The organism is Desulfatiglans sp., assembly GCA_012513605.1.
Taxonomy (GTDB): Bacteria; Desulfobacterota; DSM-4660; order Desulfatiglandales; family HGW-15; genus JAAZBV01.
The window spans coordinates 1-57,671 of record JAAZBV010000122.1 but is presented as its reverse complement, the minus strand read 5'-3'; the positions used below and the strand labels follow the sequence as shown (position 1 = coordinate 57,671).

Annotated in this window: 61 protein-coding genes, 1 tRNA gene and 2 pseudogenes (1 of these 64 running past the window's edge); 38 read left to right on the top strand and 26 right to left on the bottom strand. The window is 42.8% G+C overall.

Features of this window, described 5'->3' with window-relative positions:
* Positions 1 to 794, bottom strand: partial view of a molybdopterin-dependent oxidoreductase gene (locus tag GX654_16480; protein ID NLD38457.1) — the 5' portion only. Its footprint begins 1,264 nt before the window's first position; only the first 794 of its 2,058 coding nucleotides appear in the window; its start codon is at positions 792 to 794; its stop codon lies beyond the left edge, outside the window.
* 679 nt (positions 795 to 1,473) lie between these two features.
* Here GX654_16480 and GX654_16475 point away from each other — a divergent pair.
* From GX654_16475 to GX654_16460, 4 genes are read left to right on the top strand one after another with little or no spacing between them, the layout of a single operon-like run.
* Positions 1,474 to 2,451 (top strand): ABC transporter ATP-binding protein, encoded by a 978-nt coding sequence (locus GX654_16475; protein NLD38456.1) that lies wholly within the window; start codon positions 1,474 to 1,476, stop codon positions 2,449 to 2,451.
* Between the two features lie 2 nt (positions 2,452 to 2,453).
* Positions 2,454 to 2,945 (top strand): ABC transporter permease subunit, encoded by a 492-nt coding sequence (locus GX654_16470; GenBank protein ID NLD38455.1) that lies wholly within the window; start codon positions 2,454 to 2,456, stop codon positions 2,943 to 2,945.
* Positions 2,903 to 4,369, top strand: a complete 1,467-nt coding sequence (locus tag GX654_16465) for a hypothetical protein (GenBank protein ID NLD38454.1) — start codon at positions 2,903 to 2,905, stop codon at positions 4,367 to 4,369. The genes GX654_16470 and GX654_16465 overlap by 43 nt, the downstream gene beginning before the upstream one ends.
* Positions 4,366 to 6,279 carry an ABC transporter permease subunit gene (locus GX654_16460; protein ID NLD38453.1) on the top strand — a complete coding sequence of 638 codons (1,914 nt, stop codon included), beginning with the start codon at positions 4,366 to 4,368 and terminating at the stop codon, positions 6,277 to 6,279. Before GX654_16465 ends, GX654_16460 begins: the two co-directional genes overlap by 4 nt.
* A gap of 63 nt (positions 6,280 to 6,342) precedes the next feature.
* On the opposite strand, the gene GX654_16455 is transcribed toward GX654_16460, so the two are convergent.
* Positions 6,343 to 6,603, bottom strand: coding sequence for a hypothetical protein (locus GX654_16455; GenBank protein NLD38452.1), 261 nt, complete (start codon positions 6,601 to 6,603; stop codon positions 6,343 to 6,345).
* 648 nt (positions 6,604 to 7,251) lie between these two features.
* Between GX654_16455 and GX654_16450 the strand changes: the two genes are divergently transcribed.
* The 16 genes and pseudogenes from GX654_16450 (at position 7,252) to GX654_16375 (ending at position 20,435) form a co-directional block, all read left to right on the top strand.
* Complete coding sequence (locus GX654_16450; GenBank protein NLD38451.1) at positions 7,252 to 8,127, top strand: epoxyqueuosine reductase; 876 nt, start codon at positions 7,252 to 7,254, stop codon at positions 8,125 to 8,127.
* 594 nt (positions 8,128 to 8,721) lie between these two features.
* A complete protein-coding gene (locus GX654_16445) occupies positions 8,722 to 9,750 on the top strand; it encodes an alpha/beta hydrolase (protein ID NLD38450.1) in 1,029 nt (342 codons plus the stop codon).
* 338 nt (positions 9,751 to 10,088) lie between these two features.
* Entirely contained in the window at positions 10,089 to 10,304 is a 216-nt protein-coding gene (locus tag GX654_16440) for a DUF2281 domain-containing protein (protein NLD38449.1), read from the top strand.
* On the top strand, positions 10,285 to 10,710 hold the full coding sequence (locus tag GX654_16435; GenBank protein NLD38448.1) for a PIN domain-containing protein: 426 nt from the start codon (positions 10,285 to 10,287) through the stop codon (positions 10,708 to 10,710). The genes GX654_16440 and GX654_16435 overlap by 20 nt, the downstream gene beginning before the upstream one ends.
* A gap of 41 nt (positions 10,711 to 10,751) precedes the next feature.
* Positions 10,752 to 10,982, top strand: a pseudogene (locus GX654_16430) (hypothetical protein).
* A gap of 435 nt (positions 10,983 to 11,417) precedes the next feature.
* Positions 11,418 to 11,543, top strand: a pseudogene (locus GX654_16425) (ORF6N domain-containing protein).
* Positions 11,544 to 11,600: 57 nt separating this feature from the next.
* Complete coding sequence (locus GX654_16420; protein NLD38447.1) at positions 11,601 to 12,104, top strand: ORF6N domain-containing protein; 504 nt, start codon at positions 11,601 to 11,603, stop codon at positions 12,102 to 12,104.
* Positions 12,083 to 12,337 carry a GIY-YIG nuclease family protein gene (locus GX654_16415; protein ID NLD38446.1) on the top strand — a complete coding sequence of 85 codons (255 nt, stop codon included), beginning with the start codon at positions 12,083 to 12,085 and terminating at the stop codon, positions 12,335 to 12,337. The genes GX654_16420 and GX654_16415 overlap by 22 nt, the downstream gene beginning before the upstream one ends.
* A gap of 377 nt (positions 12,338 to 12,714) precedes the next feature.
* Positions 12,715 to 15,198: an EVE domain-containing protein gene (locus tag GX654_16410; protein NLD38445.1), complete on the top strand. Its 2,484-nt coding sequence runs from the start codon at positions 12,715 to 12,717 to the stop codon at positions 15,196 to 15,198.
* Positions 15,195 to 16,403 (top strand): restriction endonuclease, encoded by a 1,209-nt coding sequence (locus tag GX654_16405; protein ID NLD38444.1) that lies wholly within the window; start codon positions 15,195 to 15,197, stop codon positions 16,401 to 16,403. Before GX654_16410 ends, GX654_16405 begins: the two co-directional genes overlap by 4 nt.
* A 149-nt stretch (positions 16,404 to 16,552) precedes the next feature.
* Positions 16,553 to 16,711: a hypothetical protein gene (locus GX654_16400; protein NLD38443.1), complete on the top strand. Its 159-nt coding sequence runs from the start codon at positions 16,553 to 16,555 to the stop codon at positions 16,709 to 16,711.
* 30 nt (positions 16,712 to 16,741) lie between these two features.
* On the top strand, positions 16,742 to 17,755 hold the full coding sequence (locus GX654_16395; GenBank protein ID NLD38442.1) for a virulence RhuM family protein: 1,014 nt from the start codon (positions 16,742 to 16,744) through the stop codon (positions 17,753 to 17,755).
* A gap of 120 nt (positions 17,756 to 17,875) precedes the next feature.
* Positions 17,876 to 17,962: a hypothetical protein gene (locus GX654_16390; GenBank protein NLD38441.1), complete on the top strand. Its 87-nt coding sequence runs from the start codon at positions 17,876 to 17,878 to the stop codon at positions 17,960 to 17,962.
* 11 nt (positions 17,963 to 17,973) lie between these two features.
* Positions 17,974 to 18,258, top strand: a complete 285-nt coding sequence (locus GX654_16385; protein ID NLD38440.1) for a HigA family addiction module antidote protein — start codon at positions 17,974 to 17,976, stop codon at positions 18,256 to 18,258.
* A gap of 340 nt (positions 18,259 to 18,598) precedes the next feature.
* Positions 18,599 to 19,318: a DNA alkylation repair protein gene (locus tag GX654_16380; protein NLD38439.1), complete on the top strand. Its 720-nt coding sequence runs from the start codon at positions 18,599 to 18,601 to the stop codon at positions 19,316 to 19,318.
* Between the two features lie 16 nt (positions 19,319 to 19,334).
* Positions 19,335 to 20,435 (top strand): ADP-ribosylglycohydrolase family protein, encoded by a 1,101-nt coding sequence (locus GX654_16375; protein NLD38438.1) that lies wholly within the window; start codon positions 19,335 to 19,337, stop codon positions 20,433 to 20,435.
* A 70-nt stretch (positions 20,436 to 20,505) separates the two neighbouring features.
* Here the strand turns inward: GX654_16375 and GX654_16370 are convergent, their stop codons facing one another.
* From GX654_16370 to GX654_16350, 5 genes are all read right to left on the bottom strand, one after another.
* Positions 20,506 to 20,784 (bottom strand): Smr/MutS family protein, encoded by a 279-nt coding sequence (locus GX654_16370; GenBank protein NLD38437.1) that lies wholly within the window; start codon positions 20,782 to 20,784, stop codon positions 20,506 to 20,508.
* The gene (locus GX654_16365) at positions 20,781 to 23,006 is read right to left on the bottom strand and encodes a copper-translocating P-type ATPase (protein NLD38436.1); all 2,226 of its coding nucleotides are present in this window, start codon (positions 23,004 to 23,006) and stop codon (positions 20,781 to 20,783) included. The genes GX654_16370 and GX654_16365 overlap by 4 nt, the downstream gene beginning before the upstream one ends.
* A 17-nt stretch (positions 23,007 to 23,023) precedes the next feature.
* Positions 23,024 to 23,100, bottom strand: a tRNA-Pro gene (locus tag GX654_16360).
* Positions 23,101 to 23,123: 23 nt separating this feature from the next.
* Positions 23,124 to 23,726, bottom strand: coding sequence for a CoA pyrophosphatase (locus GX654_16355; protein NLD38435.1), 603 nt, complete (start codon positions 23,724 to 23,726; stop codon positions 23,124 to 23,126).
* A 14-nt stretch (positions 23,727 to 23,740) separates the two neighbouring features.
* The gene (locus GX654_16350) at positions 23,741 to 24,790 is read right to left on the bottom strand and encodes a transglycosylase (GenBank protein NLD38434.1); all 1,050 of its coding nucleotides are present in this window, start codon (positions 24,788 to 24,790) and stop codon (positions 23,741 to 23,743) included.
* A 484-nt stretch (positions 24,791 to 25,274) separates the two neighbouring features.
* Between GX654_16350 and GX654_16345 the strand changes: the two genes are divergently transcribed.
* The 10 genes from GX654_16345 to GX654_16300 all read left to right on the top strand — a co-directional run bounded on the left by GX654_16345 (position 25,275) and on the right by GX654_16300 (position 35,861).
* The gene (locus GX654_16345) at positions 25,275 to 26,174 is read left to right on the top strand and encodes a UDP-3-O-acyl-N-acetylglucosamine deacetylase (GenBank protein NLD38433.1); all 900 of its coding nucleotides are present in this window, start codon (positions 25,275 to 25,277) and stop codon (positions 26,172 to 26,174) included.
* Positions 26,171 to 26,359 (top strand): hypothetical protein, encoded by a 189-nt coding sequence (locus tag GX654_16340; protein NLD38432.1) that lies wholly within the window; start codon positions 26,171 to 26,173, stop codon positions 26,357 to 26,359. Before GX654_16345 ends, GX654_16340 begins: the two co-directional genes overlap by 4 nt.
* Positions 26,359 to 28,593, top strand: coding sequence for a PAS domain S-box protein (locus GX654_16335; protein ID NLD38431.1), 2,235 nt, complete (start codon positions 26,359 to 26,361; stop codon positions 28,591 to 28,593). The genes GX654_16340 and GX654_16335 overlap by 1 nt, the downstream gene beginning before the upstream one ends.
* Positions 28,594 to 28,643: 50 nt before the next feature.
* Positions 28,644 to 29,723: a tetraacyldisaccharide 4'-kinase gene (gene lpxK, locus GX654_16330; GenBank protein ID NLD38430.1), complete on the top strand. Its 1,080-nt coding sequence runs from the start codon at positions 28,644 to 28,646 to the stop codon at positions 29,721 to 29,723.
* A gap of 30 nt (positions 29,724 to 29,753) precedes the next feature.
* Positions 29,754 to 29,921, top strand: coding sequence for a Trm112 family protein (locus GX654_16325; protein NLD38429.1), 168 nt, complete (start codon positions 29,754 to 29,756; stop codon positions 29,919 to 29,921).
* A gap of 299 nt (positions 29,922 to 30,220) precedes the next feature.
* Complete coding sequence (locus tag GX654_16320) at positions 30,221 to 31,552, top strand: KamA family radical SAM protein (GenBank protein ID NLD38428.1); 1,332 nt, start codon at positions 30,221 to 30,223, stop codon at positions 31,550 to 31,552.
* On the top strand, positions 31,549 to 32,547 hold the full coding sequence (locus GX654_16315) for a D-alanine--D-alanine ligase (protein ID NLD38427.1): 999 nt from the start codon (positions 31,549 to 31,551) through the stop codon (positions 32,545 to 32,547). The genes GX654_16320 and GX654_16315 overlap by 4 nt, the downstream gene beginning before the upstream one ends.
* Entirely contained in the window at positions 32,544 to 33,563 is a 1,020-nt protein-coding gene (locus tag GX654_16310) for a D-alanine--D-alanine ligase (GenBank protein NLD38426.1), read from the top strand. The genes GX654_16315 and GX654_16310 overlap by 4 nt, the downstream gene beginning before the upstream one ends.
* 11 nt (positions 33,564 to 33,574) lie before the next feature.
* The gene (locus tag GX654_16305; GenBank protein NLD38425.1) at positions 33,575 to 35,383 is read left to right on the top strand and encodes a histone deacetylase family protein; all 1,809 of its coding nucleotides are present in this window, start codon (positions 33,575 to 33,577) and stop codon (positions 35,381 to 35,383) included.
* Complete coding sequence (locus GX654_16300; protein NLD38424.1) at positions 35,355 to 35,861, top strand: GNAT family N-acetyltransferase; 507 nt, start codon at positions 35,355 to 35,357, stop codon at positions 35,859 to 35,861. Before GX654_16305 ends, GX654_16300 begins: the two co-directional genes overlap by 29 nt.
* A gap of 167 nt (positions 35,862 to 36,028) precedes the next feature.
* On the opposite strand, the gene GX654_16295 is transcribed toward GX654_16300, so the two are convergent.
* Complete coding sequence (locus GX654_16295) at positions 36,029 to 37,339, bottom strand: phosphatidylserine synthase (protein ID NLD38423.1); 1,311 nt, start codon at positions 37,337 to 37,339, stop codon at positions 36,029 to 36,031.
* Positions 37,340 to 37,503: 164 nt separating this feature from the next.
* Between GX654_16295 and GX654_16290 the strand changes: the two genes are divergently transcribed.
* On the top strand, positions 37,504 to 38,397 hold the full coding sequence (locus tag GX654_16290) for a hypothetical protein (GenBank protein NLD38422.1): 894 nt from the start codon (positions 37,504 to 37,506) through the stop codon (positions 38,395 to 38,397).
* A gap of 53 nt (positions 38,398 to 38,450) precedes the next feature.
* Here the strand turns inward: GX654_16290 and GX654_16285 are convergent, their stop codons facing one another.
* Positions 38,451 to 40,436, bottom strand: coding sequence for a hypothetical protein (locus tag GX654_16285; protein NLD38421.1), 1,986 nt, complete (start codon positions 40,434 to 40,436; stop codon positions 38,451 to 38,453).
* Between the two features lie 594 nt (positions 40,437 to 41,030).
* On the opposite strand from GX654_16285, the gene GX654_16280 reads away from it, so the two are divergent.
* Positions 41,031 to 42,341, top strand: coding sequence for a DUF1939 domain-containing protein (locus tag GX654_16280; GenBank protein NLD38420.1), 1,311 nt, complete (start codon positions 41,031 to 41,033; stop codon positions 42,339 to 42,341).
* Positions 42,342 to 42,589: 248 nt separating this feature from the next.
* Here GX654_16280 and GX654_16275 read toward each other — a convergent pair whose 3' ends face one another.
* The 3 genes from GX654_16275 to GX654_16265 all read right to left on the bottom strand — a co-directional run bounded on the left by GX654_16275 (position 42,590) and on the right by GX654_16265 (position 44,251).
* The gene (locus GX654_16275) at positions 42,590 to 43,327 is read right to left on the bottom strand and encodes a PH domain-containing protein (GenBank protein NLD38419.1); all 738 of its coding nucleotides are present in this window, start codon (positions 43,325 to 43,327) and stop codon (positions 42,590 to 42,592) included.
* Positions 43,324 to 43,797, bottom strand: a complete 474-nt coding sequence (locus GX654_16270) for a PH domain-containing protein (protein NLD38418.1) — start codon at positions 43,795 to 43,797, stop codon at positions 43,324 to 43,326. Before GX654_16270 ends, GX654_16275 begins: the two co-directional genes overlap by 4 nt.
* A 115-nt stretch (positions 43,798 to 43,912) precedes the next feature.
* Positions 43,913 to 44,251, bottom strand: coding sequence for a hypothetical protein (locus GX654_16265; GenBank protein NLD38417.1), 339 nt, complete (start codon positions 44,249 to 44,251; stop codon positions 43,913 to 43,915).
* Positions 44,252 to 44,479: 228 nt separating this feature from the next.
* On the opposite strand from GX654_16265, the gene GX654_16260 reads away from it, so the two are divergent.
* The gene (locus GX654_16260; protein NLD38416.1) at positions 44,480 to 45,253 is read left to right on the top strand and encodes a hypothetical protein; all 774 of its coding nucleotides are present in this window, start codon (positions 44,480 to 44,482) and stop codon (positions 45,251 to 45,253) included.
* Positions 45,254 to 45,317: 64 nt separating this feature from the next.
* Here the strand turns inward: GX654_16260 and GX654_16255 are convergent, their stop codons facing one another.
* The 10 genes from GX654_16255 to GX654_16210 all read right to left on the bottom strand — a co-directional run bounded on the left by GX654_16255 (position 45,318) and on the right by GX654_16210 (position 51,833).
* Positions 45,318 to 46,175, bottom strand: coding sequence for a class I SAM-dependent methyltransferase (locus tag GX654_16255; protein NLD38415.1), 858 nt, complete (start codon positions 46,173 to 46,175; stop codon positions 45,318 to 45,320).
* 76 nt (positions 46,176 to 46,251) lie between these two features.
* The gene (locus GX654_16250) at positions 46,252 to 46,755 is read right to left on the bottom strand and encodes a DUF2059 domain-containing protein (protein NLD38414.1); all 504 of its coding nucleotides are present in this window, start codon (positions 46,753 to 46,755) and stop codon (positions 46,252 to 46,254) included.
* Positions 46,756 to 46,931: 176 nt separating this feature from the next.
* On the bottom strand, positions 46,932 to 47,453 hold the full coding sequence (locus GX654_16245; protein NLD38413.1) for a hypothetical protein: 522 nt from the start codon (positions 47,451 to 47,453) through the stop codon (positions 46,932 to 46,934).
* A 70-nt stretch (positions 47,454 to 47,523) separates the two neighbouring features.
* Entirely contained in the window at positions 47,524 to 47,853 is a 330-nt protein-coding gene (locus GX654_16240) for a type II toxin-antitoxin system RelE/ParE family toxin (GenBank protein NLD38412.1), read from the bottom strand.
* Positions 47,850 to 48,131, bottom strand: coding sequence for a type II toxin-antitoxin system Phd/YefM family antitoxin (locus GX654_16235; protein NLD38411.1), 282 nt, complete (start codon positions 48,129 to 48,131; stop codon positions 47,850 to 47,852). The genes GX654_16240 and GX654_16235 overlap by 4 nt, the downstream gene beginning before the upstream one ends.
* A 92-nt stretch (positions 48,132 to 48,223) precedes the next feature.
* Positions 48,224 to 48,535: a type II toxin-antitoxin system RelE/ParE family toxin gene (locus GX654_16230; protein ID NLD38410.1), complete on the bottom strand. Its 312-nt coding sequence runs from the start codon at positions 48,533 to 48,535 to the stop codon at positions 48,224 to 48,226.
* The gene (locus GX654_16225) at positions 48,532 to 48,762 is read right to left on the bottom strand and encodes an addiction module protein (protein NLD38409.1); all 231 of its coding nucleotides are present in this window, start codon (positions 48,760 to 48,762) and stop codon (positions 48,532 to 48,534) included. The genes GX654_16230 and GX654_16225 overlap by 4 nt, the downstream gene beginning before the upstream one ends.
* 54 nt (positions 48,763 to 48,816) lie before the next feature.
* On the bottom strand, positions 48,817 to 49,125 hold the full coding sequence (locus tag GX654_16220; protein ID NLD38408.1) for a nucleotidyltransferase domain-containing protein: 309 nt from the start codon (positions 49,123 to 49,125) through the stop codon (positions 48,817 to 48,819).
* Positions 49,126 to 49,258: 133 nt separating this feature from the next.
* The gene (locus GX654_16215; protein NLD38407.1) at positions 49,259 to 50,068 is read right to left on the bottom strand and encodes a hypothetical protein; all 810 of its coding nucleotides are present in this window, start codon (positions 50,066 to 50,068) and stop codon (positions 49,259 to 49,261) included.
* 64 nt (positions 50,069 to 50,132) lie between these two features.
* On the bottom strand, positions 50,133 to 51,833 hold the full coding sequence (locus GX654_16210) for a hypothetical protein (GenBank protein ID NLD38406.1): 1,701 nt from the start codon (positions 51,831 to 51,833) through the stop codon (positions 50,133 to 50,135).
* A 159-nt stretch (positions 51,834 to 51,992) separates the two neighbouring features.
* Between GX654_16210 and GX654_16205 the strand changes: the two genes are divergently transcribed.
* From GX654_16205 to GX654_16185, 5 genes are read left to right on the top strand one after another with little or no spacing between them, the layout of a single operon-like run.
* Complete coding sequence (locus GX654_16205; GenBank protein NLD38405.1) at positions 51,993 to 52,604, top strand: MotA/TolQ/ExbB proton channel family protein; 612 nt, start codon at positions 51,993 to 51,995, stop codon at positions 52,602 to 52,604.
* An 18-nt stretch (positions 52,605 to 52,622) separates the two neighbouring features.
* Positions 52,623 to 53,042, top strand: a complete 420-nt coding sequence (locus tag GX654_16200; GenBank protein ID NLD38404.1) for a biopolymer transporter ExbD — start codon at positions 52,623 to 52,625, stop codon at positions 53,040 to 53,042.
* Between the two features lie 24 nt (positions 53,043 to 53,066).
* Entirely contained in the window at positions 53,067 to 53,369 is a 303-nt protein-coding gene (locus tag GX654_16195; protein ID NLD38403.1) for a septum formation initiator family protein, read from the top strand.
* 26 nt (positions 53,370 to 53,395) lie between these two features.
* On the top strand, positions 53,396 to 54,145 hold the full coding sequence (locus tag GX654_16190) for a tetratricopeptide repeat protein (protein NLD38402.1): 750 nt from the start codon (positions 53,396 to 53,398) through the stop codon (positions 54,143 to 54,145).
* 32 nt (positions 54,146 to 54,177) lie between these two features.
* Positions 54,178 to 55,212: a hypothetical protein gene (locus GX654_16185; protein ID NLD38401.1), complete on the top strand. Its 1,035-nt coding sequence runs from the start codon at positions 54,178 to 54,180 to the stop codon at positions 55,210 to 55,212.
* Here GX654_16185 and GX654_16180 read toward each other — a convergent pair whose 3' ends face one another.
* From GX654_16180 to GX654_16165, 4 genes are all read right to left on the bottom strand, one after another.
* Complete coding sequence (locus tag GX654_16180; GenBank protein ID NLD38400.1) at positions 55,213 to 55,671, bottom strand: redoxin domain-containing protein; 459 nt, start codon at positions 55,669 to 55,671, stop codon at positions 55,213 to 55,215. It lies immediately after the preceding gene.
* Positions 55,658 to 56,449, bottom strand: a complete 792-nt coding sequence (locus tag GX654_16175) for an epoxyqueuosine reductase (GenBank protein ID NLD38399.1) — start codon at positions 56,447 to 56,449, stop codon at positions 55,658 to 55,660. Before GX654_16175 ends, GX654_16180 begins: the two co-directional genes overlap by 14 nt.
* A gap of 98 nt (positions 56,450 to 56,547) precedes the next feature.
* On the bottom strand, positions 56,548 to 56,760 hold the full coding sequence (locus GX654_16170) for a hypothetical protein (GenBank protein ID NLD38398.1): 213 nt from the start codon (positions 56,758 to 56,760) through the stop codon (positions 56,548 to 56,550).
* 176 nt (positions 56,761 to 56,936) lie between these two features.
* Complete coding sequence (locus GX654_16165) at positions 56,937 to 57,395, bottom strand: hypothetical protein (protein ID NLD38397.1); 459 nt, start codon at positions 57,393 to 57,395, stop codon at positions 56,937 to 56,939.
* Positions 57,396 to 57,671: the final 276 nt, after the last annotated feature.

The window sequence follows — 57,671 nt, the reverse complement described above, 5'->3', positions numbered from 1 at the left end:
TTCTCTGCCCATTCAGGTGTATACTGCTGCACATGGGGCACCAGTTTATCAAAGCCTATTGTCCACTTATCAACAAACTCTTTGTCATAGAGGTTTTCATTAATGATCACATGCATCATTGCAAGGGCAAGTGCGCCGTCTGTGCCGGGCCTTATGGGTAGATACATCTCCGCGCTGTCAGCCAGGGGGATACGCCTCGGGTCAATAACAATCACCTTTGCCCCCTTTTTCATGTTTTCATCAATGGCCATTGCAAGCGGAAAATCCGATGCGTCCGGGTTATGCCCCCATAAAAGATAGAGTTTAGAATCCATCTCCTCAACAGGGTACTTCCCGAAGGTGATCTGCCTTGCCCTGATCCTCATCCTGTAACAGATGCTTTCAACAGAGAAGAAATTCGGGGAGCCGAATGCCCCTTTGAACCTGTGGGAGAGAGATACCATCTCAAGGTTCTCAACACCAATGGAGCCGCAGAAAAATGCAAGGGCAGCAGGGCCATATTCCTCTTTTAGCCGGTTGAGTTTCTCGCCTATCTCCGCTATTGCCTGTTCCCATGATATCCTTTTAAATTCACCATTTACCTTTTTCATGGGGTACTTCAGCCTGTCAGGGTGATAGAGGTGCTCAATCATTACCTCACCCTTTGGGCAGAGCATACCTTTGTTAACCGGGTGTGACTTCTGCCCCTCAACCTTAACAACCCTTCCATCCTCTACTGTTACCTCAACCCCGCAACTGTGGTAACACAAAGCACATCCTGTATAGTATTTCTTTGTGGCATTTTCTTTTTGCATATCTCCTCTATCTCCTATCCCGGAATTATTTTATCCGAATCAAGCGACATGCGGATAATATGGCCATCCTGGGATATCCCTGTCAAGAGAAAAATCCTGCCGATATTGAGGCATGCCTGATACCTCATGGTTTTTATATGAATAAGTTGTATAAGAATGAGGAGGTAAAAAAAATTTATAATAGGTCTTAAGGTCAGGCTTTTATAAAATACATCTGTGTCGATTCAGGGGAATAGGGACGGTGTTGAAGCCAGAATTCATAAAGCTATAGCGGCAGTGAGCTCAAGGGGCTTTTGCTACTGAATTCTGACTTCTGAATACTAACATCTGCCTTCTTCCTACTTTGAGCTTTGAGCTTTCAGCCTTGAGCTTCCGGCTTTGACTCCATCCCCCTTTTCCTCTTGCATTTTCAACCCATAATTATTAAACATGATATCTTATTTTTGTCTGACATATTGAATTACCCCACACAAACGCCACGGACAGGTAAAAATCTTTTCAGGTTCCCTGCCTCTGGCGGATTTTTATAATTAAGCATTTTAAATCAGGGACTGTTTTATTTTTTTATTAATTGATTTTTCCCGGTTACTATGGGGATTGATATCCTGAGGGTCATCCCCCGGAATAAAGTAATGTGAATTTCTGAATTAAAACTAACCTCAAAAAACAGGATGAATCTATGGATACAGGATTTGGCTTACAGGAGACTCAACCCCCTGCGATTGAACTTACTGCGACTATTCCTGATGTAATAGAATTAAAAAACCTTTCAAAGAGCTATGGAAAGGTGAGGGCATTGGACGGGCTTGACCTTACTGTAAAGGAAGGTGATGTGTACGGCTTTCTTGGCCGGAACGGCGCCGGCAAATCAACGGCGATTCGCATACTCATGGGAATAACAAAACCAACAAAGGGGATTGTAAACCTCTTTGGAAAACCACTGGGCAAAAATCATATAGAGCTTCGTCAAAGGATCGGCTATGTTGCACAGGAACAAAATTTTTATGGCTGGATGACGCCTGTTACCATTGGAAATTTCGTAAGCGGCTTTTATCCAACCTGGGATGATGTCGAATATGTTCGTCTGCTCAAAGGCCTTGATCTTCCCAAAGACCGCAAAATTCGAACATTTTCCGGAGGAATGAGGGCGAAACTTGCATTGTGTCTTGCACTGGCCCACAGGCCTTCAGTATTATTGCTGGATGAGCCAACCGCAGGGCTTGACCCTATCGCACGCCGTGAATTTATTGAGATGGTGCGCGATCAGGCTGAAAACAAGACAGGTACAATATTCTTCTCATCACATCTAATAGATGAGGTAGAGGCCGCTGCAAACTATATCGGGATAATTGAAAAGGGAAAGATGTATTATCAGGGTGCCCTGTCCGAACTCTCAAACAGCGTTCGACTACTCAGGCACCCTCCAGTTGACAGCGGTGATATAGAGCTGCCCTCTTTCCTCCTTGAAGGGTCATATGGGATGGAGATTATCCAGGACAGGATGTTGAATGGTGAAAGGCATCTGGTTGTAAGAAGCGCAGAGAATCCGGACATCTTCTCCTCCATGTCTTATGGAGAAGGAAACTGGTCTGTTGAGAAGATGTCACTTGAGGATATCTTCATAGAACTGGTCAGAGACCCCATAAGGAAACTGTAAAGATGAACCGCCTGCTCAAACTTGCAAAGAAGGATTTTAGCCAGAACATACTGGTTTTTATTTTTCTGCCACTGTTTTTAATATTTATCTTTGGAATCATGCTGCTTGGAACCGCCGTATCGCCAAGGACAATGGGCTTTTTATCGGCTGAAGGCTCTTTCCTCCTTTTCTTTATACCCCTGAGCGCTATTGTGCTTGGCAACCGCCTTGTAGTAAAAGAATATTACAGCAGGACCCAGCTTTTTATTGAATCCCTACCTATTTCCAGAGTCGAGATGGTACTGGTCAAATATTTTATTGGTCTCACTTTCCTGTTATTCTTTGCTGTTTTTACCCTGCTAATATCATCAGGGCTTTCATACCGCTCTGACCCTGTCAGCCTGAATTTTTTTTCATACTATTATCAAGAAGCGCCATGTTCTGTTATTTTGTGTGGAGCTTCCTTTTTGCAATGGGTTTTGCAGGGAAATTCCGCATACCTGTTTACCTGCTGATCGTCTTTTTTCTGTTTGTGTTCTCAATAACTACAGAACTGAATATTATGCAGGAGGGGCCTCTCGCATTACAGGTTTCAGATTTTGCCCTTGAGCGATACACCTATCCTGCAAGGCAATTAATTCAAACCTTTTTGCTGGGTTCAGGCTGGCTTGCGCTTGCACTCTTTTTATCCCTTATTAATGAGGGTTCAATCGCAGAGAACCTTGCCAAACCAATGACCCAGAGAGAAAAGGCGGTCATCGGGATAATCTTTATCGGGTTCATGCTATCCGCTGCATTGCTCGAATCAAAAAGGGTCAGGGAGCCATACAGGTTCAGCAGTGATGCGGTAATAGCGAGCGAGACAGAGCCCATAGAGATATTATATCTTGAATACAATATAAAGCCCGATGCCATAGCCCTTAATAGATATCTTGAAAATAAGATCGCAGATTTACGTGACACACTCGGTATAAACAGGGTCCCGCCCATAAAGATAGCCTATGCAGAATCCCTTGACAGGGATAAATTTGAGACAGCAAAACTGATATCAAGAGATGGCGTCCTTGTACGCGCAAACTTTAAAGATATTGATGACTGGTGTACTGACAAGTTTAACGCATATCTTACGCGGGTAATACTGGATAATATCACCCGCAACCGTACCAGATTTGCCCCAAAGCAGTGGCTTCATGACGGCTTTTCATGCTGGTGGGCCTATGGTGGTTTTTCAATGGGTTCTGATACACATAAGACCCTTATGCTTCGGAGCATGTATCTCCTTGATAAACAGGGCCTTAATTCACAGGTAATAAAAGAGTGGCCTGTTTTTCGTGAGCGCGTTGGTGAACCGGCTGCGGAGGCAGTTGCCTATTCAGGCCTTGCCTATCTTCAGAGCGCTAAAGGTTATGAAGCTGTTATTAAACTGGTTAAGTCTGTTTTCGGAAGAGACATCCCTGATGACAGCAGGGAAACCCTTTATGAGATGTTCCATCCCATGCCTGTTCTATTTAAGGAGGCAACCGGAGAAGACTGGGAAGCCTTTATTTCCGAATGGACTGCATGGGTAAAAGATATTGCCACACAGCCGGAATTCAGGGCAAGGCTTGCAGCAATACCTGAGTTCAAGGGTTCAATAAATTTATTAAAAAAAGAGGGGAATATACGCGATATTGTTTACGAATACAATTTTAGTCAGGTACCTGCTTCAGGGTTTGTTTGTGCGCTGCTTCACAAGAAGATCTCCCCTTTTGAGGCCAGTATATACCCTGAAGAGCTTCTCAAAGAGGAGCAGAGAATTCATAACGATTTTGTAACTAATCAAAGACGCCATACCGGTAAGTATAACTCGGGAGAGAGGGTGTTCCTGGCCCTTGAATACGAATCTGATATCCTTGGTATTCCAGTGCGCATAATATCAAGACGGGTCAATATAGAATGAGATATACATTAATTAAAAAAGAGATAAGACAACTCCTTCCCATAGCAATCCTGCTTATTTTATTCTTTACTGAAAAGTTGATAAGTGAACCTTTTTTCGGAAGGCTGGATGAAAAGTCATGGAGTGGTATATGCGAATACCTTGAGCCCGATATCCCGGTCCCGATAAGTCTTTTTCTGATGATCCTCTGTCTCATGACTGCATATGCGCTCTTTCCCCGTGAACATGATGACATGACAATTGAGTACCTTTATTCACTCCCTGTCAGCCGCAGTGCTGTATTTATATCAAAATATATCGCAGCCCTGTCAATTCTTTGCGGGTCTCTGATGCTGGGCTGTATAACTGAGTGGATACTTCAGTTATTTAATAGTCAGCCATATACCGGGGACCAGTTTAATTTAAGGACGGGGGTAACCGCCTATTTCCTGATGGCAATCTTTAATTTTATCATGCTCTCCCACGGTCTATTACTCTCCTTTTTCAGGAGATTTGGACTACTGCTGCTTGGAATGATCTGGGTATTTATATCTTCATTCAAAGAGAAACTCCCATTTTTAGAATACCTGAACATCTTTAATGTTACAAAAATGGAGTATTATGGTCAGACCCTTCTGGTTCCATGGAAACTGCTTTATATAAATACTGGCATTGCAGTTATTTCTCTACTTATTGCAGGGTTTTTATGGGCAACCCCTGCTGAACAATTCACAATGTGGTATCGGCAGTTTTTCAAAAAGCGTATCGGGACAATTATTGGTATCGCAACTTCCATTGCAGTTTTCATCTTTTTTGTAACCATTGTTGACCGTCCGATGAAAGATGAAATGGAAAAGAACCTGATGAAAGAACAATATATCTCATTTAAGACAGCAACCTTTTCAACGGAGCACTACAACTTAACCTATCCACAGAACCTCAGAGAAACAGCCCATGAACTCATAGGCAGGGCAGATGAGGTATATGTAAGAACAAGGGATTTCCTCTTTGCTCAGGATAGCGGCCCCATTGCTGCTGACCTTACTGAAGAGAGTAATGAACATGCAGGCATCGCCGCGCTGTACAAGATCAGGATGGATATCCGCAAGACAAAAAAGTTAGAAGATAGGCTTCGTGTTTTTGCACATGAAACAACACATGTTTTTGCTATTCTTGAATCAAACAGGAAAATAAATGACTACTGGAACAGTACTCTTTTTTTTAATGAAGGGCTGGCTGAACATGTATCTTACACATTGTTTCCTGATGAAGAAAAGCTTGAGGCAAAGAATCTCCTATCTGTAACCACATGGAAACGAAATAAAATAACATTTGATGACCTGGCTGATATGGAATCCTTTAAAAAGAGATATAGTGAAGAGCTGTTTTATACACTGGGGCATCTATGGGTAAAGGCAATATCAGACACCTATGGAGACAAGACTATCTCTGATACCTTGCGTGCCCTGGGCAGAGAAGGGGCGCCAACTAATCTTGGCAGCCACCTCCTCTGGCAGGATACCCTCCAGGCAATAGATTGTGATCTGGAAAAGGTCAACACCACCTGGATTAAACTTCTAAACGATTTAAGCATCAAGTATGAAAAAAGGATTGAGGCACTGCCCAGGCTAAGCGGTGGTGTGGTCGGCAAAGAGAAGGGTGAAACCATTTTGACTGCAACGCTTGACAGGGAACTCCCGCCAGGAAATCTGCTTTTTATTGTCCGTTACCGGAAGGACTCATCTGTTAAACATGAGGATACTCATATGGTTTTCGGGCAGATACAATGGAATAAAGAGCCCCTTGAAGTCAGGTTTAGCATCCCGTCATATCGCCTGATAGGGCGAAGGTTTGAGTACCAGTTTGGATATTTTATTAACCATAAGGACTTTCCCTATTTTGAAGCATGGCAGTCTGGAGAAAATAAATGAGTCAATTTATAAGCCCTTAACTTTCTTCACATTTTTATATCAAGGAGAGTTCAACCCTGCTGTTTACTCGGATGCAATGGTCTTTGGGGTGGAAAACCTTGTATCTTTTTCACCGGCCCTGCGGCGGATAATGTTACCGGTCCCGCTTCTGGTTTTAGGTCTCTCTTTTTCTTCTTTTTTCTTGATTGAATTTTCAATCATTTTTTTTAACTGTTCTTCTAATGAACTTCTTTTGTTTTCTTCCACTTTCTTACCTTTTAAATATTTAGATTGTCTTATTTTAACGGCATTTATCCATGATATAAACAGGATTTTTAGTTTCAAATATATGTGCAGACCATATCGGCACATGTTGCGGTTTATATAAGGAAAATTTTAAATCCTTTTTTGAAACAAAGCCGAGTCATTAAGGACTTGCAATGATGGAAGACCCAGGACGACACCGGTAAAGTTGAATCTTTACCCTGTTAAATGAAAAAAGGCAAGATGTGAAATAAACATTTTTCAAATTTTTTTTAACAGGGAAAATCTTAAATCTTGATTCTGTCCTGTCCGCCATAGCTTTAGCGACGGGGGAAATCTTGAATTATGTGTAATTCCATGCATTAGGGCAGGTTATCAAGAGGCATAAATATATATCAGAAGTAACTAATGGTATTTTAATTATGAAGCAACTTAACCTCCCTAAGCTCATTTCTAGTTGAAGGTTTATGCATGGACCGCTTTTTCAGTTGTAAGGAGAGGAATACGATTTATTTGAACCTATAAAGAATATGACACTCTTGATGCGGAGGTGATTTAACCCGATTTGACTAAAAGGTTATTCAGGTATAAAAATATTGTTAACAGTTACCCTACATTTGGAAAGGAGGACTGATCATGAAAAGAGATGTAAACCGACGTGAATTTATTAAGGTCACTGCACAAGGAGTAGCCGTTACCGGACTTACCGGTCTGGTACCGATATCCAGTGTGACTTCAATTGCTGCGGAGCCTCCCAAAAAGGAGATAGATGCGGCATGGATCACCGCACTCATTAAGGATTATGTAGCCACATCGCCTGATAACTCCCTCAGGAATAAGGAGAACGAAAAGGCCTGGGATGAGCCGCTTGTCGGTTTTGCAAGCGGAGATGATCCTGTCTTCCAGTTCTTAAAGGATGATATAGGCTCCTTTTACTATACCCCTGTTGAGGCTTTTAACCTGGTCTATCCTGGAATCCATGTTGCGCCTGCTGATCTTTCAGTCATTGCCTTTGTTCTGCCCCATACTGAGGCAATCAAGGCGGATCTCAGAAAAAAGAAAGATATTCCATCTGAAAAATGGATCAGGGCGAGGTTTTATGGCGGCAAGTTTATTGATGAACTAAATAAGCATATCGCCGACATACTCACAAAATCCGGATATCCGGCAGTCGCCCCCACCAACAGCCCCGTAAAAATTAGCAAAAAGTATGGCATGGCTTCACAGTGGTCGGAACGGCATGCGGCTTACGCCGCTGGTCTTGGCACCTTTGGGCTGTGCGATGGCCTTATAACCCCGGTTGGAAAGGCGATACGCTGTGGCTCAGTGGTGGTACAAATCAAGGTCCCTCCAACCCCGCGGCCATATACAGATCATCATGCCTATTGTCTCCACTATGCAAAGGGGACATGCGGCATGTGCATAAAGCGCTGTCCGGCAAAGGCTGTTTCAAAATTCGGTCATGACAAGACTGCATGTCTTAATCAATGCAATACTACATCCGTGTATGCAGCAAAACAATTTGGTCTGCCCAAAGAGGCTTATGGTTGCGGTTTCTGTCAGACAGGGGTGCCGTGTGAGTCAAAAATACCGGTCAAGATATAGCGTTTCAGCAGGTTTTAAGTAGATGACGGGTAATTATTAAAGAGGGGGGCTGCCTTTGACTCTTTCAAATAGGTAACAAGAGCCAACAGCAAACCCCTATATGTAAACAACTGAAGCCTGAAGTTCTGTCACGAAGCAGGGTGTGTCTCGGCATATCCCTGGCGACGCGGAAAATCATGAATATAATTTTCCCAGATCATTGTTCATTGATAATTGATCATTGAAATTTCCCTTGCTTTTTTAACCCAAACCCATAACATCAAACAAAATAAGATATCTACATTTAACTTTTTAAAACAAAATCATGTATTGGAGGATTTTATAGTGATTAATATCGACATGATTAATTTCGTAAATGAGGCATTTAAAAAATATGTTTTACAAAGAGCTGCCCGCTATTTTGACGGGGACCTGAAACTGCAATTTGATGGCAGCGCCTATGTGATTACCTTTAAAAATGGAACCCCCGTTGATGTTAAAATAACTGGGGCTGACGTGCCAGCAGACCTGTTTATTAATGCTACTGATGAACAGTGGAAAAAAATGCTTTCTGTCTCTCCCCCGCCTTTCTATAATTCACTTTTTATAGGTTCCATGTATCATGGATTTAAGATCAGTTCCGGCGTTAAAGCATTGCAGTATAAATATTTGCTCGATGAACTTTTGCGTCAGTTGCGTGCTTTTTATAATAATGATGGTTTTGTGGAGGTTGACCCCTTACCGGTCAAACCCAATGTGCGCACCGAGCCTGTTATTGGGCGTTATATTTATATAGTAGTGGATGGTATTGAATATCGTGTTTATTATGAAGAGGCCGGACAGGGCATACCGTTTCTGCTTCAACATACCGCCGGTGCCAATAACCAGGAATATCGCTTTATGATGAACGATCCGGAACTGACAAAGGATTTTCGTTTTATTGCCCACGACCTGCCGTATCATGGTAAGTCCCTTCCGCCTGAGAACTATCCATGGTGGAACAATGAATACAAACTCACTTTGGATTTCCTCCTGAAATTCTATGATGCTTTTATCAATGCACTGCAATTACACAGGCCGGCCTATATGGGTTGTTCCATGGGCGGCCATTTGGCGGCCGATCTTGCCTATTATTGCCCGGAAAAATTCCGCGCCACAGTTGGGATCGGAGCTGCCCTGGCTACCGCTTCAGAAGTTACTGATGATAAGGCAAACAAGATGGCGGAAAACTTGAAATGGAGACATGATAATCCTCAGGTAAGCAATATGGAAATTGCGACAACAAACGAGGCAGTTGTAGCCCTGAAACCATATGCCACCCAGAACACCCAGAGAGAGGTTGGCTGGGATTATGGTAACGCCTATCCCGGAATATATGCCGGAGACTGTTACTACTACTCCTTTGACCATAATCTGACAGGCAAGGCCCAGGACATTGATACTACCAAGTGTGCACTGTACCTCTTAACCGGCACCTATGATCCGGGAACACCTCCCTACACCACACAGGCGCTGGCTGATCAAGTAAAGGGCAGCAAACTTACATTTATGGAAGGGGTAGGACATTACGCAATGCTGGAAGCTTATCCCACTTTCAAAAAATATTTTATGCCGATTGCTGAAGAAATTAAAACATTGAAATGAGTCGAGTTGTAAAAGCTTATTCTTTTCGGTGAATGGGTTTGATAACTTGAAGTCACAAATTGTGACTTCAAGTTGGGGTGGGACACGATATATGTAGAATTGCATTTTAGGTTGAGGAGCCAAAAGCACAGTATAAGATTAAAAGTAGTCTTCGATAAAATAACAGGAGTTGGGGAATTTTTGTTGTCCAATACCATGGGGGGACACCGCTCTTTCAGATAAATAATTATTCAAAAGGGGCTCATTTAAGAAATATTTGCTATCGACAGTATAATAATGGTATTATCAACTCAACTTTATCAGAGAGATAGTGAATTTATATTCATCTGGAGAAATGGATGCGAAAACGAGAAGATAATATAAACATATCTGAGTTACCAGAGGTTGCAAGGGCAGAGCTACTTGATTTTTATGAGTTTTTAAAAGCCAGACATACCGCAAGTAATAAGAAAAAGAATAAGGTTTGCAAACACCCTTTGGAAATGTTTGTATCAGCCCCGATAAAAGTAGATAAAATTAAAAAATATACGAGAGATGAACTTCATACCAGATAAGCCATTCCTGGATACCAATATCCTGGTTTATGCAAAGCTCCGGGATGAAAACAGCATAGATAAAAGTAACTCCGCAATTAACCTTATTAAAAAAATAAATACTCATCCAGTTACAAGTGTCCAGGTTTTGAATGAGTTTTCAAGTGTTTTAATAAAGCACAATGTTTCTGATCAAATCATAAAGGATACGGTTCAGGAACTAATTGATAACTCTGTTGTAATTGCTATCAGTTTAGAAATGATTCGGGAAACATGGCGTATCAGAGATAAATATCATTTTTCCTATTGGGACAGCATGATTGTTGCTGCTGCGATAAAGGGCAGATGTAATATCCTCTACACAGAAGACCTCCAGCACGGTCAGGTCATTGATAATCGGTTAGAAATATTCAACCCTTTCCTGTAAGGGTGTGGTCACATTATTCCAGGTAGTAATGAATATTAATTATGACAAAAGAAAATTAAAAACCGATATCTGTGCTTTGCATAGAAAACAAAGATTCTGAAGATCTGCAAAAAAGGAAGATTTACCAGGTTATGCCGGATGATGATGCAAAAAAGGAAGGGTACTTTAGAATCGTTGATGAGTCCGGTGAGGATTATCTCTATCCGGAGGCCTACTTTATCTCAATCCAGTTACCTATTAAAGCTCAAGAGGCTTTAAGAATAACAGCATAAATTTTTCTTCTAACCCCGATCTTTAATTAAGTAAAAGCCTGGATTTTTATTGCTATTTATCAAAGGCACTAAACTGGATAAGAGCTTATTATTACATATAATTATTTTTTAAAATTTTCTATTTATCGGATTTGGCAACATTGCCATTTCCGATAAATAGCTTGAAAATCCATTCCATGTCTGCCATTAGTGAATAGAAACTCTACTTAAAATTATGCACCGATGAACATAACAAGCGGCAATTGTTAGCGCCTGCGGATTTGTCCACTGAAGCTCGCTGGTGTAAACCTGCTTTGATACTGATCTCCGATTTCTGATCTCTGGCTTTTATCGTGTGTTGGCTGAAGGTCTAAAGTCTAAAAAGCTACAGCCTGCTTTTCTTCTTGATTTTGTAGCCCCTTAGCAGTAAACCCATAGCATCAATCCCAAAATTGCATCATTGCGGTAAAAAGGAATCTGGACAGGTTTTCGACGGATTTTGTATTTGAGCTTTCAAAAGAAGAGTTTGCGAATTTGAGGTCACAATTTGTGACCTCAAAAAGTAATAATATGAAATTGAGACATCCAACTTTACATGGTAACTTTATGGATAAAAAAGGAAATTTCATGACAAATTCAATTTCAGTAGAAACAATACAAGAAAAGATTCTGTTAATCCAGGGTGTGAAGGTATTGTTGGACAGTGACCTGGCACAGATGTATGGCATTGAAACCAAACAACTAAAGCGTGCTGTCCGCAGAAATAGCAGGAGGTTTCCGCGAGATTTCATGTTGGAACTCACTAAAGAGGAGTATGATTCTTTAAGGAGTCAATTTGGCACCTTAAAGAGAGGGGAGCATTCCAAATACTTGCCTATGGCCTTCACAGAACAGGGGGTTGCTATGCTTTCCTCTGTGCTGAACAGTGAGAAGGCCATCGAAGTGAATATCCTAATCATGCGGGCTTTTGTGAAAATTAGAGAGATGATTTATGCCCACAAAGACCTACTGAAAAAAATCAATGAAATGGAAATGAAATATGACCAACAGTTTCGACTGGTGTTTGAAGCGATCAAGGCCCTCATGATTCACCCAGTTAAATACCTTGAGAGGATGCAACTATGTTCTATACATATGTGCTAATAAGTGAGAAGGATGGTAATCTCTACACAGGATTCACAAAAAATCTCAAGGTAAGATTTGAGCAACATAATAAAGGGCAGGTTGAATCTACCAGAGGAAGACGACCAATGAAATTGATATATTATGAAGCCTGTCTCAATCAAGAAGATGCAACTCATAGGGAGAAATATTTGAAAACATACCATGGAAAAATGTATATCAAAAGAAGGCTCAAATCTTATTTAACAGGGTAAAGAGGAGGAAAAACCCAAACGTAGAATTGGATTCCAGGTTGAGGAGCCAAAAGCAAAGTATAAGGTTAAAAGTAGTCTTTGATAAATATAACAGGAGCTTGGTAATAAATGTTGTCTAATGTCGACAAGCAGACCCCACTCTTTCATGATAAAAACGATATATTCATAAAAAATTGGCTAAGTCCATTGGAAAAGTGTTAAATAAATTAACCAGACGTGTGAAAAGACTCACCGGTAGGCTATTTTGGGGTCCAAAATCAAAGAATTTATTAAATATTTAGTTGTAAGCAATTATGCAGGTTTTGTTAAAAGAAAATCGCCATTTTAGAAGAATGTATGGGAATTATTTGGTTTCACAACATGAATTGGGGGATTGAATGGAAGAGAAATTCACTTGGGTAGAAACATATGGAAAGCTGGCAGAAAAATTACGAGAATATAAAGACAGGCAAGATGAGCTTATCGCATTCATGAATGAGATGAGAAACGAAGGTATACCAATCATCTCAACTGATGACAGATACCCAGATGGGACTCAACGAACTCTTGATGAAATAGATCCTTTTACATTCTTTGCAAATTTTAACCGCGGCATCAAAACTGAACATAGAATTCAAATCATCCGCCATCTAACTGCAAAATGGGACCTCTCGTGTAGAATCCCATCTGACTTTTCTGGCATACCTATTGTCAATAATCAACATGCACGATTCTTTACCTACAAGAAGGAAAGAGGCTTGAGTGACATTAGTAATCTTTGGCAGCTGTTCGGTGAAGCTCTAGACCGTGACATAATGGCAGAGACTTTTAATGCAGTCCTTAAGCAGAAGTGTGTAAGTTACAACATCACGATGGGGCTCTTCTGGATTGCGCCAAAAGACTACATTAACTTGGACAGTACAAATAGAGCTTATCTAATTAAAAATGGTGTAGAGGTAAAGAACCTTTCGGACTATGAAACATATCAGGAGTACCTACGAAATGTCCGAAGTTCATTCGATATCCCATTTTATATGATCTCGCATGATGCATGGCTCTCCGGTAACGACGAGCCTGATATTCAAATGGTAGAAGAGCCTACGATATCATACGGGAAGAAATATTGGCTTTTTGCTCCGGGAAGGGGTGGCGAACACTGGGACGAATTTTATGAAGAAGGAATTATGGCCATAGGGTGGGACAGTCTTGGAGATCTCCATAAATATAAAAACAAAGAGGCTATAGCGAAGGCGTTGAGGGATGAAGACCTTGAATCCGACTCTTCTAAAAAGAATAATGCAACTAGCAACTTCGCATTCTGCAATGAAATGCGGATTGGTGATATTGTTTTTGCGAAGGTTGGACGTGATAGGATAATTGGGTATGGCATAATATCATCTGACTACGAATTCGATGAGTCACGAGAATACTTTAAACATGTACGTCAAGTAGACTGGAAGAAGAAAGGGGAATGGACTGTATCAGCCGAGAATAATTTCGCGCTCAAAACAATCACGGATGTAACGCGGTTTAATCGATTTATCAAATATTTAGAATCGCTCTTAGGTATTGAACATTCATTAGGAGACCTTTCAAATAATCTGGAAAATGATACGGTAGCCTACTGGTGGTTGAATGCTAATCCAAGGATATGGGATCTCACGGACCCTCCAATTGGCACACGCCAGACCTATACATCACATAATACGAAGGGCAACAAGAGGCGAGTATACCAGTATTTCCAGAAAATTAAGCCCAATGATTTGCTGATTGGATATGTCGCTTCTCCTACGAGGCAGGTTGTGGCTCTCTGTAAGGTCACGAAAGGATTACATGAATCTGCGGAGGGTGAAGCCTTCGAATTTGAAAAGATAGAACAATTCTCAGAGCCAGTTCCCTTGCTTCAATTGCAGAGCGTTCCAGAGCTTAAGGATTGTGAGCCTCTTATTAACAACCAGGGCAGTCTTTTCAAGCTTACGACCAAAGAATATGAAACTATAAGAAGTATAATTGACGAGAAGGAAGAAAATAATACGCTCCAGATGAAAGAAAATCCGCTTTTTACTCTTGAGCAATGCTCCGAAGTTACGGGGTTACCAATTTCAAAACTCCAAGATTGGCAAGCTGCCATTGAACGTAAGGGCCAAGCCATTTTTTACGGCCCACCAGGAACAGGCAAGACTTTTATCGCCGACCATATCGCTAGGCATATCATAGGAGAAGGTAACGGATTTGTAGAACTCATACAGTTCCATCCAGCATACGCCTATGAAGAGTTCATGCAAGGTATTCGTCCGGACACAGATGAAAAAGGGAACCTAGTATTCGACCTCAAACCTGGTAGATTTCTTTCATTTTGCAGGCAAGCTAAGCCCTGTTCCGGGCCTTGTGTTCTGATAATAGATGAAATCAATCGTGCGAATCTTTCAAAAGTGTTTGGTGAGCTCATGTATCTTCTAGAATATAGAAACAAGGAGATCCCGCTCGCCAATGGCACACGCTTCTCGATTCCATCGAATGTGAGAATTATTGGTACGATGAACACCGCTGATAGGTCTATCGCCCTTGTCGACTTTGCTCTGCGACGTAGATTCGCGTTTCTGGAGCTTTCCCCAGACTTTGAAGTGCTGAGGAGTTTTCAATCTAAGTGTGGCTTTGACGCCAGTGGTCTCATAGCATTACTTCGCGAAGTCAATACGAAAATCAATGACAAAAATTTCTCACTCGGTATTTCTTTTTTTATGACAGATAAGCTTCCCGAAAAGCTTGAACATATTTGGCAAATGGAAATCGAGACATATCTGGAAGAGTATTTCTTCACGCAGCCTGAAACAGTAGCCGCCTTCAGATGGGATGTCATTCACTCAAGGATTGGTGTATGAGTCCACATCAAACGATAGAACTTGTTGAGTTCGAGACTCGCTATTTTCAGAGAAGCAACCTACCTGAAGAGGAAGCTCAAAGGATCTACATTCAATACGGCGATAAGGTCAATGTTGAATGGCCTACACTAAAAACGCAGTATAAATGGCGACTTACATCCTTGGGGTGGGTGGGTTATATACCACTTGCAAATTATGGAGGCATTTCCTTAAAACCCAAAGTCACGCTCCGTAATCTTTTCGGTATGCTAGAATATGCGTACGACCTTAAGTCCTTTAAATTGCTTGAAGGGCACTACGAGTCGAATTCAATTAGAGATTTCTATGAAAGACTAGCCACCGTTCTTGCTGAGCGAGTACTAAAGAGGATCCGCCAAGGGTTATACCGAACTTATATAGAGGAACACACTTCTCTGTCTTTTGTTAGAGGAAAACTGGACCTTGGAGTTCTTTGCAGCAGTCCTGTGAGGTCAAGGGTTGTTTGCTATTCTGAAGACCATACCCTTGATATTGAAGATAATCAGATATTAGCCTGGACTCTACATAACATAGTCCGTAGTGGTTTACTCACACGAGAGAAACCCCTTAATGTTGCCCGGAAAGCCGACCGCATCCTTCGCAACTCTATTAGTCTGAAATGTTTCACTGGCATTGGCTGCGCTAATAGGACATATAACCGACTTAATGCAGACTACGAAATACTGCATAAACTTTGCCGGTTCTTTCTTGATAATACAGGTCCTACGCAGGACACGGGAGGTCATTCTATGATTCCTTTTCTTGTGGATATGGCTCATCTTTTCGAACTATTTGTCTCTCGTTGGCTTGAAGAAAAGATTGATTCTCGGTATCTAGTTCAGAGGCAGGAATCGTTATACATAGGTAAGCAGAGTACTTTACGCATGCAGATGGATATTTTAATTTCCGACCGCCAGTCCCAGAAACCCCTTTGCGTATTAGATACAAAATATAAACGAGATAATTCAGTTTCACCAAGTGATTATTACCAAGTTGTTGCATATGCTGATGCTGTTTCTTGCCAGCAGGCAGCGCTGATTTACCCAAGTGAATCACTGGTTCCTTTTGATGCAAAGCCGGGTGGAATTCGTGTTAGAACGATAGTATTTGATTTGGGCACGGATTTGGATGATGCCGGTAAGAAGTTTATCCAAACCCTATATAGCATTCTGGAAAATGCTGCCTAATATAAGTCCTTAATAAATAGGGGATGATCTTATATTTGTGAAGGGTATAAAGACTAAACGTGTAAACCAGGGGATGTCAATAAATAACTAAGAAACAACAATATCAAGGCTTATAACCTATCAGCGTCGTTAATAAATATGGAGAACATATGGCTGTTAATAACAGTATTATTCAGACCCTGCAAAAAAAATTTGCAAAATATGATAAACCTGAAAACAAGATGGATTATCAAAGATGGTTTAAAGAGGCGTTGAAAAATCCGGTTGGGTTCAAGGGGCCAGTAATAAAAAAGGTTATGGAGTGTTAAATATTTTATCTTGAATATTAAGGATTAGAAATTATGAAAGAAGAGACCAACCAGTCTGAAATTATCCTTTATAAAACCGATGATGGACGGATAAACATTGATGTCCATCTGGAAGATGAAACAGTGTGGCTGACACAGGATCAGATGGCACAGCTTTTCGGTAAAGCGAAATCCACAATTAACGAGCACATAAAAAATATATTTGAAGAAGGTGAACTGGTTGAGAGTGAGGTAATGAAGAAATTCGGAATTTCCGAATTTCAGCAGAAAGCACCTAATTATTATAACCTGGATGTGATAATCTCTGTCGGCTATCGGGTAAAATCGCAGCAGGGTACCACATTTCGGATATGGGCTACTCAGCGGCTGAAAGAATATATTGTTAAAGGGTTTGCCCTGAATGACAAACGCTTCAAAACTGGCAATTCAATGAACTATTTTAATGAATTGCAGGAACGACTGCGGGAAATCAGGCTTTCGGAGCGGTTTTTTTACCAGAAAATCAAGGATATTTATACAACCAGTATTGATTATGACCCTAAGGATGAGAAAACTATCGAATTTTTCAAGATTGTCCAGAACAAACTCCTGTGGGCAATCAGCAGGCAGACCGCTGCGGAACTTGTCTATCGCCGTGTAGATGCTTCTTTACCGCTTTTAGGGATGCAATCTTTTGATAAAAAGGATACAGGCAAGATCAGTAAAGGCGATGTAATCATTGCAAAAAATTACCTTATTGAAGATGAAATAAAACTGCTTGGTCTTCTTGTTGAACAGTATCTTGCCTTTGCAGAAACAATGGCGCAGCAGCATATCCCCATGTATATGAAGGACTGGATAGAGCGGCTTGATACAATCCTTCAACTCAATGGGAGAGAACTCCTTAGCCATGCAGGGAGTATAAGCCATGAAATGGCCCTGGAAAAATCAGCACTCGAACTTAAAAAATATAGAAATGAGCAGAAGAAACTGTCATATGAAAGTAGCCTGGACGAGTTGGAGAGGGATATAAAGCAGATAAAACCTGATACAGGAAATGAATAAGCGAAGTCTATCCCGATCAAGCTTCAATACATATTTTATCTATAAAGACTTCGCCAAATGCATAGATTGTAAATCGAATTGACAATTTATTAATATTATTAACCCAAAGGGCAGTTCAGTATAAGGATTAATGACCAATACAGGGTCTGCTTTAAGTGGGAAAAAGAAAACGCCATTGATGTCGAGATTACCGATTATCATAAATAGGGAGTTTTATTATGGATAAAATACATTACACATCTGTTCATCCTGGTGAAGTACTGAAAGATGAGCTTGATGAAATAGGGCTGTCTCAAACAACACTGGCAAGGCATATCGGGGTTTTGCCAAAAACAATCAATGAAATCTGTCGTGGCAAAAGAGGTATAAGCGCTGAAATGTCTATGAAGCTCTCAAAGGCACTTGGGGGCAGCCCTCAATTCTGGTTGAATTTACAGAATAACTGGGAGATCAGCCAGATTGATGATAGTTCATTTGAATATATCAAGCAGGTTGCAGTTTAAAAAATCTGAGGATGTATATTAACATGCATGGATAAATCCAATCATGTAACGGTCGGGATATTAGTAATTATCATGTACCATGTAATGAGTGTTACATCATTAAGAATATAAGAAACTGTGAAATACACTAAAGACAGTGTTGTTAAAAGGGGATCAGGTATTTAATAATGAGCATCATCCTGGGCAAGAGGACGCAGAGCGTCAAAAAATAATATTCCCACGGTGACCGTAGGAACAAGAGGGGAAGACTTGGCTGAACGCTGATCCGCCTTCGTATAAAACTATGGCGAGACAAGTCGCTGTCTGTTATAAGCTTCATCAGAATAAATATGGAGAACATATGGCTGTTAATAACAGTATTATTCAGGCATTGCGAAAAGAATTTGTTAAATATGATAAACCTGAAAACAAGATGGATTATCAGAGATGGTTTAAAGAGGAGTTGAAAAATCCGATCGGGTTCAAGGGGCCGATAATAAAAAAGGTTGCAGGTGAAGTATTCAAGCAGATTAAAGATATTCCTAAAGATGATCTGCTTGACACCTGTGAGATGTTATACAAGATGGATCAGCCGGGAGAATCAGGGGTTGCCTCCATCTGGATTTTAAAGATAAGCAAACAATTCACCAAATCGGATTTTACCCGGTTTGAAGCATGGCTTGAAAAGTATGTGGATAACTGGGGCAGGTGTGACACCTTCTGTGCAGGCTTTTTTGGTGAACTCATTGTTATGTATCCTGACCTTATAACAAAAACCCTGACCTGGACAAAATCAAAAAACAGGTGGCTCAGGCGCGCCTCTGCTGTTATACTTATCCCCTCCCTTAAAAAGGGTAAACAGCTTGAAAAGGCATTTGAGGTAGCGGATATTCTTCTGACTGATTCGGATGATATGGTACAGAAAGGATACGGCTGGATGTTAAAGGTTGCTGCTGATAAATACATGGACGAGGTGTATCAGTATGTGCTTGAACGAAAGGCTACGATGCCAAGGACGGTATTAAGATATGCAATAGAAAAGATGCCTGACAAGCTTAAGAAAAAGGCTATGGAGCGTTAAATATAAAGGAGTGCAAATGTTTAACAATTCAGGTTTAAAAGATAGAGCCACAGGCGCCATAATGGGGGCATTTATTGGCGATGCGCTGGGTGTTGGCCCGCACTGGTATTATGATCTCAATGAGCTTCGCAGAGAGTATGGTGCGTGGATAGACGGATACACTGACCCTAAACCCGGTCGATACCATGATGGTCTTAAGGCGGGTCAGCTCTCTCAGGCGGGGTTTATTCTCAGGCTTATGCTCCACTCCCTTGTTGAGAATGGGGAATACAATGAACAGGATTTTTGCCGCAGGATGGATGAAGAGCTTTTCCCTCTGCTGGATGGCGCCCCTGTAAGCGGCCCTGGCCGCTACACAAGCCAGTCTATTCGTGAGGCATGGCGAAGACGCGTTCAGGAGAAACTGCCATGGGGTAAGACTGGCGGCCATGCAGATACAACAGAGGCCATAGAAAGGACACTTGCAATAGCAGTCCGGTATGCCCTTAATCCTGCAAAACTTGCCTCTGCAATCACTAGCAACACCATACTTACACAGATTGATGACACGGTTGTATCCATGACCGTCGCATTTGGCGCTGTGGTTGGCCTCCTTGTGCAGGGGAACAGGCTCGACGAAATGATATCCGGAAAGCTTATGACCCTCGTAAAAAGCGGGAAGCTCCCTTTTCATTCTGTTGTCCGCGATAATATGAAGCCGCCGCAACCGGGAGACCCTGATCCGCCAAGGGCCGGGCGCTTTGCCTCTCCTGATGCATTGATTACACCATCCCATATGGCAGCGGCAGCCGCTGACCCTGATATCCGCATTGAACCTGCCTGGAAGGTATCTATAGTTTATGGTATGCCATGCGCTATTTACCATCAGCTCCCTGCTGCCTATTATCTTTCTGCCCGGTTTCATAATGATTTTGAGTCCGCAGTCCTGCATGCCATAAATGGCGGGGGGCAGAATCAGGCACGGGCCATCCTTACCGGCGCACTCACTGGGGCACAGGCCGGGTTGAGCAATATCCCAAAACGTTTTATTGAAGGGCTGGAAAAGGGGGAGGAGTTAAAGCTAATGGCTGAGCGGCTCGCATCACAATTGGAAAATGGTCTGTCATTGTATAAATAGCGGATGTTGGTAAAACTGATATATATTTATGAAAGAAACAGTGACACTGATGAACGAATATGTTTTTGTCCTATTGATTCTTTTTAAGATAGGCTATTGTTGCACCCCAGCCTGAATCCCCTGAATCAAGGGTAAATCTATTGACAAGAGGGTGTTTATCTAAAAGGGAATGGACTATCCTCCTTAATACCCCTTTTCCCTTGCCATGGATTATGCGTACTTCATAAATCCCTTTTTCAGCACAGGCATTTATGTATTCATCCACCACATCAGCGGCATCCTTTGGTGAAAAGGTGTGGAGGTCTATTACACCGTCTATGGGGAGTTTAATTATGTCGTTATCCATTATTTTGACCTGTACAGTCTTAAACTGTTTGATACAACCGTAATGCTGCTCATGGCCATTGCCAGCGCTGCCAGTATGGGATGAAGTTGCCGCAGGAAGATGGGTAAAAATTCAAACGGATATAAGGCCCCTGCTGCAACAGGTATGAGCGCCACATTATAGAAGAAGGCCCAGAAGAGGTTCTGCTTTATTACACCCATTGTTCGCCTGCTGAGCTTGATAGCCGCTGGTATTCCCCTCAGGTCGCCGCCTGAAAGTATTATGTCTGCTGACTCTATTGCAATATCTGTCCCTGTGCCTATGGCAATCCCAACATCCGCCTGTGCAAGTGCGGGGGCATCATTGATCCCATCACCAACCATGCCCACCTTAAACCCTTTTCCTTTAAGATCCTTTATTTTATTTGCCTTTTCTTCCGGCATTACCTCTGCGATAACCTCATCTATGCCTGCCATTAATGCAATTGAACTCGCGGTTTTATGATTATCACCTGTAAGCATAATTACTTTTATGCCCATCTGTTTCAACCCTGATACTGCATCTTTGGCCTCTGGTTTTATTGTATCAGAAAGGGCAATAAGACCCTTTATCCTCTCTGTTCCAACAAGTATAACAGTGTTCCCCTTTTCCTGAAGCGCAGAAACAGATGCCCTTGCCCCTTCTATATTGATGCCATGCCCTGTAAACCACTCAGGTTTGCCTGCATAGACCTTTGCACCTTCTATATCCGCCTGAACACCTGCGCCGCCATGCGCCCTGAATGAAACAGGGGGAGAGAGTGTTAAACCACGGTTTTTGGCCTCATTCACGAGGGCCTTTCCTAAAGGGTGTTCTGATCCCTGCTCAACAGATGCAGCGAGTTTGAGGATGTGATCCCCGGATAGATTATTATCAAGGGATATGACCGATGTTACTGTTGGTTTACCAGTGGTAACAGTGCCTGTTTTATCAAGTACTATCGCATCGCTCTTTGAAACCTGCTCAAGGGCCACACCTGTCTTAAACAGGATACCCTTTTCCGCACCCTTTCCTGTGCCTGCCACAATGGCGGTCGGGGTGGCAAGTCCAAGTGCGCACGGGCATGCTATCACCAGCACAGCCACCATCCTTATCATGGCAGAAACAAAATCCCCACCCATTACCCACCATAACACAAAGGCAATAATGGCGAGGATGATAATAACAGGTACAAAAACGGCGGCCACCCTGTCTGTGATGGCCTGTATGGGAGCGCGGCTCCCCTGTGCATCCTGCACCATCTTTACTATCCTTGAAAGAACAGTCTCCTTTCCAACTGCGGTTGCCCTGAATATGAGCCTTCCCTCCTGGTTGATTGTGCCGCCAGTTACTTTTTCTCCTATCTTTTTATCCACGGGCAAAGGTTCACCTGTGAGCATGGATTCATCAACAGCGGATTCCCCTTCTGTTATAATACCATCAACAGGGAGATTTTCACCCGGATGAACAACTATCATATCGCCTGTATGGATTTCAGAGATGGCAACCTCTCTCTCCACGCCATCCTTAGTGATGGTAGCCCTCTTTGGTCTGAGCATAAGGAGTTTCCTGATCGCCCCGCCGGTCTTCCCTTTTGTTTTTGCCTCAAGCATCTTGCCCAGCCTGATAAGGGTAATTATGACTGCTGATGTCTCAAAATAAACATGGTGACCATGATCAGGGAAAAAAAGGAGTATGATGGAGTAAAAATAGGCCGCTGATGAGCCGAGCGCCACAAGCAGATCCATGTTTGCGCTTTTATTAATGACACCCTTCCACCCTCCCACATAGTAATCATAACCAGTATAAAACTGAACAGGTGTGGCAAGGCAAAAAAAGAGCCAGTTCACCCATGATGCATGGCTCCATGGGCCTGTAAGCCCGAAGTCCCTTGCCATGCTGATGATAAAGAGCGGGCAGGTAAAGATGAGCCCGATAATAAACTTCTTTTTCTGATCCTGTGAATCCTTCTCACGGACGGCTGTCTCCTCATCCTCCATATCATCAACAGGTATTATGGCGCCATAGCCTGCCTTTTCTATTGCAGCGACAATGGTTTGAATATCTGTTGTTGCTTGATCAAAGGTAACCTCTGCCCGTTCAGTAGCAAAATTTACAGATACACCTGTAACCCCCTGCACCTTTTTTTTGAGTGCACGCTCAATATTCATGGCGCAGTTTACACAGGTCATACCGGTTATTGGGAGAGTGATCTTTGTTTCGGTCATTTGAGGTCCTATAAGGATGGTCGGGATGACTGGATTTGAACCAGCGACCCCCGCGTCCCGAACGCGGTGCTCTACCAGACTGAGCCACATCCCGATCAGGGGTGTACATATATACTATTAGTAATTATCAGGCAAGCTTAAATTTCCGTTTATAAGCCCCATGAATTTATGCATTATTATTGCTGTTGCCCCCCATATGGTGATGTCTTCATACCTGTATGCAGGGCCTTCATAGGTAAAGGTATCAAAATCAATTGACCTGGGATGCAGGTGGGCGTTCTCATGAAAAAAGAGTTCAACTGGTACAGTAATTACCCTCTCCACCTCTTCCCTGTTGATTATAAATTCATATGGATATGGAATTTTGCCCACAAAGGGGTGGACAATAAAGTTAGAGGCCACAGTCAGCTCATCATCCAGTCTACCCAGCACCTTTACATCACCAGGCGAAACGCCTATCTCTTCAAACGTTTCCCGCAGAGCGGTCTCCTCATAATCCCTGTCAATATCCTCAACAGCGCCACCCGGAAAGGATATCTGCCCCTTATGATGTTCCACCAAGTGCGTCCTTTCGGTGAATAGCACCTCATAGCCGCTTTCAGTTTTAAGCAGGGGGATAAGAACCGCCGCGTGGATAAGACAACCATTTTTATTTGGCACCTCTCCATGCCTTCTCCTGTTTAGCGCTTTTTGTATCTTCTCTGCCAGGTTTATCTTCATGCTTTCAGCTTTTCTTACCTCTTTATAAGGATATAGAGTTCTCCCTCATGTTTCATGTGGCCAGCAGCAAGTTCTGCATATGCCCCGCTTCCCCAGAAGATATCTGCCCTGCCGGCCCCTGTTATGGCCCCGCCCGTATCCTGGTTGACCATAAACCTTGAAAACTTTTGCCAGCGCTCTATCTCTCCCCTGCTGTTTTCAACAGGCTTTTCACTCTTTACAAAACAGAGCGCCCCCCTTGGAAATAGCCTTGAGTCAAGTGCAATAGACCTTCCGGGGGTAAGAGGGACACCTATATTCCCCAGCGGACCCTCCTTGAGCTCACGGAAAAAGATATATGAATCATTATAGTTAAGGGTATCATTAACTATCTCAGGCCTCTCTGCCAAAAGCCTGCGGATGCTTTGCATGGTAGTCTCTTCCCTTGTAAGATACCCCTTGTCAATTAGGTATTTACCTATGCTCCTGTAACCCCTGCCGTTTGATGATTCATACCCCACAGGGATAAATGTCCCGTCGTCAAGCCTGAGCCGGCCTGACCCCTGTATATGGAGGAATGCAACATCAACAGGGTCTTTAAGCCATGCTATCTCCAGGCTTCTATCCATGAGCCTGTTTTTATCCTCTATCTCCATCCTGGAGTAATAGGGCAGCACCTCTTTTCCCTGAATCCTTGCTATAATGCTTTCGCCCTTGTATTTTTCTCTAAAAAGGGAGAGCTCTATCTTTATAAGATCATCAGGCATGCGGTATACAGGGTATTTATACACATCATCCGGGGACTTTCTTGCATCATATATGGGTTCAAAATACCCTGTGAAGAGCACCTTTTTGCTGGTTAGCCTGCCGGCGGCCCTGTAAAGGTTGAACTGTTTCTTTATCTCATTCCTGAGCCTGCCAGGGTCTTTTATAGTTTTAATAAGACCGAGCAGGGTGTCCTGGCTTTCTATCATGTGATTCCTGCTGTATATCTCTGTGCCAAACCTGAATGTCCTCTCCTCTGGAAGCCTTTTCAGGTACCTGAGGTTATTTGATACTGCCTGCTCAAAAGAGGCAATGTCCATATCATCAAGGAAATCCGGGTAAAAATAACGTACACGAACGAGCGTCTCAGAAGGGGTGGCTGCCTCCTTTTTCAGGGCAGGATAACACCCGCATGTTAGTATGATAAATGAGAAGATTAACAGCCATATCCCTTTATTTTTTATGGTGATAGCAGAAATAATGGTTCTCCTTTCCCTGAAGATAAAAGTTTTTTATATCATATATATATGAAATAAATGATACAAGAGAATTTCAATTTATCTTTTTTATTGTTGTTTTTTTTCCACAAAATGGCAAAGTGTTGCAAAAAAGACACATTTTATTGTCTGCAGTGAGTGAGCTTATTATCCTTTTAATAAAAAGAATAGAATTAACGCAATAATATCAATATGTTAAAAGTGAGCCTAATGCAGCCTCTGGATGTGGCATTTCCTTTGCAGAGTTCCTGTTGATTAATAAGAGACGGAGATAATCGTGGGATTCAGGCAGCGTACATTGCAGGAGATGATAAGTTGTACAGGGATCGGGCTTCACTCAGGCGAAAAGGTCCACATGACCATCAAGCCCGCCCCGGTTGATAACGGTATCAGATTTATCAGAAAAGATATTGCAGGGCAATGTGAGATAAAGGCACAATCTGAGAGTGTTATCAATACCACATTATGCACTGTAATTGGAAATAACGGCTCTCACATATCTACCATTGAGCACCTGATGGGCGCATTTTTCGGTTTTGGCATAGACAATGCCATTATCGAAATAGATGGCCCGGAGGTTCCTATCATGGATGGAAGCGCTGCACCCTTTATCTTCTTATTAAAAAGCGCAGGCATCAAGGTTCAGAAAAAACCCAGGGAATTTATTGTTGTAAAAAAGACACTCCATGTGAAGGAAGGAAATAAATCTATAACAATAAAGCCATCAAAGGAATTGAAGATATCCTATACCATAGATTTTCACCATCCCCTTATCAGCAACCAGCAGTTTGATTTTACCTTTTCTGGCAGAGGCTTTATCGATGAGATCAGCAGGGCACGTACATTCGGTTTTTTAAAGGATATCGAGATGCTAAGGCAGGCAGGCCTTGCCAGGGGGGGCTCCCTTGATAACGCCATTGTGATAGATGACTTCAGGGTCTTGAATGAAGAGGGGCTTAGATATAATAATGAGTTTGTAAGGCACAAGATACTTGATTTTATGGGTGACATTTCGGTGATGGGCGCCCCTATAATCGGACATTTTATTGTCGATAAATCAGGTCATTCCCTTAATCACGCCATGCTGAAGGAACTCTCTTCAGATAAAAAATATTTTAAAAGGATAACTCCTGGTGAACCCCGTGAGGGTGCAAGGGAGGGCTTTACTATTCCCTCCTTCGGACCTATGGAGCCTTTGCCTGCTTGAAGCAGGGGGCAGGGGGCCAGCTTTATCAGGCAATTCTTTATAGTATTGCAATTCAGCAGTGCCTTGGCTATCATTACCTCTCGATCAGTCAGCCTGTAATGGCAAATACCGGAAGCGCATCAATGGGTTGTGTTACAGGTTTATTCTATTTCAGGGTTAATTTTGGCACAGGGGCATTCATTTGATGCAAAAATATCAGGAGTCTGCAACACAGGACAGGAAGAGACAGAGACGGGAATGGATTGTTATCCTCTGCCTGATCCTTGTAATACTGCCACTCTACTACGTGGGCATAAAATATTTTGATCTGGGCCTGGACCTGCCCGGATCAAACAGTACCCTGATCTTTTTCCTTATCAACATAAATATAATAATCCTGCTTGGTCTCCTTTACCTGACTGTCAGAAACCTGGTAAAGCTGCTTTTCGAGAGAAAAAAGAGCATCATGGGTGCAAGGCTCAGGAGCAAGCTTGTACTTGCATTTATACTGCTATCCCTGATGCCTACCATAATCCTGTTTTTTGTCTCAGCTCAGTTTATATCGAGCTCAATAGAGTACTGGTACAATATCCCTATAGAAAGGTCACTCAGGAATTCCATAGATCTGGGGCAGGATTATTATGAAAAGAGCTACCAAAAGATATTTGATTTCGGCAGCAATATCAGCCGGATTATAACCTATGACGGGCTCACACCTGTTACAAAGAACTCCGACCTGGTGAAGTTTGTGAATGACAAGCTTAATCAGTACGGCTTTTCACGGATACGTTACTATTCCCAGAAGATGGAGCTGAGGGTCTCTGCCCAGGACAGAAACCAGGACCTGGAATACTTTACAGGCCCCACGCAGCAGGAGCTTGAGGAAAGCTTCAATGCCGCTACCGAACTCAGGTTAAAGGAATCATCCGATTATGGTGAACTTATAAGCGGGATAATCCCAATATTTTCACGCACAGGCAACCGCGCGGTTGTAGGTCTCCTTGTAATTGATGAACTCCTTCCCGCGAAATTCGCCAACAAGCTTAAAAGTGTTACTAACGGTCTTGAGGAGTACCAGCAGTCAAAGATGCTTAAGAGGCCGGTGAAGGCCATACACATGATCCTTCTCTCCATCGTGACACTGCTTATTATCTTCATATCCGTATGGTTCGGGTTTTATCTCTCAAAGGGGATTACCGTACCCATACAGGAGCTTGCCGAAGGGACTGAAAGGATCGCATCAGGTGATTATAATTTTTTTATAGACCTTGAGGCTGCAGACGAGATAGGAGTGCTTGTCAACTCATTCAACAGAATGACCCTTGACCTTAAAAACAGCAAGAAACAGATTGAGGAGGCGAATGAGGAGCTGATAAAGAGCAACATGGAGATCGAGCAGAGGCGACGCTATATGGAGATCGTACTCACCAATGTCGGCGCAGGGGTTATATCAGCTGACATGGAAGGGAGACTGCTGACAGTTAATAAATCAGCTGAAAATATGCTGGGGATACAGGCAGGGGATGTTGTGGGGAAAAACTACAGGGAGGTAATGAACCCGGAACAGGTAAGGGTGATTAACGATTTCATGGCTGATAAGGGGTTCAGGAAACAGGGTTATATGCAGAATCAGATAAGGCTCGTTACTGCTGATAACAAAAACCTCACGCTGATAGTCTCCCTCAATATGCTTAGGGACGAACAGGGCAGATATTCTGGTCTGGTAGCGGTATTTGACGATTTCAGCGAGATAGAAAAGGCACAGAGAGAGGCCGCGTGGCGACAGGTTGCACGGCGCATCGCCCATGAGGTAAAGAACCCCCTTACACCGATCCAGCTGTCAGCACAGCGTATAAAAAAACGTATAGGAAACAAGCTTGATGAAGATGATGCACAGATGCTTAACGAATGTACTGATATGATTGTAAAAGAGGCAGAGGTTCTTAAAAGGCTTGTAAACGAATTTTCCACCTATGCCAGGATGCCTGCGATTAGCCCTGCGCCAGCAGACCTGAACAAGGCTGTCAGTGAGGCGGTTGCCCTTTATCAGGTAACACAGAACAATGTGACAGTATCCTTAAAAGATTCAGCCTTTGTGCCAGTATTCAGTTTTGATAATGAACAGATAAAAAGGGTCATGATAAACCTGCTTGATAATGCGATTACAGCGGCAGGCCCTGGAGGCGAGGTCAATGTAAACCTCTCATATGACAAAGGGCTTGATCTGGCAAGGATAGAGGTCTCTGATAATGGCGAAGGGGTGCCGGACGAGGATAAAAAGAGGATATTCGAGCCATATTTTTCAACCAAGAGTCATGGCACAGGCCTTGGACTTGCCATTGTTAACCAGATCATTAAGGATCACAGGGGTTTTGTTGATGTGGTGGACAATCACCCTATGGGGACACGTTTTATAGTGGAACTCCCTGTGAGCGTGTAAAAGGTGATCCTGATGCGCCTCCTGAAACAGTGCCATAGAGAATATAGAGTATGAGATTGCGCCAAACAGAGTGGTCACACATCCATGAGGCAAGAGGCCTTCACCTCTATACTATTCCCCTTGCATTTTTGTCTATTTTATATGGAGCAGGTGTAAGGGCGAGGAACCTGATACTTAAGAACAGGGGAAAAAGGCTCCCAGGTTTTGTCATGAGTATTGGCAACATAACTGCCGGTGGAACCGGTAAGACACCCGCGGTTATTATGGTTGCAGCATGGGCAAAGGCACAGGGGTACAGGGTTGCTGTGCTTTCACGCGGGTATGGGGGAAAATTAAAAAAAGGGGCACAGGTTGTTTCAGACGGAAAGGATATCCTTGTCGGGCCTGAGGTATCAGGGGATGAGCCCTGGCAGATTGCAGGGTCATTAAAGGATGTGCCCGTTGTTGTATCCCCTTCCAGATACCTTGCAGGCATGGAGGCAAAAAAAAAGTTTGATACAGAATTTTTTATACTGGATGACGGGTTCCAGCACATACGCCTTGCGCGTGATCTGGATGTAGTGCTTGCCGATGCAAAGAGCCCATTCGGGAACATGCACATGCTTCCATGGGGGCCGTTAAGGGAGCCTCTTTCCGGGTTAAGGCGCGCTGATATAGTAGTATTTACCCGCTCCAAAGGCATTTCTCCCTGCTGTACCAATCCATATATTGCCAATAAGCCTGTTTTTACAGGTGACCATCTCCCTGATAATATTATCTATCCCTGCACAGGTGAGGCGAATGACCTGTCCGCTGTCAGGGGCAGGCCTGTAATGGCCTTTTCAGGTATTGCAAGGCCTGAATCATTCAGGAAAGGCCTTGAAGATTTAGGGGCAAACATATTATCATTCAGGGCCTTTGGGGATCATTACCCCTTCACCAGGGCGGACCTCATTAAACTCGACGAGGAGAGAAGGGCTGTAAAGGCTGATATGCTTATTACCACGGAAAAGGACTGGGCAAGGATACAGGAGATTGTCCCCGATGAAAAAAATATTGCCCTGCTTTCCATTAAATTTGTTATTGAACCGGACGAGAAGGCATTCTATAGTATTATTAAGGAAAGGGCCGATAAAATACTTGGCCATTAATCGCATGGAAATATTAGGGGAGAAATTAAAATGAGCCTGAGCAAAGAATTACTTGAAATACTCGCATGCCCCAAATGCAAGGGGGAGGTATACCTTAATGATAAAGGGGACGGGCTAATATGTGACAAATGCAGGCTCCTCTATGAGATAAAAGATGACATACCAATCATGCTTATCGATGAGGCAAAACCTTTTTAAGCACTAAAAAATACACCCAATTTCCCATTTCGGAATATATTGTTCTTATATGTATAAATTAGGAACTCTTAATTCTCTTATATCCTATGCTGTATTAATAAAGGGTCTTGATATCAACGGGTGGATTAAAACCCTCCCAATAATCTGTATACAAAATAAAACAGGAATTTTTTGTTCTATCTTTTTTATATTGATCTTATTTATGTAATTATTTCAATAGGATACATGTTGGCACGCCGAATGCATTGTGTGTCAAAAGATTTTTGTTTTGGTATAAAACCAATTTAAAGGGAGAGAAGATGAAATTTGATACAGTTATAACGGAGGACTTTGAGCCTCCCAGTATTGGCGTAATGCCTGTTTCCCCTGAAACAAAGGCATTACATTCAAAGACCAAAGTAACAACCCTCCGACGTGTTTACAGTTCTCCAAAATTTAAGACAGGCCAGAAAACAACATTATTCAGAAAGAAATATTTTCCTGAAGCCTCGCCTGTTGAATGGAACAACTGGCAGTGGCAGCTCAGAAACAGGATCCGTGATCTTGACAGCCTGAAGCAGATCATTCATCTGAGCGATGATGAGATAAAGGCCATTGGTCTATCCGAAAACGGATTGCCTCTAAATATTACACCCTATTATGCAAGCCTTATTGACAGGGATAATTCCAACCACCCAATCAGAAAGGCAATAGTCCCTGTAACAGCCGAGTCCATACTCTCTTATGGCGAGGATGAAGACCCTCTTCATGAAGATTCTGACAGCCCTTTACACGGGCTTGTACACAGGTATCCTGATCGGGTACTTTTTCTTGTGACAGACTTCTGCTCAAGTTACTGCAGGTATTGCACGCGCTCACGCATGGTAGGAATGAGCCAGTGCCCTGTATCTGACAGAACCAGGTGGGAAAAGGCCATCAACTACATCAGCGAGAACAGGTCGGTAAGGGATGTCCTTCTTTCAGGAGGAGATCCTCTCACTCTTTCAGATGAATCACTGGAATGGCTTCTTTCAAACTTGAGAAAGATCGAGCATGTGGAGATGATCAGGATAGGCACAAAGGTGCCTGTTGTACTGCCGCAGAGAATTACACCATCATTGACAAGGATGCTCAAGAAATATCATCCCCTCTGGATGAGCATCCATTTTACACATCCTGAGGAGCTGACACCGGAAACAGCCCAGGCATGTGAAAGGCTTGCTGATGCGGGCATACCTCTGGGAAGCCAGACCGTTCTATTATCTGGCATTAATGATAATGTGGAGACTATCAAGTCCCTTGTTCATGGTCTCTTAAAGATAAGGGTAAAACCATATTATCTTTACCAGTGCGACCCTATCCCCGGTTCAGGCCATGTGCGCACATCCGTGGAAAAGGGGCTTGAGATCATTAACGGGCTCAGGGGACATACAACCGGTTATGCAATTCCCTCTTATGTGATCGACGCCCCTGGCGGAGGAGGCAAGATACCTCTTCTCCCGGACTATATTACAGGAAGGGATGGGGATGACCTGCTCCTTACCAATTATAAGGGCGGTGAGTACCGCTATCCTGACCCGGGCGGAAGGATTGGCCTTGATGGATACCGCTTTAAGGGCGGACCTGCCAGGGAACAGGTGCCCATGCCATGAAGGTAGGTTTAACCTATGATTTAAAGGAATATTACCTGGCACACGGCATGAGCAAAGAGGATGCAGCCGAGTTTGATTCGCCTGATACCATAGAAGGGATTGACGGCTCTTTAAAAAACCTCGGGTTTGAGACAGACCGGATAGGCAACATATTTGAGCTTACCCAGCGGCTTGTGGCTGGTGACCGCTGGGAGATGGTTTTTAATATAGCTGAAGGGATAAAGGGTTTTGCAAGAGAGGCCCAGATCCCTGCCCTGCTGGATGCCTACGATATCCCCTACACCTTTTCTGATCCAATGGTGCTTGCGCTTACCCTTCACAAGGGGATGACCAAGCATGTTATCAGGGATATAGGCATACCCACACCTGCTTTTCAGGTTATCAACACCTTAGCCGAACTTGAGAATTGCACTATGGCCTTTCCCCTTTTTGCAAAACCTGTTGCAGAGGGGACAGGCAAGGGCATAGGGCCTGATTCAAAGATTAAAGATAGAAAAGGGCTCTATGATGCATGCAGATGGATACTTGATACCTTTAAACAGCCGGCCATCCTTGAGGCATTTCTCCCTGGGAGGGAGTTCACGGTGGGCATCACGGGCACAGGTGAAAAGGCATCCTCTACAGGGGTAATGGAGGTTATCCTGAACAAGGATAAAGGGGCGGAGCCTGATTCATACTCATACGCAAACAAACAGTATTTTGAAAACAGGGTGGAATACAAGGCGGTAAATGACCCGGAGGCCATGAAGGCGGTTGAAACCTCCCTTGCGGCATGGCGGGGCCTGGGTTGCCGCGACGGTGGCCGTATTGACCTGAGGTCAGATAAAGAGGGTGTGCCCAATTTTTTAGAGGTAAACCCCCTTGCAGGGCTTAACCCTGCAATATCAGACCTCCCCATACTCTGCAGGCTAAATGGCATCAGTTACCAGGAGCTTATAAAACGTATTACTGATTCTGCGGTCGAGAGAATAAACAAAAGCACAAATCGAATATGAAAACAATCATTGTTTATGATAGACCGGCATTCGGGGATGCCAGCGATATCAAGGGTATCAACGATATACCCCCGGATCACGCCGATGTGCTTATACAGGTGCAGAGCGTAAGAGAAGCCCTTGTCTCGATAGGGTACGAGGTCGGCGAGGCGGGTTTTGACCTTAACCTGGATGGATTTAAAGATATGATCAGTCACTCTTCTCCTGATCTTATTTTTAATCTTGTTGAATCTGTAGGAGGCAGGGGTAGCCTTATTCATCTGGCCCCAGCCCTTTTTGATACATTTAATATCCCATATACCGGCTCAAAGACAGATGCCATGTATAAGACCTCAAACAAGTGCCTTGCTAAGGAACTCTTAAGGGCAAATAATATTTTGACCCCTGCATATATTACTCTTGAGGATTTTAAAAACAACGATGTCACACTTAATGGAGAATATATAATTAAGTCAGCATGGGAACATGCATCTATCGGGCTTGACGACGCATCTATAATAAAGCCAGCGTCGAGCCGAGAACTTCTTAATGAGATGCAGAAAAGGAAAGTGAGTCTGGGGGGCATGTGTTTTGCGGAACAGTATATAGATGGAAGGGAGTTCAACCTCTCCATGCTTGCAGGTCCGGATGGACCGGAGATCTTGCGCCCGGCTGAAATAAGGTTTCTGTCATATGGCAGCAGTAAAAGGAAGATAGTGGGATATGATGCAAAATGGGCGGAAGAGACATTTGAGTACAGCAACACTGTAAGGTCATTTGATCTCAGTAATGATGACCTGCCCCTGATCCAACGCCTCAAGGAGATCTCGCTTAAATGCTGGCGGCTCTTTAATATAGGTGGATACTGCCGTGTGGATTTCAGGGTTGATAAGGCGAATAACCCCTTTGTACTTGAGGTCAATGCCAACCCATGCATATCGCCCAATGCAGGCTTCATGGCGGCAGCGGGCCAGTCCGGGTTAAAGATGGAAGATGTTATAAAGAGAATCATCAATGATTCAAAGAATATTTTATAGGAATATAATGAATGTTCAGGATCAGGCGCATATATGATGATATTCTTCCTGTGGACAGAGAAATCATTGTAAGAGTACAGGGAATTCTACGTATACAATTTCCTCTTTTATCCGAAGAGGTCATACAGAAATTGCCCGATCAGCTTGTGAACCCCCTCAAATACAGGTTTAGATCTATCCTGTTTGTTGCTGAAGGGGATAGAGGGAAAATAAAGGGTTTTGCAGTGCTCCAGCACGCACCTGACCTGAGGTTCTGCTATCTTGATTTTATTTCCACAACAGAACATGGTACTGGCAGGGGTATTGGAAGCATCCTTTATGAGAGGATAAGGCAGGAGGCTCTGGGGCTAAATGCAGTCGGCCTCTTTTTTGAGTGTCTCCCTGATGATCCTGCACTGTGCAGCGACAAAGAGATACTGAAACAGAATATCGCACGTCTAAGGTTTTATGAAAAATTCGGGGCGCGGCCTGTAGTAAATACTGCCTATGAAACACCTCTTGTCCCCGGGGGAGAGTGCCCGCCATATCTTGTATACGATAATCTGGGGAAAAAAGGTATTCTTTTCCGGGAGTGGACAAGGAAGGTGGTCAGGGCAATTCTTGAGAGAAAATACGGGGATCTCTGTCCTCTGAACTATATAAACATGGTTGTAGATTCGTTTTCTGATCAGCCTGTAAAGTTAAGAGGGCCAAAATATATAAAAGAGGATTTTCCTGTAAAGGTAAGGAATATCAGGTCTGTTGACCAGTCTATTATCCTCGCTGTAAACGACAGGCATGGAATTCATCATATACGTGAAAGGGGTTATGTTGAAGCCCCTGTAAGGGTCAACCGGATCCTGGAAAAGATAAATTTACTGGGGATTTTTGAGCAGACAGCGGTCAAACATTTTTCTGAAAAATATATCCTGTCAGTTCATGATAAGGGCTATTATAATTATTTTAAAAAAGTATGCACGGTGGTAGAAAAGGGCAGGTCACTCTATCCCTATGTGTTTCCGATAAGAAACAACAGCAGGCCGCCAAAGGAGTTGCCGGTAAGGGCCGGGTATTACTGTATCGATACCTTCACGCCAATAAATGAAAACGCCTATCTCGCAGCAAAGAGGGCTGTAGACTGCGCCCTCACCATTACAGAAAAGGTGCTCGAAGGTTACAGGTTTGGCTATGCACTTGTCAGGCCACCAGGCCATCATGCCGAGCATAATGTGTTTGGAGGGTTTTGCTATTTCAACTCTGCGGCTGTCGCGGCTAACTATCTCAGCCAACACGGAAGGGTCGCGGTACTTGATATTGATTATCATCATGGTAATGGTACACAGAATATCTTTTATGGAAGGTCTGATGTCCTTACCATATCGATACATGGTCATCCGAGCTTTGCATACCCATATTTCAGCGGATTCACGGATGAAACAGGTGAAAAAGAGGGATTGGGCTTCAATATAAATATACCCCTGCCGGAACATATAACCTTTGAGCAATACAAAAGGGCTCTCGAATATTCTGTTAAAAAGATAATCAAAACTGGATGTAGATTTCTAATAATCTCCCTGGGGCTGGATACAGCAAAGGGCGATCCGACCGGGACATGGCCGCTCTTACCAAAGGATTTTAAGGTTATAGGTCAAATAATCGGTTCTATAAGGTTACCCACAATAATAATACAGGAGGGTGGATATAAAATCCGCTCCCTGGGCACTAATGCCCAGCATTTTTTTAAAGGGCTATGGGATGCCGGCATCTCAAATCACTGTAAGAGTCCAATCAAAAGCCTGATCTCACAAAAAAATGGAAAAGAGAAATATTTTGAATTGTAACAATCTAACATGGCGTGAGGAGCCGGTCCATACTGATATCAATGATATTGTTGAGATAGTCAGATCAACCGGCTTTTTCAATGAGGGCGAGCTGGATGTTGCTGCCGAGCTTGTAGAGGAGAGGCTTGCGAAGGGAACTGCAAGCGGATACTACTTTCTTTTTCTTGAGGTTGATAGAAAGGTTACCGGCTATTCCTGTTACGGCCCAATACCGGGCACCATTAGCAGTTTTGATCTGTACTGGATAGCAGTCAATAATGAATCAAGGGGCATGGGGCTTGGAAAACTGATACTTGATATGTCAGAACAGAAAATTGCATCCATGAGCGGAACAAAAGTATATATTGAAACCGCATCAAGAGATCTTTATCTGCCCACAAGGAAGTTTTATGACTCATGTGGGTACAAAGCAGAAGCACAGTTAAAGGATTTTTATGGACCAGATGATGACAAGATTATTTATGTTAAGAATATGTAGAAGGGCACAGCGGAGAGTCCCTTTTATGGTCGTCATCAATGGTGTGCCATGCTGAATAAGCCACATATGAAGCCGAAAGAAAGGTCTGGGAAAAGGCCGGAGAGGTTGACCTGAACAGGATGCTGTAAGTATTTATATCTATCCTTTGATACATCGGGTTTACCAGCCTATATAGGCTGTGTTGGTTGTGAAGGGCTTTTTGCCTGGATAATGCCTGTAATTAGATAGACAATAATCGCACCAAGGATAAGGTATCCGAACATCTGGGCGCTTTTTGTCTTAAAGATGAGTGATATGGTAACGATGATTGCGGCGCTGATCACAAAAAAGAGGGGCCTCGGTATCTGCTTGAGTATGACCCTCCCGAAATGTGCAAACCGGATATGACTAACCATAAGAAAAATGGAGATGCATGTGATCAGCCATAATATACCCGGCATAGCCACGAGTGCTGCCCCGAGCACAATCATTGCCCCTGCCGGGCTGGGAAGTCCATTAAAGATGCCGACGGGAAGGTCTTTCCGGTATTTATCCTTTTTCACAAACCGGATAAGACGAAAGGCTACACTGAAAATATAGATTACTGCAACAATATTGGCGAGATACCCGCCTTTTTCTATAACCACATAAGCTGGAGCCAGACCAAAGCTTACAAAATCTGCAATATCATCCAGGTATGGTCCTGCCTTTGTGCCGCCATGTTTTAGGGCCATGCGCCCATCAAACAGGTCAAATAGCTGCCCCGCAATAATAACACAGATGGCCCATGCAAAATGGTGATGATATGTCAAAAAAAGGCTTATCACCCCGCATATAAAATTGAGCCCGGAAAGGATATCCGCATAAAGGCGATTAGGTATAAACTTGAAGACCACTGATGCGGCTGAAAGAACAATACAAGCCATGAGGATGCTGTCAGTTATATTGAGGAGTTCAGGGTTTTTATCCAGCAGGGCACAGAGGATGACAAGGGCAAAGCAGATAATGGCCTTTATCTTTCCGAAATTATTCGCTGCGCCTGAAACCTTGAGCCAGCTTAATAACTGCCTGGCAAAGAACTGGCCGGCAAATTCTATTATGGTGAGGATCAGCACCAGTTTCCATGAGAGTATACCCATAAAGGCGAACCCTGCTAATGGTGGGAGATAGGTCAGCTTGTCACACAGAGGGTCAAGCCATTCTCCAAAGCGCGACCCCAGATCGCATCCCCTTGCCACAACACCGTCTACGCCATCAAGTATTGCTGCAAAGGTAAATATAAATATGGCAAAAGCCTGATAAGGGGTAACGAAATAGAGTGTAAAGCCAAGTAATGCCATGGCAGTACGCCAGTAGCAGATGGAATTGGGGTGAAGCAGCCACTGGTGCGACATGATATATTCACGCATGCGGGCACTTTTTTTAACAGCCCTGGAAAACCAGATAAAAAAAATGGTTCCTATTGCCGCTGAAATTACTATAACAAGTAATGTATCCATTTTATCGTTTAATCCTTAAAAGCCATGACCCATTAAAAGGCTGGACAATGCCTGCCTGTTTGAATATCTTGATTTAAAGTTTTCATAAATTGGAACCTTTTACAGTTCTATATCACATTTTATTATACTAAAAAACAGAATATGCTCATTTCATGGAGAGAAATATGCCTGCGCAAAAACTATTAATAAAAACCTCATATTGCATATTATTTTTAATATTGCTTGCCTCAATAGGCCTTAATGTATACCAGTGGCTCAGGTATAAAAGGCCCTCTTTTAAAACTACTACCAGATCATCAGTAGAGCATGTATCTGCTACTGCCAAAATCGTGCCCCAAGACAGGACATTAAAAACTGATCCGGTTGTGAATGGGGAAACCCCCGGCCCAGATAAGGTAAAAGAGTTGGAATATCAGCTTGCTGCCGCAGAGGAAGAGCTTGAAATAGCCAATAATAAGCTTGCAGAAGAGGTATCTGAAAGACAACGCATATTTAGAAATATGATAAGACAGTCAGCCATTCAAAAAGCAAATATTGAATACAGGGGGCTTTTTAAAAAGTTGAATATATCAAAGGAAGATGTTGAAAAATTCAGCGAGATGCTGGCGGATAAATCTCTGGATATTGATGACATATTTATTACAATGAGCGGAGGCACTTCAAGCGGAGAGGAAGTAGTCTCGGAGGTGCAGAAGACTGAAAATGACTATGACCGCAAGATCAGCGAGTTTTTAGGGGAAAAGAATTATCTAATCTACAAGGCATATACAGACAGAAATACAGAGAGGGGAGTGTTGCAGGGCTTTATGGATACCATTACTCCCTTTAATAGATTAGATGACTATCAGACCAATGCCCTCATAGATGCCATGTATGAGGCAAGGCTTTCTGTTGAAAATGAACTCGGCGTTGAAACCAGCAGTCCCGTGGAAAGGATGAAGCATATCAATGAAAAATATTTTGAAGCGGGCGATGCTGTTCTTTCTCCAGAGCTGGCAGAACAATTTAAAAGATATCTTCTTAATATAGATGATATGCTCCACTTAAAGCAACCATGAGCTCTTTATACACTGGGGGTGTGTGCCAATGTTCCAACAAGGTAAATAATAACCTATCTTCCGGTATTGGAAATCTCCCTAAGGTTCAGCTCAAATGAGCTTACAGGGAGCCCATTCATTGTCTTAAGCCCGCACTCACCACCATCAGACCAGCAGTACCTTACTGTTTCTGCGTCAGGAAGGGCATCAAGACTTATCTTTATCTGGCTTCCTGTCTGCACGGCCTTTGTAAAAACGCAGGGTTTATTAGCCGCACACAGGCTGAACCCTGTAACCTCTTTTTCTCCTTCACCAAAATTTAGAGGAGGTGAAAACTCCATTATGACATTATCCATATTTTTACCTGCAATAACAGGCGCCACGCCGTCAGCCACACCTTTGCCATTGATTGCCTGAGCCACCCTTGCAGCGCGCATACCAACAATATATTTCCTTTTCGGGTGGATATCAGCATCATCCCCAACATCATGGGTCGCAACAAGTCCAACCAGATCATCATTTAGGGCAACCTGCTGCTGCGCATTGCGTACAGTTGCCCAGCCTGATTCAATTGGGCTTGTTGCAACTGCTCCATAATTCGGGAGCTGTACAATAATAAACTTCAGCCTCTTATCAAAAAGGCTGCGCCAGTCTGTGATAAGTGAGGTTAAAAGCGCCTTATATGTATGGCTTGTCTCTGCATTGGATTCACCCTGGTACCAGATTGCACCATCAGGAGTCAGGGGCTTAATGGGTGAGATCATGGCATTATACATACCGGTTATGCCTGATACGCTTTCCCAGGGGCTCCTGGGTGGCATCCCTGTTTCACGGGGTATAAACCGGTAATGCCAGTCAGAGCCAAGGGGCAGAAACTCCCCGTCTTCAAACCTTAGCCCCACCTCGTCAGCAGGCCCGGTCATGCCGCCAGCTCCCCATGTATTAAGCACATTCACTGTTATCTGGTTAATGCCCTTTTTAAGTATGCCCGGTTCAATGGGGTACTCACGTCTGGTTCCATAACCAAATGAGTTATTAACAAATTTTCCATTGATCCATGTGGAGTCCACCTCATCTATATTACCAAGGATAAAGGAGACCTTTTTTGCCTCCTGTTCAGAATCAAGCTCAAAACTGGTTGAAAACCAGAGCATCCCGTGGTGATTTTTAAGGCGCTCATCCAAATAACCCTTCCAGTCCTGTAATGGCGCGGGTTTCCACTCTGCATTTTTATCGAGCACACCCCTTTCCCACACACTGCCCTGGTCTGAGCTATTTTGCCACCAGGTCATCCAGTCATTTGCAAATGCAAGTTCCGCCTCTCTTTTATTGTTTCTGAACTGCCTCAGCTGAACCACCTTTCGTTCATACTCTTTAATAACCTCAAGATTCTGTTCGCTGATCCATGCCTCAATAGCAGAGCCTCCCCATGAGGCGTTTATTAACCCGAGGGGGATGCCTTCCTCATCTATCATCTCACGGGCAAAGAAATAGCAAACAGCAGAAAAGCCCTTTATGTTTTCATCAGTGGCGGTCTGCCATGAGACAGGGACAATGAACTCTTCCTGTGGGTTTGTCTCTGCACGCATGGGGACGGTAAAGAGCCGGATAAAAGGATGTCCCTGATTGTATGATGCAGGCTGGTCAGTAGATGCCACAACAGGGTAGGCCATATTTGACTGGCCGGAACAGAGCCAGACATTGCCTGCAAGAACATTTTCAAGCACAGCCTCAGCACCGCTATTGTCTGAAATCCTTATCCGGTAAGGGCCGCCGGCAGGTAAGGGTGCAATCTCTTTCTGCCATTCGCCTTTGGCATCGACCATAATGCTATCGTATTTACTCTCGTTCACCTCAAGCACAAGTGTAGCACCTGGTGACGCATACCCGCTTAATAAAATAGCTTTACCATATGGGAGTACCATGTTGCTCCCGAATATCTTACTGAATTCAGGTACTCTGGCTTGGATGTTCAGGGAAAAAAGCAGTGCAAATAAAACAATATAAACTCCCTGACTTAACAATGAATAGGACTTTGCTGTATTTTTTGGTAATGTCATTGGCTTCCCCCTTATAATTGCCTTTTATTTGTACGGACCGTCTTTAAGGTTAAAAAGTTTCGTTTTCAGACCTTTATAGTTTAGATGAGTCTCTATGTTAATAGGTTATATTTTTATTCCAAAATTGTGAAAACTATAATGCAGTATGGTGAAATATTTCAAGTATGAATACTTAATTTCCAGGCATTACAATTTCAATTTGAAAAATTAAGATTGATATTAACCTTAAAAAGAGGGATCATGTATACAAAGCCGATTAAGGCTTAATCATAAATGCGAGCTTTATATATACCCCCTGGATCAGAATATAAGAATCTCTGACTAAAATACAGAGCAACTTCATCTGAAGAATATTACAATTCATCCTCCCCGGCTGCTGATTTCCCTGATCAATTTCCCGGTGAGAATCAAAGCAAGTGATTATTTCAATCTGGTCTTAAAATTAATAATCGATTTATTATGCTGTTTATAACAGCATCCGTCTTTCAAATTTATACGATAAATAAAATAACGGATAAACCCATTCAGGATTAATTTTTTAATTGAGGCTAATTTCGACAATTGAATAAGACAAACCTTTTAATGGAGGGACATATGATCTTATTTCAAGCCTTCTACTGGGACTGCCCCAGGATAGAAAATAATGAGGGAGAGTGGTGGAACCTTATTAATGAAAAGGTTTCAGGTCTTGCAGACATCGGGATAACTACACTGTGGCTTCCGCCTTCATCCAAGTCAAGTCACATTGACAGTATGGGATATGCCCCATATGACTATTATGATCACGGTGAATTCAATCAAAAAGGTGGGATTAAGACATGGTTTGGTTCAGCATCAGAGTTACGAACCCTGACTCAAACGGCACATAAGAAGGGGATGCTGGTTCTTGCAGATGCTGTCCTGAATCACTGTGACCTTGGGGACCAAATGGAATATCATCCAATATTAAATAGAGAAATGATGACCAAATATACTCCTAAATCAGGCAAGTTTATCCGAAACTGGAACAACTTTCATCCTTGTGAATACTCTTCTGCGGACGCAGGCGCTTTTTATGGTGACCTTGAAGGATATGATCTCCCTGATCTCTGCCACGATAATCCATATACATACCTTGGTGTAATGGAATACATCCGCTATTTAAAGGACAGAGTTGAGGGTATTGGTTATGATGGCTTCAGGTATGATGCTGTAAAGTATTATGATTCCTGGATTGTTCAGAGCATTCAGGAATGGCAGAAGTGCTTTGGAGTGGCTGAATTCTGGGACGGCGATAAAAATAAGATTAAAGCTTATCTTGACTATGTGAACTGGTCATGTTCCGCCTTTGACTTTCCCCTCTTTTATGCACTGCGTGAGATGTGTAACAACCCCTTTTATGACATGCGGTGGTTGTGGAACAGCGGGCTTGTCTTTGAATCGCCCATGCGGGCTGTGACCTTCTGTGATAACCACGATACAGATCGAAGCCAACCCATTGTAAACGATAAACTCCTTGCTTATGCCTTTATACTTACTCATGAGGGTGTACCGTGCATCTTCTGGAAGGACTATTATAACTATGGGCTGGCATTATCAGGCAGTTCAAACGGGATTGATAACCTCTGTCGGATACACCGTGATTATGCAGGTGGAGGTACAAAGCTCCTATATAATGACAGATCTCTTTATATAGCAGAGCGCCAGGGATATCAAAAGCAGAAAGGTCTCATAGTGGCAATCAACACCGATCCAAATAGTTGGCGCGGTGTATGGGTAAAAACACAGTGGCCTAATATGAACCTGCCCTGTATTGGCTGGTGGGGCCATGATCAGAGCAGGCCTAAAGATAAGCGTTCTGATGGAGGAGGATGGGCAGAGATATATGCAGCACCAAGGGGTTATGCAGTCTATATCCCCGAATAAGTGTTAAAAAAAGATTTCATGATCAGAGCTAAAGGGCTCTTTATAAACAATAAGAGCGCTTTAGCAGGATAATATACCGAATGCTCCGGAATAAAATACGGTCTTTATCTGATCCAGGAATTATCTTGCCTTTTAAACTTGTTGTCTTTTATCAAAAAAAACACGTTTTAAAAAGCAAGTGGTCAGCCTATGCTGACCGCTTGTTTTTTGTAATATCTCTGAAAATCTCCTGCATGTTCCGAGCGGTCTCACCTTAATTTCCTGATAAGCCCCCTGATTTCACTCAGTACGGCTACATGTTCTGCCAGCCAGCCTGAACCTATTATTCGATGATGTTCCTCATCACCAAGTCCTGCTGACTTTGATTTTTTAAGACGATTCAGGATAAGGTCTCTTATGGTTATAGCATTGGCAATTCCTTCCAGGATGCCTTCGTGTGAGAAACCTGCTTCAGCGCCGTGTTGATGTCCATGCCCGCCAGAGCCGCCGCCTGCTGTCTGGACCCTGATATCCGATATACCAAAGAAACGCTGCAAAGGCCCCTGCTTTATGGTTACGTTCTGGATATTCTCAAAGGTGATTGTGATCTCATTAATGATCCAAATACCGCGGCGGATACGCATGCTTCTTTCTGTCATCACATACCATGTTGTATCGTACCTGAGGTGAATAGCAAGATAGGCAAAGATGTCAGGTACAAATGCAATGGCGAGGACAATGGGTGCAAGCACCAGGCCCACAAGGGGCTTGAAAATGGTGAGTATAAGCCAGGGAACAATGATCAACACATCGATCAGGGTCAGGACTACCCAGAACTTAAACTTCATATACCTGAGAAAGCCCGGTGAAGGGCGGAATGAATCCATCTTCTCTCCCTCATGAACCGGGAGGGATGGCGGCTCTGCCGGGACTATAAACCAGCGGGTCAGAATTCCCCAGAACCCCTCATAGAATCTGGCCGCAGCCCTGTCAACCGCCTGGCTCATGAGAGCCCCCCTTTATCAGAGGTTGATTTAACCACTGTTAGATTTTGCAGATGATCCCGAATCTCTTTAAGTATTTCAAGCACCTGATCCTCATTCGCCTCTACAGGATCAATTTCTGCCCCGCCACCAATCGGTTTAATCATGATATCCTCTGATTTACGTGCCGCACCACGCATTTTGGTGTACAGATGATCCCTCAGCTTATCTGCCTCCAGAATCCCTTCTATACTCATCTCGGGTCTGGCAGAACCTGCGGCAGTCTGTATTGCAACTGTTGCAAGCCCCAGCCAGCGCTGGATTAAGCCACGGGATAGGTGTATGTCCTGTATGCGGCGATAGGTGAGATAAACCTCTCTGCGAAAGAGAATACCCCAGCTCATGGAGATGCCGCTGTCATCAAAGGTATATTTTAAGGTGTGATATTTGAAAAAGAGGGGTATCAGGGGGATAAAGAACAAGGGCCCCGACATGAGTAATGAGGTGATAAGGTAATGTGTCATGAGCACAGGGGCAGGCCTTGTTATCTTGCGGACATCAAAGGTCTCCTTATACACTGTGCTGTCATTTTCGCGTGCCATAATCTGCCTACCTCTCAAGTTTCTTTACCGGCTCATAAAAACCTGACCACAAAAATTCTCCCTGACCCTTCCAGTCCTCTTCAAATTCCCTTATGGCCTCCTTTGCTGCATCACTCGTAAGGAATGCCTCCAGATCTGCCTTTGTGTCAAACTCATAAGTTACCAGATATTGAGGGCAGGAATCTGGATTCTGCATACCTTGATAGAACTTGTTTCTGACAACCTTCTTAAGACCTTTGAACCCGAAAAAGGTCGTTACATGCCGGTCATACCATTTATTATATTCCTCTTCTTTTCCGGGATTTGGTCTTGAGGCTACAATACACAGGTATCTCGTATTACTCATATCTTTCTTCCTCCTTATCATTATTAGATAAAACAGTTCATTTAATAACTCCCCCGGAGATAATGAGGGCAGGCTTTTCGTGAATGATTATTAATGGATATCAAATTTTTTAAGTCATGTGCAATTAATTTAAAGCCTTTTTTCAGTAAATCGAATAAATTCGGGCTTTCGGTGTCTACAGAAACATTATCAGAGTAAATAAACTGCATGGTAGGAAGGAGAAGAGATATGAAAAAGATATCATTTTTACTGGTTTTTCTGTCACTTGTATTCGCACATGGCTGTGCAAGCACATCGGATTACAACAGTCTCAGGACCGAATTTGAACAGCTTAAGCAGGAAACCAGGGCTCAATCTTCTCAACTGCATGATGAGATGGTCATGTTTAAGCAGGCATATGATCCTGGATTACATGAAATAATCGTAAAGAACATAACCGAGGCAGAAAGGCAAAGGGATGCCATTTCAAAACTAAAAATTGAGATTGATAACACATCCGGTAAAATAAACAGGCTATTACAGGAAGCAGAAAATGACAGGATGGTTATTGCCGAAAATATGCGAAGCTCAAAGGTACAGAATATTGTAAATGAGTTCAGGCAACTGAGCGACGGCTGGCAGATCACCCTTTCTGAGCTGACAAACCTTACAAGAGATTCGGAAAAGGCAGTGGATGATTCCTACATCGCTGCCATGAGGGCATCTGAGATGGCCGGCGCGGCTGAACGTTCTGCCGATTTTGCAGTAAAGTCCTTCAACCGGATTGATGAGCAGATGAAATCCATCGGCGCTATTCATGAAAGATTAAAGGATATTGAATTCAGGGTGCAGCGGATAAGCAGGCAATTGATTGAGAACCGGGGGCCTGGGGAGAATATTCCAGGAGATAAGAAGCTTGAGGAAAAAATAGCTGAACTGGAAAAGGAGATAAACGCGTTAAAGGCAAAGGGAGACAAGGAGGCAAAAAAACCGGATCCACCTGATCGCCGGATTAACAGGTAGCGCCATTATCGTCGCAAAACACCAGTGCAAACAGAGCACGACCGAATTCGTACCGGTGAGCAGCCTACATGCTGGAAGTGATCTTAGCCTTCCTTGCGACAACTGCAATATCATTTGAATCCGGAGAAAAGGCTGAACCTGCAACATCAGAGTAGAATTCACAAGCTTCAAATCCGTTCGCCTCTAATTCCTTCTGTAATGACTCCCTGCTGAAATATTGCAGCCAGTTATAAACAACACGGGTTCCTGCCTTTTCAATTATAGTGTACTTATCAAGGGTTACCTTCTCTTCTGTGTACTTGAACGTATTTAAAAACCCATAATATTTTTCAGGCGACCAGAAACCATCAAGCTGATTCAGTTCGTATAATGAGACCTCGTTTCTGCTGTTGAAGATATTTAATGAATGGACATCCAGCAATACTGTGCCTCCGGGTTTTAAAAAGGAGTAAAATTTGGCAAGCATTGTTTTTCTCTGGGCCGGACTTAACGCGCAATAATCACAAAAAATCATTGTAATGAGATCAAATCGTTTCTCAGTCTCAAATTCCAGATAGTTCTGTTTATAGTATGTGATATTTAATCCTTTTTGATCAGCAGTTTTTTTCGCGTACTGAATTGACCTTTCTGAAAAGTCGATCCCGATAACATCAGCCCTCTTTTCCGAAAATATAGCGGTATATAATCCAGGCCCACACCCGAAATCAGCAATAGCTGTATCTGAATTGATTCCAAAATAGGATATTATCCACCCTGCTGACCGGTTAATAAAATCCTTATTTCGGGATGAGAGATCAATAGTTTCATTCAAATGAAACTCAAGCATCTTTTTTGAAGTATGTTCATCAGTCCATAAATCTTCTGCTGTATAAAACTGAAATGGTGCGGGACGTGAGTTTATCTCCTCTAACTTATCAAACAAAGATGTCTCCATTTTCACATCGACAATGATTAGATAGTGTCCATCCAGAATTTGTCTCCTTCTGGATGGAGGCTTATTATTTCTGTTTTGCTTCCTCTACAATTTTCTGGATTTCCGGGAGCAGGTCCTGAACTAAATTCTGTGCCAACAGCATGCTTTTCTGAAGAACCTGGGGCTGCTTCTCAAGCATGCTCTTTCCCTCAGGGGTTTTGTAAAAAACTGAGATGGCCTTTAGTTCTTCAACAGTATAAACAGAGGTAAAGATATCAACAAATTGAGGTTCAATTTTTTTCATATCAAATGCCTCGGTTATTAAAGCCTGGAGCTTGTCCTGAAATTCCATTGCCTTTTCTTTTTCACTCTCAGGGATGCCTGCCTGGGCCATAATCTGACCCTGCATCTGCTTCATTTGTGCCATCACCTGGTCCAGGATCTTACCAACATCTGAAAGCGCTATTATCTCTTTAGCATATTCTTCTTTACTCTTGTCTTCTGCCTTAACTGTTTTTGCATTACATATTGAAAAAGAAACCGCAAATATCAAACAACAAATAAATAAAACTATTCTTGACCTCATCATTTTCCTCCTGAAAAATACATTAATAATAAATACCAAAGCCTGATGTGTAAAACCTGATAAGTCTGAAAAACATTTACTTGAATCTGAAGATGGCGATATGGATAGCATGTTTTTTAAGCTGATACAACCCATTTTAATATAACAGGATATTGGATCGATATCTGTTATTCCTCTACTCATTTCATAGGCTGATTCTTATCTTTTGGTGCCCTCCAGGGTTTAAAAATGGAGACAAATATTGTGGCTATCAGCAACAGGGCCTGGATAGCGCCAAAAATCAGATTCATCTTTTCGTTATAGAGATATTCAGGGTCATTCAAAGAGGCTAACCCTATCTTCCCGGATATCTCCATCATATTCGTTTCCCATGGTCCGAGGAAGAATGTCCCGAACAAGATTGCCGCCACAGTTACTATCCACTTGAATATCATCCATTTATGCCTGAAAAATCCCCAGCTGCTGAATGCAGAGTAGATTAAGCCTGTTACAAGAGAGCCAAATGCACCCGGGATTACAATCACTGCCATGTCTATATGATGAATACTTCTGTTGATACCATATAAAACCCCCCTGTCATCAACTCCATTTTTCAGGAAATAAAGCAGTATCAGGGAAACAGCGCCACCAACCCAGCATGATACTGCAATCATGTGAAACCCCTTCAGCCACTTGAGCCCCTTTGCCTTTATTTTTAACATGTTATCCTCGCAAAACAATAATGGTACTTTTAAAAAGATGTGGGTCAACGCCCCTTCGTGTTTGCTGGCTTCATTTTTTAATGTATCTATCAAGCAAAATATCTTCCACATTTCGTCTTGAATCGATAACCGATAAAACAAATACAACTCTTTCTGATATTCTGCAGATCACCCGCCAGGGAGCAATAACTATCTCCCGGTAAGTATGTATCCCCTGCTCTTTAAGCTCCTGTACTACTCGCCCACGATCCGGCATTGTATAGAGGTCTGCAACTTTTTTCTTTATTTTTTGAAGGCTTCTGGAACCATTTTCCGGGTTTTCGTTAGCGATATGATCAATAAGCTGCATTAAATCATGTTGAGCTGTTTCAGCCGATGCAACATGGTATTTCCGGGTCATTTTATATTTGCCTTTAACCTCTCCTCAATATATTTGAAAACATCCTCTTGGGGCTTAATCCTGCCATCCCTTACATTTGCTTCGCCTTCGGACAGAAGTTTTAAAATACCAATAGCATTCCGCATATTTTCATAGCTTTTTGGATCCTGTAAAACTGCCCTTGGTTCACCGTTTTGGGTAATAATAACAGGTCGCCGGGTTTCATTTATTTGATTAAGCAGGTCGGCTGCCCTTGACTTTAAATAGGTTACCGGTTTGATATCACTTGTAATGTTCATTATTTCACCTCCAGGCCGTAAATAGTACCATATTCGGACCGATTGTCAAAACATGTTGTAAATGAGTCGGCAGGTTGTGTTAAGCGAAGCAACTATGTTTCAGAAGAATCGGCAAATCTCTTCCGCCAATATCCTGGTCTACGTTTATTATGAGCTACAGCAATGATATGGATGTGGTCATGTTCAATAGAATAAATAAGTGAATATGGGAATTTATTTAAAAGATAACGCCTGAAAGGAGCCCTTATTTTTCTATATAAGAAAGGGTTTTTTAAGATATGTTTTGCAGCAGTTTCAATTGCTGTGCGGAAGCGACGTCCCAACCCCTCCTGACACTCTTCATAATATCGAACAGCATCTAAAAATTCAGCCCGGGCATCCGGATCAAAAATGGCAAAGGTCATTTAAGCAGCCTGTCAGCTTCTGCAAAAACCTCTTGTGCTTTAATACCGGGGCGTTTTCCCTCTTTATATTCTTTATACCGGCGTTCTGCTTCAGCGATCCATGCTGCATCAACATCAGTTAATGTATCTTCGCTTAAAGAACTAAGCAGACGATCAGCTAGAAATGCGCGTTCCTGATTAGTAAGGCCAAGCGCTTCATCTTCAATTTTTTTTAATAAATCAGACATGGCATATCTCCAAATTGACCTTTTAATTTTAAATAGGTTATCCAGGTCAGAGTCTCATCTTTCATAAAGAACCTCGCCATTTTCTATTTCTTTTAAGAAACTGGCATTTTCTGGATTTTTGCGGATAGGCACTACATCTATTGGTATCTTGTTGGCAATTACCCTTAGTTTTTTCCGGTGTTTCATTGCAAGGGGATAGTAATTCTCATCTGAGTCCTGAAAAACAGCAATGTCCAGGTCATTGGGCTCATCCGATAAAAGGAATGACCCAAAGATAACAACCTTCCGGATTTCCGGAAAATCAATTAGCTGCTCAACAATCTCTTTTTTGAGTCTTTCCTTTGCTACACCTTTGAGATTCATTGTTTCTCCTGAAAAACATTAGCCAACTTATCGTTGCATTAAGAATAATTCATTAACAGTATTTTGGTCAAGGAGATTAAATTATGTATATTAACTGTGTAGGCTAAATCAGGCGAAGCAACACAACGACATTCTAATCATTTTTTCTTTCTTTAAGTATCCTCAGATTTCCAAGGACAATCTTATCATTGGGGTCAATAGTAAGCGCCTGATTAAGGTACTTTTCTGCCAAGGCGAGTTTATTGTTTGCCAAATACAGAACCCCCAGATTTGTATATCCATATATTACATCCGGGTATTCTTTAATCATAGCTTCCGCGACGGTTTTTAGGGCATTGTCTGCCTCTTCCTTTTCTGCATTAAAAAGTTGCTTCACTCTTTCCTGTACATTCTCCAGCATGAATTTCTTCGGGTCATCATCCATTGAATTTATTGTGCCCCATTTCCACTGGTTATCAATAGCTTTTGAGACTCTTAATATCTCAACCAGCTGCGTGCCCACGATATCCCAACGATTTATTAAAGAGGCAATGTGCACAATCCCGAAATAGATATCCAGACGATTATTGAAAGAAGAAAGGGCCTTTTGTGTTTCTGAAATCCCTTTCAGGATAAGCTCAATATCTTGGTTTGGACGGTTTCCTAAAAAGCCAACTACCTCTCCAGTATCCTTGTCTTCAAGTGCAAAATCACCTTTTTGAGGTTTTCCCTTTGCAACGACAATTTGTTCTTTATTTCCTTTTGCATATGAATAATTCAGGAGAATAACATAATACTCAGGATCTTTTAAGAGTTCTGCTTTGTTATCTTTCAGGAATTTTTCAACAGGATCAAAATTACTGGCATTAACCTTATCCATGATAGTTCGGAATTCTTTCACATCCATTGCGTCTAAAACCGGAGGAAATAGGATTAAAATAATCAGGACTAATTTTGATAACATATATCATTCCTCCATCAGAAAAGTTTGTAGGTTGTGTTAAGTGAAGCAACACACCTTTTTCCTTCTACTCCCCTATCAACACAAACCCGGAATATTTTGGGTCAAGGTCAATTGTGCTGATCATGGCATATTCATCTGTGAATTCATCCCATATAGTTGATAGGGTTGTTTCCAGGGTATCAAGCAGCTTTTGGTCTGAAAGTTTAGAGATACCGGTCAGACCCTTTATAAACACCTCCCTCTGTCCGGCCATATTGTATGGAGGGGTTGTTTCCCCTTTTCTTAATATGCTAAATGCCTTCTTTGTCTCATTAAGGGTGAGTTTTTTAAGGCTTGGTTCAAGGTTGCACAAGCTCCTGAGCCAGAAGGTAAATAGAACCTGGTAGAATGTGATATCCTCTTCATCCTTTATAAGCTCTTCCATCTCATGGTGGGGGATCACAGCGCCTAACAATTTATCCAGGGCAATCATCCCTTCAATGATCTCCCCTGTCTTTCTGATCTCTTCAAGGTAGGTAAAATCCCTGTAGGATACCTTTTCAGCCTTCTCCGTGTACATCAGGGGTTTTGTTTGCAGTATGCCCTTAAGGAGCCCCTCCCTTTCTTCTCCCCAGAAGGCGTTATTTAGCTCCATCCAATCAAACCATGATGCCTTTATCCACTTTTCCGCCTTCCACCTGAGTTCCAGCGCCTGGCTAAACCCTGCCCTGAAAAGTGTAATAAGGGGATGATTTTTTATAAAATCCAGGGCAATGGCTGTATCACCCCCAGAAAGCCTTTCAAGCCCGGTGTTTATATATCCACCTGCCTTTTTACATATCCTTATCAGGTCATCAACGCTCTCAAACCTTACGCCATCCGCAGAAAAAACCTGGCTGCACAGGCCCGAAAACTCAAGCCTGAGCCTTTCAAGAAGCATGTAATCGTTTATACCTGAAACAGCGATTGAAAAGAGGTTTTCTTCCTGAACCGCAAGAAAAGGGGTTATGGGCACAAGGGCCTTAGTCTCTTCATCAGGTGTATAAAGTATATATTCGGATGAATCCTTATTGAGTTTGGATACATCCTGGTACGCATACACCGAGACCGCCTCTTCAAAGGGGAGATACCCCTCTTCTGCCAGCCTTACACCCTTCTCCCTGTAAAGCTCCTCCTCCATCTCTGCCGGGATTGCACCCTGCAAACCAAGCAGCAGGGCCTGGAATTTGTTGTGATCATGAAGGGCAAGGTGTCTTAAAAGCTGTTCTATATCCTCTGCATTTGCCTTGTCTGCAATGCCTATATAATAGAGGTTATCAAAGGTGACAAACCCCTCCGGCGGCATAAAATCATCATCCTCCTTTACCCTGATATCAAGTATGCCTGTAAAAAACAGGTGCGTAAGGAGATTGCCATCTTCGCTGTAGAGGAACTTAACAAGCCTTTCCGGGTCTGCCTTTAACAGCCTGTTAAGCCATTTGAAGGTTTCCACCCTGTTCATCTGGTCCTTTTCCCAGGTCTCCAGGTCCAGCAGATACTGCCACTGCTCCTCGGATGCAAGAGAGAGGAGCGGGAATGAGTCATCCTCCCCCACCTTTTTTATGAGCCAGAAAAAATCGATCTTTGTCATGTTTTGAACAAGCTCAAGGGCATTTTCATGATCAAGCACCATGTTCAGGGCGTTGCTGCCTGAGAGCTGCGCCAGTTTGCCCACTATTTCACGGCTTTCTACCGCTATATCCCTTTTTCCCTTTAAATAAACCACCTTGCTGCCTTTATTTTCCATCTAATAAAACCTGCCTGGATTAATAGATTAATTGATTGTCATTACTTGACTTGGAGTATGAATAAACTATATGGTATATTACATTATATCAATTGTTTATATTAAACAAGTCTGCTTATTAATATGTTTCCGGCCACACCCTGTTTGATGGAGTAGAAGGTGATAGATTTTATAATAAAAGGCGGTATTGTGATGTATCCCATAATCCTGTGCTCGATTATTGCGCTCGGGATCTTTATTGAGAGATTATGGATACTCAGGAAAAAGGCGGTTATCCCTGCTGACCTGGTCTCCTTTGTGGAGGACAGGCTCAAAAAAAAGAATATCCCTGCTGCCCTTGATATCTGTGAAAAGAGCGATTCATCCATTGCAAAGATATTCCTTGCCGGCCTTAAAAACAGCAGCAAGGGCATGTGGCTTGTAAAGGAGGCCATTGAGGATCGGGGCAGCCGTGAGAGCGTAATCCTTGAAAAGAATGTGGGCATGTTATCGACCATTGCAAACCTCTCCCCGCTTTTAGGGCTCTTAGGCACTGTATCGGGCATGATCAAGACATTTAAGGTGGTTTCACAGGGGAGCGGCAACCCGGCCCTGCTTGCAGGCGGTATTGCAGAGGCACTGATCACCACTGCTGCTGGCCTGTGTGTTGCAATTCCGGTGCTTGTGGGGTACAGATATTTAAAAAACAGGGCCGAATCCCTCATATTTGAGATGGAAGAAAGCTCTATAAGGATGATTGAGATAATAGAAAACGCAACCACAAAGGAATAACAGGGGGCGTAAGTCAAAATGAGATTCAGGAAAACAAAGGATGAAGAAGAGAACATAGGGATTGCGCCCCTTGTGGATATTGTGTTCCTGCTCCTTATCTTTTTCATGGTTACCTCACACTATGATATTGCGGCAGGTGTACAGATCAAGCTCCCCAAGATAACTAAAAAGGCAGCAGACCCGGATGCGGAGAACAGGGTTATCATCACTGTAGACAAGGATGCGGCCATCTATATTGAAGGGGAAAAGATCGATATAAGCGCCCTTGAACAAAGACTAACTAAAGAGATAAAGGAGCGGGGTGTGCTTGACCTTGTGCTTCAGGCCGATGTGGATGTGAGCCACGGCAATGTGGTAAAGATAATGGATATAGCAAAGAACGCAGGGATTAATTCCATTGTAATTGCGGCAAGGTGGCGGTCAAAGGAATTGATGTAAAACCTTTTTCAGGAAATGGCTACTTTGGAAAGTCCTAAAACAAATTTTTTCAGAATAATTTTACCGGGTATATTAATTATCATCCTGGTTGGATCATGGCTTGCATTTGGTGATAGGGGTATAAGATGGGTTGTCACCATGGAAAAGGAGCGGCAGGAATACCTTGAGAGGATAAAAAGGCTTGAGGCAGCCAATGAGGAGTTGAGGGTAGAGATAGAGAGGCTCAAGTATGACAGGGAATATATAGAGACGGCCGCCAGGAGAGAGCTTGGCCTTTTAAAGGACAATGAAGTAATCTACAAATTCAATGAAGAAGAAAAAAAATAATCTTTTCATAACTATGAGAGGAAACCATGTATATCCCGGAAAGCAGCATCAATGAAATACTGGAGAATTCGCCATCGCAGGAGACCCTTCATTTGTTACTCCCCCTGCTCAAGGCTGAAGGAAAAATAAACCTGGTAATCAGGGAGTGCCGCAAGGCCGTTTCAAGGTTTCCCAATGACCTTTATTTTAAAAAGATCCTGGCAGAGACATACATGGAAGAGGGGCAGCTTCTTGATGCAGAGGAAGAGGCTGCCAAGGTTATAGAGGGCATTAAAAGACTTGCCACGGCATATAAATTACAGGCAGAGATATACCTGCGACAGGGGCGAAATGAGGATGCTGCTTTATGTCTCAGCCATTTTCTTTCTTTTTACCCTGAAGATAAAGACGCAGCATTTAAGCTTAAAGAACTGGGCCTGCAAGATGAGGCCCCTTTACCAGAGTCAGGTGACAAACTCATGGATTCCGGTATACAGGAGCTGGAACAGGAGCTGCCCGAGATAATTACCGCCACCCTTGCAAAGGTATATTTTGATCAGGGAAAGCTTGATGAGGCAAAAGAGATCTATGAGAAGCTTGCAGAGATGAACCCTGATGATGCGGTTGCGGCATCGCATTTTAAGGAGATATCAGCCCTTTCGGATATAAATGATGCACAGGAAGAGACTCCGCCTGTTAATGAGAGGCGCCATAAAACAGAAAAGATCATATCAGTACTGGATGCATGGCGCAAAAATATCAGTGCCCTTTCTAACAGCGGAACAACCGCTGTATAGCTTATCATAAGCGGGCAAATAGAATGGGCATCATGCCTGATTATTTTTTCAAGGCAACCGGCATAGGGAGTGTGCCATGGGTAAACGCTTATGATGCATGTAGAAAAATTAATCACCTCCTCCCCGATATTCCCTTCTGGCCCCAGCTTGTAAAACTAAACCCCCTTGAGTACATGATTGCCCAATTTACTGAAGGGCTCCCCCTGGTTGAGGTCAACACCAACACAGGGGCAGTAACTCTTTCTTCAGACAATAGAGAAAAGGCCCTCTCTGAATTCTATAGCCATTATCATGCTGATGACCTGGAATATTTTTCCATAGGCCCTGGCTATGCTGAGGGGCTATACAGTATGATCGAGTTTGTAAAAGAAAACCCCGGTAAAGGAGAATATATTAAGGGGCACATAACAGGCCCTGTAACCTTTGCCGCAGGCTTTAAGGATAAGGATGGAAGGTCTGCACTTTTTTACCCTGATCTCCTAAAAACTTATGCCAAGGGGCTTGCCATAAAGGCACTGTGGCAGGTGCGGGCGCTTGAAAAGACAGGGAAGCGGCCCATCATATTTCTTGATGAGCCATATCTTTCATGCTTAGGGTCAGACTTGTTACCCATAGGGCGTCATGAGATCGCAGGGATTTTAAAAGAGGTTATTGATTATCTGAAGCAAAGATCAGAGGCCATTATCGGTATACACTGCTGCGGCAGTACAGAGTGGCCCATGATTATGGATTCAGGGGTTGACATAATAAATCTTGACGCATATTCATTTCAGGAATCTCTCTTTCCTTATCCTGACCACCTTAAACGGTTTATCAGTAAGGGAGGTGCCATTGCCTGGGGTATTGTCCCGACAGGTGATTTTGCAGGGAGGGCGGATATCTATGAGCTTTATGAAAGGCTTGTTTCCGGGCTTAGCAGGCTTATTAGCCTGGGGCTTACTAAAGAGCTTGTTTATGCCGCATCTATTCTAACACCTGCCTGCGGTATGGGGACAATGACAGAGAAAGGGTCCGATGATGTTATATCCCTTCTTTCAATGCTTTCAAAAAGGATGAGGGGCAAGTAACTATTGTTCTATAAGTTTTATAATTTCTTCATTCGAAGGAATGTCCGCCATCGAATGGCCGTAATGCACATACCTGAGCATACCGGTCTTATCAATAAGCATCTGGGCAGGCATTCTGCCCAGCTTGAACAGGTTAAACTCCTGTCCATACAAATTCAACACTTTATGTTCCGGATCAGGTAACCCGATAAATGGCAGCGCTTCCTTTATCCAGTTCTTTTCAAATGATTCTGCCTCTTCAGGACCGATAACTATAATCTCTGTATCCAGTTTTACAAACTGCTGGTAGTCCTGACGCAACTGTACCAGATGCCTGCGGCAGAATGGTCAGACAAACCCGCGGTTAAATACTACCAGCACATTTTTACGTCCGGCAAAATCTGAAAGCCTTACACTGTTACCCCTGAAATCAGGCAGTATGAAATCAGGAGCATGGGTATTTACCTCAACTTTGGACATGATTTGATACTCCCCTTTTTTCCGGGATGATCTTATCATCAACAGGTTTGCCATAGGGGCAAACAACATTGCATCTGGTGCACTCCATAAATCCCCGCTCAGTTGTACGACGAATGTATTTCTCCCATTTCTCTTCAAGCTCTTTATCGGCCTGATGCAAAATTACACAGTCAAATACCTTCACCTTCTCACCTGGTGGCACACCCTGTGAAGGGCCGGGAATAATCGCCTGGAACGGGCATGCCTTTACGCAGAGTTCTTTATTCCGGCATAAAGGTTGTTCAGCGCAGAGGTCCCTTTCAAAAGGCTCATCAGGGTCTAATTCTGTGTCCACAAGCAATGCGATCCACCTTACCCTGGGACCATATTCAGGAGTAATAAGCAGGGTGTTATGTCCGATGAATCCCAAGCCCGCTAACATGGCTGCCGGTTTTAACTGTATTTCAAGGGTAGGGATCGAGTTAATGCCCTTTTCCTTTTGTAGCCAGTTGCTCAGTCTCCATGCCCGTGTCTCCATAATATCATTGTAGAAACCATAGATATCAATCTGCTTTTTTTCAGATGTCGGTACAGACAAAATCACCAAGTTAAAACTTTCATCCCATACTACAAAGCCAAGGATGATAAGTGATTTAGCCTCAGGCATCACCTCCAGAGGTTTTCTAAGTCCGCGATGCGGTGGATTCTCAGCCTTTTGAATCTCCAACAGGTCAGACACCCCGCACAAATCAAATCCAAATGCCTTTGCCTTTTCTTTAATCTCTTCTTTTAAGCCCATACGTTTCTTTCCTCTTTTTACCAATCTAAAAGTTACGCTCAATAAAGAATACTGTTAACATTGAAATAATTCACGCTTATTGTTACAATACTACCGCCTTATTCATAAAACATTGAGACAATTACTTTAGGGGCAGCATGAAAGCTCCCTCCAGACATAGATTGTTTTATATCATGGATTTTAATATTTGGGTTTTGAGTAAGCCACTCTTGAATATCATTTTCCAATTCGGTATGCAGTGGTTCACTCAATCGCATAGAAAATGGTTTTACCTTGCCATAGAGAATAGTGGAAAACATCTTGATCTTCATTTTTTTATTCCTCCTTTTTTTAAACGACACTATGAACTGTCATGTATAACATTGTAGCTAATATGCAAGCGGCGCTTGCCATTTAAAGGTTATTGAAGCACTGACTATTAGAAATCTATTAAGATTGATTCGGCAAGATAGCAGCTTGTCATTGTTGAGCGTGTTGTCCGGCATCTTCATTCTTCAATTGTATCTAACTTCCAATCTTCATTTCTCATCTCTTGCCAATCCCAGTATTTTTCAAATAAAGAGTCATGAAGCATTTCGTTATTATCTTCGATTGAACCATCTTTATCTATTAACGAGATTCCATCCTTTTCCCATGAATCCAGTTCAGGATCAGCAGTACCATCTATTAAATTAAATAAATCGAAGACACCGCATGCAATTGAATCTGCCAGTATTTTTCTTAGAGCATTTAATCCATCTTCATCATTTGTGATTAATTTTTGAATAAAAGCTGATTCTTTTGTATTAAAGCCATTATTGGGTGGATATGCTAATGATGTTTGTATCTTCCCTGAAATAATGTATTTTGTTTTCTCATCCGCAATTCTTTCAATAATTTTATTCATTTCAATCATTAATATACGACTGTTTTTTTCTGATAGTGATACTTTCTTTTTATCTGGCATACTTATCTCCTCTAATTGATATTATCTTTTTCACGAGCGGAGCGTCCGTCAAACCCCTTACATAAACCTGCCAGACGGTTTATAATTATTGATACTTGCCAACACCAATTGTTCCAATGATGCACTCAACTCCGATCTGGCAAGAGAGTGGTGTCAATGGTCGTTAAAAAGTGAGCCATTTTCGGTCGTGAAAACTGAGCCACTTTACATTTCAATTTGATCTGATTTTATTGCCTCCTTTTCATTATTCTTTCTAAGACGATAACTATTCCCTTT

Coding starts and splice junctions, on each gene's coding strand:
- GX654_16460 (NLD38453.1), top strand. CDS start 4,366: ATGAGATATACATTAATTAAAAAAGAGATAAGACAACTCCTTCCCATA.
- GX654_16260 (NLD38416.1), top strand. CDS start 44,480: ATGAAAAAGATATCATTTTTACTGGTTTTTCTGTCACTTGTATTCGCA.
- GX654_16345 (NLD38433.1), top strand. CDS start 25,275: ATGATAAGTTGTACAGGGATCGGGCTTCACTCAGGCGAAAAGGTCCAC.
- GX654_16310 (NLD38426.1), top strand. CDS start 32,544: ATGAAAACAATCATTGTTTATGATAGACCGGCATTCGGGGATGCCAGC.
- GX654_16315 (NLD38427.1), top strand. CDS start 31,549: ATGAAGGTAGGTTTAACCTATGATTTAAAGGAATATTACCTGGCACAC.
- GX654_16240 (NLD38412.1), bottom strand. CDS start 47,853: ATGACCCGGAAATACCATGTTGCATCGGCTGAAACAGCTCAACATGAT.
- GX654_16380 (NLD38439.1), top strand. CDS start 18,599: ATGGCTGTTAATAACAGTATTATTCAGGCATTGCGAAAAGAATTTGTT.
- GX654_16225 (NLD38409.1), bottom strand. CDS start 48,762: ATGTCTGATTTATTAAAAAAAATTGAAGATGAAGCGCTTGGCCTTACT.
- GX654_16440 (NLD38449.1), top strand. CDS start 10,089: ATGCGAAAACGAGAAGATAATATAAACATATCTGAGTTACCAGAGGTT.
- GX654_16355 (NLD38435.1), bottom strand. CDS start 23,726: ATGAAGATAAACCTGGCAGAGAAGATACAAAAAGCGCTAAACAGGAGA.
- GX654_16405 (NLD38444.1), top strand. CDS start 15,195: ATGAGTCCACATCAAACGATAGAACTTGTTGAGTTCGAGACTCGCTAT.
- GX654_16470 (NLD38455.1), top strand. CDS start 2,454: ATGAACCGCCTGCTCAAACTTGCAAAGAAGGATTTTAGCCAGAACATA.
- GX654_16465 (NLD38454.1), top strand. CDS start 2,903: ATGGGTTTTGCAGGGAAATTCCGCATACCTGTTTACCTGCTGATCGTC.
- GX654_16210 (NLD38406.1), bottom strand. CDS start 51,833: ATGGAAAATAAAGGCAGCAAGGTGGTTTATTTAAAGGGAAAAAGGGAT.
- GX654_16375 (NLD38438.1), top strand. CDS start 19,335: ATGTTTAACAATTCAGGTTTAAAAGATAGAGCCACAGGCGCCATAATG.
- GX654_16385 (NLD38440.1), top strand. CDS start 17,974: ATGGATAAAATACATTACACATCTGTTCATCCTGGTGAAGTACTGAAA.
- GX654_16365 (NLD38436.1), bottom strand. CDS start 23,006: ATGACCGAAACAAAGATCACTCTCCCAATAACCGGTATGACCTGTGTA.
- GX654_16475 (NLD38456.1), top strand. CDS start 1,474: ATGGATACAGGATTTGGCTTACAGGAGACTCAACCCCCTGCGATTGAA.
- GX654_16215 (NLD38407.1), bottom strand. CDS start 50,068: ATGTTATCAAAATTAGTCCTGATTATTTTAATCCTATTTCCTCCGGTT.
- lpxK (NLD38430.1), top strand. CDS start 28,644: ATGAGATTGCGCCAAACAGAGTGGTCACACATCCATGAGGCAAGAGGC.
- GX654_16245 (NLD38413.1), bottom strand. CDS start 47,453: ATGTTAAAAATAAAGGCAAAGGGGCTCAAGTGGCTGAAGGGGTTTCAC.
- GX654_16285 (NLD38421.1), bottom strand. CDS start 40,436: ATGACATTACCAAAAAATACAGCAAAGTCCTATTCATTGTTAAGTCAG.
- GX654_16265 (NLD38417.1), bottom strand. CDS start 44,251: ATGAGTAATACGAGATACCTGTGTATTGTAGCCTCAAGACCAAATCCC.
- GX654_16295 (NLD38423.1), bottom strand. CDS start 37,339: ATGGATACATTACTTGTTATAGTAATTTCAGCGGCAATAGGAACCATT.
- GX654_16350 (NLD38434.1), bottom strand. CDS start 24,790: ATGGACATTGCCTCTTTTGAGCAGGCAGTATCAAATAACCTCAGGTAC.
- GX654_16185 (NLD38401.1), top strand. CDS start 54,178: ATGCCTGATTATTTTTTCAAGGCAACCGGCATAGGGAGTGTGCCATGG.
- GX654_16275 (NLD38419.1), bottom strand. CDS start 43,327: ATGAGCCAGGCGGTTGACAGGGCTGCGGCCAGATTCTATGAGGGGTTC.
- GX654_16280 (NLD38420.1), top strand. CDS start 41,031: ATGATCTTATTTCAAGCCTTCTACTGGGACTGCCCCAGGATAGAAAAT.
- GX654_16410 (NLD38445.1), top strand. CDS start 12,715: ATGGAAGAGAAATTCACTTGGGTAGAAACATATGGAAAGCTGGCAGAA.
- GX654_16325 (NLD38429.1), top strand. CDS start 29,754: ATGAGCCTGAGCAAAGAATTACTTGAAATACTCGCATGCCCCAAATGC.
- GX654_16320 (NLD38428.1), top strand. CDS start 30,221: ATGAAATTTGATACAGTTATAACGGAGGACTTTGAGCCTCCCAGTATT.
- GX654_16400 (NLD38443.1), top strand. CDS start 16,553: ATGGCTGTTAATAACAGTATTATTCAGACCCTGCAAAAAAAATTTGCA.
- GX654_16200 (NLD38404.1), top strand. CDS start 52,623: ATGAGATTCAGGAAAACAAAGGATGAAGAAGAGAACATAGGGATTGCG.
- GX654_16415 (NLD38446.1), top strand. CDS start 12,083: ATGTTCTATACATATGTGCTAATAAGTGAGAAGGATGGTAATCTCTAC.
- GX654_16335 (NLD38431.1), top strand. CDS start 26,359: ATGCAAAAATATCAGGAGTCTGCAACACAGGACAGGAAGAGACAGAGA.
- GX654_16230 (NLD38410.1), bottom strand. CDS start 48,535: ATGACCTTTGCCATTTTTGATCCGGATGCCCGGGCTGAATTTTTAGAT.
- GX654_16305 (NLD38425.1), top strand. CDS start 33,575: ATGTTCAGGATCAGGCGCATATATGATGATATTCTTCCTGTGGACAGA.
- GX654_16170 (NLD38398.1), bottom strand. CDS start 56,760: ATGAAGATCAAGATGTTTTCCACTATTCTCTATGGCAAGGTAAAACCA.
- GX654_16250 (NLD38414.1), bottom strand. CDS start 46,755: ATGATGAGGTCAAGAATAGTTTTATTTATTTGTTGTTTGATATTTGCG.
- GX654_16165 (NLD38397.1), bottom strand. CDS start 57,395: ATGCCAGATAAAAAGAAAGTATCACTATCAGAAAAAAACAGTCGTATA.
- GX654_16220 (NLD38408.1), bottom strand. CDS start 49,125: ATGAATCTCAAAGGTGTAGCAAAGGAAAGACTCAAAAAAGAGATTGTT.
- GX654_16175 (NLD38399.1), bottom strand. CDS start 56,449: ATGGGCTTAAAAGAAGAGATTAAAGAAAAGGCAAAGGCATTTGGATTT.
- GX654_16235 (NLD38411.1), bottom strand. CDS start 48,131: ATGAACATTACAAGTGATATCAAACCGGTAACCTATTTAAAGTCAAGG.
- GX654_16190 (NLD38402.1), top strand. CDS start 53,396: ATGTATATCCCGGAAAGCAGCATCAATGAAATACTGGAGAATTCGCCA.
- GX654_16290 (NLD38422.1), top strand. CDS start 37,504: ATGCCTGCGCAAAAACTATTAATAAAAACCTCATATTGCATATTATTT.
- GX654_16300 (NLD38424.1), top strand. CDS start 35,355: ATGGAAAAGAGAAATATTTTGAATTGTAACAATCTAACATGGCGTGAG.
- GX654_16445 (NLD38450.1), top strand. CDS start 8,722: ATGTATCATGGATTTAAGATCAGTTCCGGCGTTAAAGCATTGCAGTAT.
- GX654_16435 (NLD38448.1), top strand. CDS start 10,285: ATGAACTTCATACCAGATAAGCCATTCCTGGATACCAATATCCTGGTT.
- GX654_16270 (NLD38418.1), bottom strand. CDS start 43,797: ATGTCGGGGCCCTTGTTCTTTATCCCCCTGATACCCCTCTTTTTCAAA.